The organism is Bacillus sp. SIMBA_026, from assembly GCF_046535335.1.
GTDB classification, from domain to species: domain Bacteria; phylum Bacillota; class Bacilli; order Bacillales; family Bacillaceae; genus Bacillus; species Bacillus velezensis.
In genome coordinates this window covers 1-57671 of sequence record NZ_JAWRWX010000004.1, presented here as the reverse complement: position 1 = coordinate 57671, position 57671 = coordinate 1, and the positions used below count along the sequence as shown (strand labels likewise).

General features: G+C 47.9%; 48 protein-coding genes and 3 pseudogenes (1 of these 51 running past the window's edge). 38 read left to right on the top strand and 13 right to left on the bottom strand.

Annotation, left to right across the window (positions count from 1 at the left end; all coding sequences use genetic code 11):
* From SB847_RS18555 to SB847_RS18545, 3 genes are all read left to right on the top strand, one after another.
* Positions 1–1640, top strand: partial view of a DNA/RNA helicase domain-containing protein gene (locus tag SB847_RS18555; protein WP_410564935.1) — the 3' portion only. The gene continues 313 nt to the left of window position 1, outside the view; 1640 of the gene's 1953 nt are visible here — the last part of the coding sequence; its start codon lies off the left edge, out of view; it ends in the stop codon at positions 1638–1640.
* 419 nt (positions 1641–2059) lie between these two features.
* Complete coding sequence (locus SB847_RS18550) at positions 2060–3013, top strand: ABC transporter ATP-binding protein (protein ID WP_410564932.1); 954 nt, start codon at positions 2060–2062, stop codon at positions 3011–3013.
* Entirely contained in the window at positions 3014–3889 is an 876-nt protein-coding gene (locus tag SB847_RS18545) for an ABC transporter permease (RefSeq protein ID WP_007609910.1), read from the top strand.
* 67 nt (positions 3890–3956) lie between these two features.
* Here SB847_RS18545 and SB847_RS18540 read toward each other — a convergent pair.
* The 3 genes and pseudogenes from SB847_RS18540 to SB847_RS18530 all read right to left on the bottom strand — a co-directional run.
* Positions 3957–4216: pseudogene (locus tag SB847_RS18540) on the bottom strand (TIGR01741 family protein); the annotation flags it as partial.
* A 90-nt stretch (positions 4217–4306) separates the two neighbouring features.
* Entirely contained in the window at positions 4307–4777 is a 471-nt protein-coding gene (locus tag SB847_RS18535) for an antitoxin YezG family protein (protein ID WP_410564928.1), read from the bottom strand.
* A gap of 4 nt (positions 4778–4781) precedes the next feature.
* A complete protein-coding gene (locus SB847_RS18530; protein WP_410564926.1) occupies positions 4782–6785 on the bottom strand; it encodes a T7SS effector LXG polymorphic toxin in 2004 nt (667 codons plus the stop codon).
* Between the two features lie 298 nt (positions 6786–7083).
* On the opposite strand from SB847_RS18530, the gene SB847_RS18525 reads away from it, so the two are divergent.
* From SB847_RS18525 to SB847_RS18485, 9 genes and pseudogenes are all read left to right on the top strand, one after another.
* Positions 7084–7803: a YebC/PmpR family DNA-binding transcriptional regulator gene (locus tag SB847_RS18525; protein ID WP_003155709.1), complete on the top strand. Its 720-nt coding sequence runs from the start codon at positions 7084–7086 to the stop codon at positions 7801–7803.
* Between the two features lie 323 nt (positions 7804–8126).
* Positions 8127–8240 (top strand): annotated as a pseudogene (locus SB847_RS18520) (hypothetical protein); the annotation flags it as partial.
* A gap of 188 nt (positions 8241–8428) precedes the next feature.
* On the top strand, positions 8429–9292 hold the full coding sequence (gene ant(6), locus SB847_RS18515; protein ID WP_410564922.1) for an aminoglycoside 6-adenylyltransferase: 864 nt from the start codon (positions 8429–8431) through the stop codon (positions 9290–9292).
* A gap of 139 nt (positions 9293–9431) precedes the next feature.
* On the top strand, positions 9432–9680 hold the full coding sequence (gene cotJA / locus SB847_RS18510; protein ID WP_003155704.1) for a spore coat-associated protein CotJA: 249 nt from the start codon (positions 9432–9434) through the stop codon (positions 9678–9680).
* Entirely contained in the window at positions 9664–9927 is a 264-nt protein-coding gene (gene cotJB, locus SB847_RS18505) for a spore coat protein CotJB (RefSeq protein WP_007408934.1), read from the top strand. Before cotJA ends, cotJB begins: the two co-directional genes overlap by 17 nt.
* 14 nt (positions 9928–9941) lie before the next feature.
* Positions 9942–10511 (top strand): spore coat protein CotJC, encoded by a 570-nt coding sequence (cotJC, locus tag SB847_RS18500; protein ID WP_003155700.1) that lies wholly within the window; start codon positions 9942–9944, stop codon positions 10509–10511.
* Positions 10512–10598: 87 nt separating this feature from the next.
* Complete coding sequence (locus SB847_RS18495; protein ID WP_007609923.1) at positions 10599–11132, top strand: GNAT family N-acetyltransferase; 534 nt, start codon at positions 10599–10601, stop codon at positions 11130–11132.
* 28 nt (positions 11133–11160) lie between these two features.
* Entirely contained in the window at positions 11161–11439 is a 279-nt protein-coding gene (locus SB847_RS18490; RefSeq protein ID WP_012117023.1) for a YesK-like family protein, read from the top strand.
* Positions 11440–11552: 113 nt separating this feature from the next.
* Positions 11553–12242, top strand: a complete 690-nt coding sequence (locus SB847_RS18485) for a YetF domain-containing protein (protein ID WP_012117024.1) — start codon at positions 11553–11555, stop codon at positions 12240–12242.
* A gap of 32 nt (positions 12243–12274) precedes the next feature.
* Here the strand turns inward: SB847_RS18485 and hmoA are convergent, their stop codons facing one another.
* Together hmoA and SB847_RS18475 are read right to left on the bottom strand one after the other, a co-directional pair.
* Complete coding sequence (hmoA, locus tag SB847_RS18480) at positions 12275–12601, bottom strand: heme-degrading oxygenase HmoA (RefSeq protein WP_410564914.1); 327 nt, start codon at positions 12599–12601, stop codon at positions 12275–12277.
* An 84-nt stretch (positions 12602–12685) separates the two neighbouring features.
* Positions 12686–13048, bottom strand: a complete 363-nt coding sequence (locus tag SB847_RS18475; RefSeq protein ID WP_029326180.1) for a VOC family protein — start codon at positions 13046–13048, stop codon at positions 12686–12688.
* A gap of 160 nt (positions 13049–13208) precedes the next feature.
* On the opposite strand from SB847_RS18475, the gene SB847_RS18470 reads away from it, so the two are divergent.
* From SB847_RS18470 to SB847_RS18455, 4 genes are all read left to right on the top strand, one after another.
* The gene (locus SB847_RS18470; RefSeq protein WP_410564911.1) at positions 13209–14075 is read left to right on the top strand and encodes an STAS domain-containing protein; all 867 of its coding nucleotides are present in this window, start codon (positions 13209–13211) and stop codon (positions 14073–14075) included.
* A 312-nt stretch (positions 14076–14387) separates the two neighbouring features.
* Complete coding sequence (locus tag SB847_RS18465; protein WP_003155693.1) at positions 14388–14561, top strand: YezD family protein; 174 nt, start codon at positions 14388–14390, stop codon at positions 14559–14561.
* Positions 14562–14590: 29 nt separating this feature from the next.
* Positions 14591–14893, top strand: a complete 303-nt coding sequence (gene ribR, locus SB847_RS18460) for an FMN riboswitch-binding regulator RibR (RefSeq protein WP_007408940.1) — start codon at positions 14591–14593, stop codon at positions 14891–14893.
* A 90-nt stretch (positions 14894–14983) separates the two neighbouring features.
* Positions 14984–15628: a Bax inhibitor-1/YccA family protein gene (locus tag SB847_RS18455; protein WP_007408941.1), complete on the top strand. Its 645-nt coding sequence runs from the start codon at positions 14984–14986 to the stop codon at positions 15626–15628.
* 38 nt (positions 15629–15666) lie between these two features.
* On the opposite strand, the gene SB847_RS18450 is transcribed toward SB847_RS18455, so the two are convergent.
* The gene (locus SB847_RS18450; RefSeq protein ID WP_410564905.1) at positions 15667–16179 is read right to left on the bottom strand and encodes a MarR family winged helix-turn-helix transcriptional regulator; all 513 of its coding nucleotides are present in this window, start codon (positions 16177–16179) and stop codon (positions 15667–15669) included.
* A 152-nt stretch (positions 16180–16331) separates the two neighbouring features.
* Between SB847_RS18450 and SB847_RS18445 the strand changes: the two genes are divergently transcribed.
* A complete protein-coding gene (locus SB847_RS18445) occupies positions 16332–17453 on the top strand; it encodes an FAD-dependent oxidoreductase (RefSeq protein WP_410564902.1) in 1122 nt (373 codons plus the stop codon).
* Positions 17454–17489: 36 nt separating this feature from the next.
* Here SB847_RS18445 and SB847_RS18440 read toward each other — a convergent pair whose 3' ends face one another.
* Positions 17490–18560, bottom strand: a complete 1071-nt coding sequence (locus SB847_RS18440; protein WP_007609950.1) for a DUF3900 domain-containing protein — start codon at positions 18558–18560, stop codon at positions 17490–17492.
* Positions 18561–18724: 164 nt separating this feature from the next.
* Between SB847_RS18440 and SB847_RS18435 the strand changes: the two genes are divergently transcribed.
* The 7 genes from SB847_RS18435 to SB847_RS18405 all read left to right on the top strand — a co-directional run bounded on the left by SB847_RS18435 (position 18725) and on the right by SB847_RS18405 (position 29298).
* Entirely contained in the window at positions 18725–21907 is a 3183-nt protein-coding gene (locus SB847_RS18435; protein ID WP_410564899.1) for a bifunctional cytochrome P450/NADPH--P450 reductase, read from the top strand.
* 428 nt (positions 21908–22335) lie between these two features.
* Positions 22336–24264 carry a lipoteichoic acid synthase gene (ltaS, locus tag SB847_RS18430; protein WP_082999075.1) on the top strand — a complete coding sequence of 643 codons (1929 nt, stop codon included), beginning with the start codon at positions 22336–22338 and terminating at the stop codon, positions 24262–24264.
* A gap of 215 nt (positions 24265–24479) precedes the next feature.
* A complete protein-coding gene (rfbF, locus tag SB847_RS18425; RefSeq protein ID WP_032872473.1) occupies positions 24480–25244 on the top strand; it encodes a glucose-1-phosphate cytidylyltransferase in 765 nt (254 codons plus the stop codon).
* A gap of 6 nt (positions 25245–25250) precedes the next feature.
* Positions 25251–26219: a GDP-mannose 4,6-dehydratase gene (locus tag SB847_RS18420; protein ID WP_012117042.1), complete on the top strand. Its 969-nt coding sequence runs from the start codon at positions 25251–25253 to the stop codon at positions 26217–26219.
* Positions 26220–26243: 24 nt separating this feature from the next.
* Entirely contained in the window at positions 26244–27155 is a 912-nt protein-coding gene (locus SB847_RS18415; protein ID WP_406529525.1) for a putative nucleotide-diphospho-sugar transferase, read from the top strand.
* Positions 27156–27183: 28 nt separating this feature from the next.
* Positions 27184–28344 (top strand): glycosyltransferase family 2 protein, encoded by a 1161-nt coding sequence (locus SB847_RS18410; protein ID WP_130571732.1) that lies wholly within the window; start codon positions 27184–27186, stop codon positions 28342–28344.
* 15 nt (positions 28345–28359) lie between these two features.
* A complete protein-coding gene (locus tag SB847_RS18405; RefSeq protein ID WP_410564892.1) occupies positions 28360–29298 on the top strand; it encodes a hypothetical protein in 939 nt (312 codons plus the stop codon).
* A gap of 28 nt (positions 29299–29326) precedes the next feature.
* Here SB847_RS18405 and SB847_RS18400 read toward each other — a convergent pair whose 3' ends face one another.
* Together SB847_RS18400 and bcaP are read right to left on the bottom strand one after the other, a co-directional pair.
* A complete protein-coding gene (locus tag SB847_RS18400; RefSeq protein WP_032872463.1) occupies positions 29327–30556 on the bottom strand; it encodes an MFS transporter in 1230 nt (409 codons plus the stop codon).
* Between the two features lie 117 nt (positions 30557–30673).
* Complete coding sequence (gene bcaP, locus SB847_RS18395) at positions 30674–32059, bottom strand: branched-chain amino acid transporter BcaP (protein WP_044802030.1); 1386 nt, start codon at positions 32057–32059, stop codon at positions 30674–30676.
* Between the two features lie 244 nt (positions 32060–32303).
* Between bcaP and yfmT the strand changes: the two genes are divergently transcribed.
* The 3 genes from yfmT to SB847_RS18380 all read left to right on the top strand — a co-directional run bounded on the left by yfmT (position 32304) and on the right by SB847_RS18380 (position 35659).
* On the top strand, positions 32304–33761 hold the full coding sequence (gene yfmT, locus SB847_RS18390; protein WP_038457244.1) for a benzaldehyde dehydrogenase: 1458 nt from the start codon (positions 32304–32306) through the stop codon (positions 33759–33761).
* Positions 33762–33776: 15 nt separating this feature from the next.
* Positions 33777–34631 (top strand): methyl-accepting chemotaxis protein, encoded by an 855-nt coding sequence (locus tag SB847_RS18385; RefSeq protein ID WP_007609984.1) that lies wholly within the window; start codon positions 33777–33779, stop codon positions 34629–34631.
* A gap of 128 nt (positions 34632–34759) precedes the next feature.
* Positions 34760–35659: an SDR family oxidoreductase gene (locus SB847_RS18380; protein ID WP_007408956.1), complete on the top strand. Its 900-nt coding sequence runs from the start codon at positions 34760–34762 to the stop codon at positions 35657–35659.
* A 47-nt stretch (positions 35660–35706) separates the two neighbouring features.
* Here SB847_RS18380 and SB847_RS18375 read toward each other — a convergent pair whose 3' ends face one another.
* A complete protein-coding gene (locus SB847_RS18375; RefSeq protein ID WP_007609987.1) occupies positions 35707–36774 on the bottom strand; it encodes a glycosyltransferase in 1068 nt (355 codons plus the stop codon).
* 158 nt (positions 36775–36932) lie between these two features.
* Here SB847_RS18375 and SB847_RS18370 point away from each other — a divergent pair, with 158 nt between their 5' ends.
* From SB847_RS18370 to SB847_RS18360, 3 genes are all read left to right on the top strand, one after another.
* Positions 36933–38822: an ABC-F family ATP-binding cassette domain-containing protein gene (locus SB847_RS18370; protein WP_410578292.1), complete on the top strand. Its 1890-nt coding sequence runs from the start codon at positions 36933–36935 to the stop codon at positions 38820–38822.
* Between the two features lie 189 nt (positions 38823–39011).
* Positions 39012–39434, top strand: a complete 423-nt coding sequence (locus SB847_RS18365) for a MerR family transcriptional regulator (protein WP_130571735.1) — start codon at positions 39012–39014, stop codon at positions 39432–39434.
* Positions 39435–39497: 63 nt separating this feature from the next.
* Positions 39498–40682: an MFS transporter gene (locus SB847_RS18360; RefSeq protein WP_032872451.1), complete on the top strand. Its 1185-nt coding sequence runs from the start codon at positions 39498–39500 to the stop codon at positions 40680–40682.
* 43 nt (positions 40683–40725) lie between these two features.
* Here the strand turns inward: SB847_RS18360 and SB847_RS18355 are convergent, their stop codons facing one another.
* Entirely contained in the window at positions 40726–42282 is a 1557-nt protein-coding gene (locus SB847_RS18355; RefSeq protein WP_012117051.1) for an ABC-F family ATP-binding cassette domain-containing protein, read from the bottom strand.
* A gap of 171 nt (positions 42283–42453) precedes the next feature.
* Between SB847_RS18355 and SB847_RS18350 the strand changes: the two genes are divergently transcribed.
* Positions 42454–43584: a DEAD/DEAH box helicase gene (locus SB847_RS18350; protein WP_032872449.1), complete on the top strand. Its 1131-nt coding sequence runs from the start codon at positions 42454–42456 to the stop codon at positions 43582–43584.
* A 71-nt stretch (positions 43585–43655) separates the two neighbouring features.
* Positions 43656–44102, top strand: coding sequence for a GNAT family N-acetyltransferase (locus SB847_RS18345; RefSeq protein ID WP_410564878.1), 447 nt, complete (start codon positions 43656–43658; stop codon positions 44100–44102).
* A 53-nt stretch (positions 44103–44155) separates the two neighbouring features.
* Here the strand turns inward: SB847_RS18345 and SB847_RS18340 are convergent, their stop codons facing one another.
* Entirely contained in the window at positions 44156–45175 is a 1020-nt protein-coding gene (locus tag SB847_RS18340) for an NADP-dependent oxidoreductase (RefSeq protein WP_410564875.1), read from the bottom strand.
* 128 nt (positions 45176–45303) lie between these two features.
* A complete protein-coding gene (locus SB847_RS18335; protein ID WP_007610002.1) occupies positions 45304–45654 on the bottom strand; it encodes a DUF3212 family protein in 351 nt (116 codons plus the stop codon).
* A 191-nt stretch (positions 45655–45845) separates the two neighbouring features.
* On the opposite strand from SB847_RS18335, the gene SB847_RS18330 reads away from it, so the two are divergent.
* The 6 genes and pseudogenes from SB847_RS18330 to SB847_RS18305 all read left to right on the top strand — a co-directional run.
* Positions 45846–46193 (top strand): YflT domain-containing protein, encoded by a 348-nt coding sequence (locus SB847_RS18330; protein ID WP_003155650.1) that lies wholly within the window; start codon positions 45846–45848, stop codon positions 46191–46193.
* Between the two features lie 163 nt (positions 46194–46356).
* Positions 46357–47622: a pectate lyase gene (locus SB847_RS18325; protein WP_280144931.1), complete on the top strand. Its 1266-nt coding sequence runs from the start codon at positions 46357–46359 to the stop codon at positions 47620–47622.
* A gap of 124 nt (positions 47623–47746) precedes the next feature.
* A complete protein-coding gene (locus tag SB847_RS18320) occupies positions 47747–49183 on the top strand; it encodes an anion permease (RefSeq protein WP_007408966.1) in 1437 nt (478 codons plus the stop codon).
* Between the two features lie 106 nt (positions 49184–49289).
* Positions 49290–49997, top strand: coding sequence for a hypothetical protein (locus tag SB847_RS18315; RefSeq protein ID WP_406529536.1), 708 nt, complete (start codon positions 49290–49292; stop codon positions 49995–49997).
* A gap of 114 nt (positions 49998–50111) precedes the next feature.
* Positions 50112–56675, top strand: coding sequence for an NTTRR-F1 domain (locus SB847_RS18310; RefSeq protein WP_410578290.1), 6564 nt, complete (start codon positions 50112–50114; stop codon positions 56673–56675).
* Between the two features lie 181 nt (positions 56676–56856).
* Positions 56857–57671, top strand: a pseudogene (locus SB847_RS18305) (exosporium glycoprotein BclB-related protein); the annotation flags it as partial.

Here is a 57671-nt window from a genome sequence, read left to right as displayed (position 1 = left end):
AGAAAATTGATAGTAAAGAGGCCATCGTTAAAACGTTTATAAATAAAGGAATTCGCGAAACAACCCATCCATCTTATCAAGCCTGGTCATACGCTTCGTTAATAAAGGATTACAATGAAAATGCGCAAAAAGAAGATATCAAGCTATATCCTTGTACATACTTACATAACTACTTGAATCAGGGTACAGACGATCCATTAACTGATTCAATATATGAATATTATATAAAAGAAGCTCCTGTTTTTATCAAAGGTGATTCAGGTAAGCTTCGTGATTTCATTAAAAAGTATATTAAATATGGAGACAACAAAGAAATCCTATATACAATAGATAAAGGAAGAATACGGCCTTCAAAGTCTCTTCAAGATTCGTTAAACAGTATGCTTCAAGGTAATCGAGAGTTTATGATGATTGATAATCAAAAAGTCGTGTATGAGACGGCTTTACATTTGGCGAATGAGGCATTACGTACAAACACTAAACAAGTTTTAGTTGTAGAAGGCGGGCCAGGTACAGGAAAATCTGTTCTTGCTGTAAATTTATTAGTAGAAGCAACAAACCGAAGTCTCGTTGCACAATATGTAACAAAAAATGCTGCTCCCAGAAATATATATGCTACTAAGTTAAAACAAAACTTTCGGAAAGGGCACATTGATAATTTATTTAAAGGATCGGGCAGTTATGTCAATGCTCCATCAGGTGAATTTGACGTTTTAATTGTTGATGAGGCGCATCGATTAAATGAGAAATCCGGTTTATTTAATAACCTTGGGGAAAATCAAATTAAGGAAATAATAAATGCTTCCAAACTTTCTGTTTTTTTCATAGATGAACATCAAAGAGTAACGTTAAAAGATATTGGTAGCACTGATACAATCCTTAAATTCTCAAAAGAATTAGATGCTCAGGTTACAAATATGAAACTGGATTCACAGTTTCGTTGCAATGGTTCAGATGTTTATATAAGCTGGTTAGATGATGTTCTTCAAATTCGGGAAACTGCGAATTCTAATTATATTGGAATGAACTACGATTTTCGTATATATAGAAATCCAAATGAATTGCGTAAACAGATAGAAGATCTGAATAGAGTTAATAATAAAGCTCGAATAGTTGCTGGTTACTGTTGGGATTGGGTGAAGGAAGGAAAAGCTAAAACAGAATTTCATGATATCGAGATTCCTGAATATCAATTCGGAATGAGTTGGAATTTAAATAACTCAGACACGTGGGCAATTGACGAAGATTCTATTAATGAAATAGGTTGTATACACACATGCCAAGGTTTGGAATTTGATTATGTAGGTGTAATTATAGGAAATGATCTAGTGTGCAGGGATGGAGTAGTATTGACTGATCATTCAAAGCGGGCGAAAACAGATACCTCCTTACGTGGTTTGAAGAAAATGCTAAAGCAAAATTCAGAAGAAGCTGAGAAGCTTGCAGACGAAATTATTCGCAACACATACAGAACTTTGATGACCCGGGGACAAAAAGGCTGTTTTATTTATTGTATAGACAAACAATTAGAAAATTACTTTTTTAAAAGGCTGAAACATATGCAAATGAATTACAAAGAGAATGAGTTCTTTAAGTCTTCATCAGTTGCTGAAGAAAAAGCCACATATAAGCACAAATGAAACCTTTTTTAATTATTTATTAAAACGGAATTGGGAAAAACATCACGCTATGATCTTGCACATTTAAAAAGCAGGGAGGCAAGATTTTGTGATAACTGTTAAAGGCTTTTTAACGAAATGCGACTAAATTTCTACCGTTTTTGCAGGAAAAGAAAAATCTATTTGTGTAGGAGATCCTTACAAAGCTCCTTAATAAAGTGGCGATTGTTAATGACTTGGGGAATGAAAGCATAATATTAACGTAAAACGATAAAAGGCTTCTTTTAAGAAGCCTTTTTATGTGCGTATATCTTCATAATAAAGATAATTATTTATAAAAAGATAATAAAGTTGGATAAAAATGAGGAAAATCCTGGCGGGAATGACGATATAAAGTTAGTGAACAACGGTATAGAATCTTACTTTTCGAGGTGAACAGAATGGGAGAAGAACAAGACATTATTACAGTAACGGATCTGCGCAAAAAATATGGATCATTTGAAGCAGTGAAAGGAGTATCCTTTTCTGTCAAACGCGGCGAGCTGTTTGCATTTCTGGGAACGAACGGTGCAGGGAAATCGACCACTATCGATATTCTCTGTACGCTGATTAAAAAGACATCCGGAAAAGTGGTAATAGACGGTTATACGCTTGGTGAGGGGAAAGAGAATAATCATATCCGCAAAAAGATCGGAGTTGTCTTCCAAGAGAGCATTTTGGATGAACGATTGACCGTTTATGAAAATATCATGAACCGCGGACAATATTATCATTTAAGCAAGGCACAAGTGCAAGAGAACTATCAGTTTGTAACAGACTATTTAAAATTGGATGATATTAAGGAGAAAAAATACAGCGATTTGTCAGGCGGACAAAGAAGAAGAGCTGATATTGCCCGTGCCATCATCCATAAACCGACTATATTATTTTTAGATGAGCCTACTACAGGTCTTGATCCGCAAACGAGAGTATTTGTTTGGAATGCGATTAAAAGGCTGCAAGAAGAAACAAACATGACGATCTTTTTAACGACCCATTACATGAAGGAGGCCGCTGTGGCTGATAACGTTGTGGTCATCAAAGAAGGACGTCTGATCGCAGAGGGTACACCGAGTCAGCTGAAAGATCAATATGCGTTTGACAGTCTGCATATGATGTTTAAGCAAGGCGTTGATCCGACTGCATGGTTTGAAAATAAACAACTGGATTTTACGGTTAAAAACTCTATTTATTCCCTTCGTGTAGAGTCCACTCTCCAAGCGTTTGACATTTTGAAAGGTCTTGAAGGAAAAATTGAATCTTTCGAGGTGATTAAAGGGAATATGGATGATGTGTTTATCCACATTATCGAAGAACAAGGAAGCAGTTTGCCAGTAAAGGGGAGCATTGCATAAATGAAGTCTTTATCCAGTTTAATCAGCAGAAATATAAAAATATACTTCCGTGATCGAACGCTTTTGCTACTTTCTTTGCTGTCAGTATTTATCGTCATTCTGTTATATGCCGTGTTCTTACAGCAGACACAGCTGGACGCCATTAAGGCCTTGGTCGGTTCGACAGATGATTCCAAAGCAATGGTGAACGAATGGATGGTGGCGGGATTGCTGTCCATTACAGCTGTGACAACGACTTTAGGCGCTTTCGGAATTATGGTGAAAGATAAAGAAAGCAAGAGAACGTATGACTTTTTAACAGCTCCTTTATCAAGGGCGACCATCCAATTGAGCTATGTCATTCATTCATTTGTCATCGGCTTGATCTTTTCTTTCATCGCCTTTTTAGGCTGTGAAATTTTTCTCGTTTCAACAGGCAGCAAGCTTTTAAGCGGAACAGATATACTTGAAGTATTGGGGATCATTATTCTTTCAGTTGCACTGTCAAGTTCCATAAATTTATTTTTAACGCTGTTTATTCACACACAAAATGCATTTTCGACGTTAAGTACGATTGTCGGAACAGCCATCGGTTTTTTATGCGGAGTATATGTGCCGATCGGCGGCGTACCGGTGTTTGTGCAGAAGATTATTATGTACTTCCCTATCAGCCACACCGCCGTTCTGTTCAGAAAAGCGTTTATGACAGACTCAGTTGATAAAGTATTTAAACATGCCTCTGCGGACCAAATACAGGAATATGAAAAGCATTACGGGATCGTCTACAAGTTAAACGGCCATTTTATCAGTACGGCAGCAAGCTTGTGGATCATTGTTATTACAGCCATCATATTTACCGTCATATCTATTTTCATATTTAAAAAACAAAATAAATGACCTCTTCAGACGATACATAACGATGTAACAGGCAGCATCCGTTTACTGGATGCTGCCTGTTTTGTTTATCATTATTCTTTTTGTGCTCAATTCTTAATTCCTCAAAGAGTTCTCGGATTTCTCTTAAAAAAGTGTTGAAGATATCTTTATTTACACTGTATCGGGCTGGTATATCTTGCGAATGAATCAGTTGACGTTTGGTGTCTTGAAGTGATAGAGAACCATGGTAGAGTCATCTAATATTTCTGCATAAAGATACATTTTTGCCCATTCACAAGGTATGATGTCATTTAATTTCTTACTAATAAGCTGATACAAATCTTGCATTTTTTTAGTTTCCAACCTTTTTGCCTTCAATTGTCGAGAAATCCTAGTTATAAAAAATAGCCCAGAAAAGAAGTGCTGAGCATTAATGATTTATAGACCGAAGTAGTTTATTACAAATTCTTTGTCGTCCTCATCTTCAGGCAAAATCCCCAAGTTTTGATATTCCCATACCACTTGCCGTTGTGTTCCGTTTAAGTCTGAGGCGATGACATCGGTGTAATCGTAGTCTATTGAGAATTTTCCAGTATTCTCTAGTTTAAGCGTTAAATTGGTCCAAATATCTTGGTTGTTTGCTTTAAATTCTTCTCTTAACTCCTCGAATAACTCTTGAAGTTCAATTAATAAACTCACGTATATTTTTTTACTAACATCGAATTGTTTCGGTATATCATGAGAATAGATATTCTCTTCACTTTGTGGTGTATTGAAGAAAAAGTAAACTTCTGATGAGTCATCTAATATTTCCGCATAAAGAATGATTTTTGTCCATTCAGATGGAATCATTTCATTAAGCTGTTCTGCTATTTGTTGATATAACTGTCCCATTTTCTCAGTTTCCATAGGTTTAACCTCCAGCTTGGTTTTTTATTGTCACGAATTTTGTTTTATTGCCAATCGTATATTCGATTATGAATTTTGTAGGTCTTAAAGAGTCACCTTTATATAGAGATTCTATGTTAACATTAACTCTTTTAGGAGGTTCTTCTTTAAGAGCCTTTGCCCATTCTTGCTCCATTTCATACCATCTGCCGCCGCTCCTATTAATCTGAGAATTCATCGGCACGATATTGTCGAATTGGCCTGAGCCTTTGAATTGGGTGGCGATTAGGTGGCCTCCGTCGTCATCTGTCAGGCGGTCTGGTTTACCTGCTTTTGACTGTGCATATTGGTTGCGTTTTGCTTCTCCCAGCTGCAAGTCTGCTTTGACACTTGTAATTCTACCATAGTTGTCAGTCGTGTACGTGTAGCCTTCTTTTGTTTTGTAGATGACATTCGGCTTCAATACTTTCTTTCTGGTCCATTTCGCAAAATGCTCGCCGTATTTAACCGTTACCGGCGGTACATGCGGTGCCGGTGTCCGTCTGCCGCTTGCGGAGGTTCCGTACGGTTTCGGCAGGATGACCTTGGCGAATTTCTGAAGTCCTTCTTTAAGTGTGACCCCGTTGACTGCGTTGTAAGGAACGCCCGCCGGCACTAAGTCATGACGCGGATGATACGGGAGAATATCAGCCAGGGTGAGATCTCCAATTTGATTTAGCTTGGTTTTGACACGTTTTTTTGATACTTCAATGCCTGTGTTTACTTTTTGTTTGATGTGATCAACGGTTTGTTTTGAGACCGTTATCGCTTTTTGTGCTGTGGCGGATTTGCTTGCTGCTGTTTTGACTTTGGTTGTCACTTTGGCGGCTGTGCCTGTTTTTGAGACGGCGCCGACGCCTTTTGTGCCGACAACTGATGTCACAACGGTGCCCACTGCATATGACACCCATCTTGCTCTGGAGTAGGTGTCGCCATTCACCATGTCTTTTTGGTACGATTCTTCGATTGCCGCTGAAATCGCTTCATACGTTTTGATCGGGTGAGCCACCGCTCCTGTAATGGCTTCAACCGTTCCGCCCGGATCTGTGAGCATATCCCACAGGCCTGTGACCGCGTCTTTTCCGGAATCATAAAGGCCGACGGCAACGCCTTTGAAACCGTCTGTAAGTTCACGCGTGTTTTCAATTTGAGTGAAGTAGCGCTGCTGTTCTTTTGTCAGGTTTTTATAGCCGATTGTTTTGGCCATTGAGTAGAATTCATCGGCATTCGCATAATCGTAGTTTTTCAGTCTTTCTTTCAGTTTTTCAATCTCCCGCTCTTTCGCTTCTTCCTTTTTAATCGTCAAATAAGCATCCGAATGTCTTGCAATCTCGCCTTTTTTCTTATGGATGTCGCTTTCTCGGTACGCCTTGGCATTGTAGTGAAGCGGCGTGGCGTTTTTTCCTTTACCTGTGGCGTTTTGGAGCTGTTGGAAGTCAGCTTGAATGAACTGTTCGTTCGCTTCGGTTTCTGCGTATTCCTTCGTTAGATCGTGATCAAGCTTGCCGAGTTTATGTATCGTTTCGCTTCTTTTTTTGTCAGCTGAAGAAAGCTTCTGTTCTGTGCTTTCGGTTGAAAACAATTCGAGCGAGATAATGTCATCGATCTCTCCGAGGATGGAGCGCATGTCCTTTTTTTGTCCTTCCATAATGGCCTTTGATTTACTGAGGGCGTGGGTGAGCTCATGCTCCAGAAATGATTCCTCCACATGCGAATTGGAAAGTCCGGCATCTTCGACCTTGCCGGGAAGGCTTGTGAGAAATGCGATTTTCATATCGATCAGATCAAGCCAGCTGTCTGTGACGCCGGCGTGGTCCTTGAAAAAAGCTTTGATGTTGTCTGCGCCCCGGCCGGAGAAATCATTGTCACCGAGATCAGCCATACCTTGAAACGCTTTTTTCAGATTGACCATCTGACCGCGCAGTTCTTTATATTCACTCGCGCGCTGTTTGGTGGCGGCCAGCAGGCTGTTTGCTTCAAAAACTTTCATGACCATATCCTTTCTTTTGTTCGATATCAAAATTTTACCACGTGAGTCAGGATATACAGTGTAGGAAATAGGTAATAAGAATAAAATGAATCTTTTGGCTTGCGACTTCCTTCCTGTATGAAGGGAGGCTTTTTATGTTTTGTACAATAACCCTCAAATTCGGCTTACTGCGCTCCGGTGATTTTAAGCGTGCCTGTTTTTTCTAATGTCTTACACTCGAAACAACCCAACCGCTGAGGTATAATAGAAGCAGAGTATTTATCATACAGATTCAATTCGTGAAAGAGAGTGGAACAAAATGGGCCGTAAGTGGAACAACATTAAAGAAAAGAAAGCATCAAAGGACGCAAATACGAGCCGGATTTACGCGAAGTTCGGCCGTGAGATTTATGTGGCGGCAAAACAAGGCGAGCCAGATCCGGAATCGAACCAGGCGTTAAAAGTGGTGCTTGAGCGCGCGAAGACGTACAGTGTGCCGAAAAATATTATTGAGCGTGCGATTGAAAAGGCGAAAGGCGGCGCGGAGGAGAACTTTGACGAGCTGCGTTACGAAGGTTTCGGGCCGAACGGTTCAATGATCATCGTTGATGCGTTAACGAATAATGTAAACCGCACGGCGCCTGAAGTGCGTGCCGCATTCGGGAAAAACGGCGGAAATATGGGGGTGAGCGGGTCTGTCGCTTACATGTTCGATGCGACTGCCGTTATCGGCGTTGAAGGCAAGACGGCGGATGAAGCATTGGAATTGCTGATGGAAGCTGATGTGGACGTGCGCGATATTTTAGAAGAGGATGACAGTGTTATCGTATATGCCGAGCCTGATCAATTCCATGCGGTGCAGGAGGCATTCAAAAATGCCGGCGTTGAAGAGTTCACGGTTGCGGAGCTGACGATGCTTGCGCAAAATGAAGTCGAGCTTCCGGAAGATGCGAAAGCTCAATTTGAAAAGCTGATCGATGTGCTGGAAGACCTCGAAGACGTACAGCAGGTTTATCACAATGTAGATTTAGGCGAATAAAGACAAAAAGGCCGGGGCGGCATAAGTTCCGGCCTTTTTATTTTGCTTATGCGGTCGGCCTGTATCGAATTTCTCCGTAAGCAATTATTGATTATTTCGCCAAAACTGGGCGGATGCCCATACGTTTCCTTCCGGATGTCATAAACTGGACTGTAACCTATGTGAAGGAGCGATAAATCATGAATGAAAGAAGACCGATTTACGGCGGAGGCTTTGGCGGCGGCTATGGAGGCTTCGGAGGCTACCCGGGGTACGGTTTTGGCGGCTACGGAGGCTACGGAGGATATCCGGGACATGGTTTCGGCGGAGGCTACGGATACCCGGGATACGGTTTTGGCGGTTACGGCGGTTACGGCGGTTTTGGCGGCTACGGCGGCTACGGAGGCTTCGGGGGATATCCGGGGTACGGTTTCGGCGGCTATGGCGGAGGCTACGGCGGCTACCCGTTCCATCATCATCATCGGGACAGCCAATATATCTGATCATTCGGGAAAAAGCACTCTTGGAACAGCAAGAGTGCTCTTCTCATGTTATTGCAGCTGTGTTACGATTGGAGCAAAATCATCAAGTACATAGGACTTTTAAAGCAGATCTGTAAAAATCTCTTTATCGGGGGGTTTTACATGTGAGAAGTGAAGACGAAATGATGAAATTGATTCTTGATATTGCGATGAAGGACGAGAGAATCCGTCTTGTCACTTTAGAGGGATCAAGAACCAATAAAAATGTACCGAGAGACAAATTTCAAGACTATGATATTTCTTATTTTGTGACCGATATGGACTCTTTCACATCTGACGAAAGCTGGCTGGATCAGTTTGGCGAAAGATTGATGATGCAAAAACCTGAAGATATGGAACTTTTCCCTCCGGAGCTCGGAGACTGGTTCTCCTATCTAATGCTATTTAAAGATCATCATAAAATCGACTTAACTTTGATCCCTCTGAGTCAAACAGAGGATTATTTTACACAGAGTGATGGTTTGGCGGAAATATTATTAGACAAGGATGACCGAATCAACAGTAAGATGATTGCGAGTGATGAACAATATCATATAAAGAAACCGACCCCCGGAGAGTTTGATGATTGCTGCAATGAATTTTGGATGGTTTCAACCTATGTGATTAAAGGATTAATGCGCAAAGAAATACTGTTTGCGCTGGATCATATGAATGACATTTTAAGGCCTAATGTTTTGCGTATGATTGCGTGGAATATCGGGATAGAGCATCAGTTTTCATTAAGTGTAGGGAAGAATTATAAGTATATTCAACATTACATGAATGCGAAAGATTGGGAAATCCTGCTGAATACTTATGTCGGCAATACTTATGAAAGCGTGTGGAAGGCATTGTTTGACTGCCAAGGTCTCTTTAGAGCATATTCAAAGTCAGTGGCTGATTTATTGAGATATGAATATCCTGAATATGATCAACAAATTACGGAATATACATTGAAACATTATCAGCGTTTTCAAGCAGATTTTTAAATTATGGTTTTTTACTTCAAATTCCAGATGAGTTGCATTGAGTCCGTTTTTAACGGGCTTTTTTATTTTCTTACAGGGCATAAATGCCGATACGGATTCATACCTATTAAGGTCATGTGTTTAGGAAAGGAGGATCGTAATGAAAGAAAATCAGCCGTTTACACCGGTCAAATCCTATAAACCCTTCCACAGCCGGTTTGATCCCTGCCCGCCGATCGGGAGAAAATACTACAGAACGCCGCCGCATCTTTATATGCGGTTTCAGCCGTATCACTTGGAGCAGTTTTCTCCGATGGAGGCATTGAGAAAAGGGACCCTTTGGAAGGATCTTTACGATTTCTATGATAATCCTTATCGGGGGGGAATCGAATATGGCGAAAAAGATTGATGATGAATACTATCGGCTGCTGGAACAAATTCAGGCGGCGGACTTTGTCTTGGTGGAGCTGACGCTTTATCTGGATACGCATCCCCATGACCGTCTCGCGCTTCAGCAGTTTCATGAATATTCCCGGTACTCAAGACAGCTGAGAAAGCGGTTTGAGCCTGAGTACGGACCGCTTCTGCAATTCGGCGTGAGTCAGGTCGGCGCTCAATGGGACTGGGGCCGCGGTCCTTGGCCATGGCAAGTATAAGGAGGGATCTGTAAATGTGGGTATATGAAAAAAAGCTGCAGTATCCGGTTAAAGTCAGTACATGCAACCCGATGCTGGCTAAGTTTCTCATTGAACAATACGGCGGGGCGGACGGCGAATTGGCCGCAGCGCTCCGGTACTTAAACCAGCGCTACACGATTCCTGACAAGGTGATCGGCCTGCTGACGGATATCGGCACGGAGGAGTTTGCGCATTTAGAAATGATTGCGACGATGATTTATAAGCTGACAAAAGATGCGACCCCGGAGCAGCTGCGTGATGCAGGGCTCAGTGATCATTACGTCAACCATGACAGCGCGCTGTTTTATCACAATGCGGCCGGAGTTCCGTTCACAGCGTCTTACATACAGGCGAAGGGAGATCCGATCGCTGATTTATATGAGGATATCGCGGCTGAAGAAAAGGCGAGAGCGACGTATCAATGGATTATTGATATTTCCGATGATCCTGACCTGAATGATTCACTCCGTTTTCTGCGTGAGCGTGAAATCGTCCACTCTATGCGTTTCAGGGAAGCGGTTGAGATTTTAAAAGAAGAACGTGATAAGAAGAAAATTTTTTAACGGCCCTCAAACACGACGGCTGTTTTTTTCCTTTCTGCGTTTGGTCTATAATAAAGGTGTCGAATATTCTGATTACAGGAGGATTTTATGACACCATTTACGATCACGGAGGAGAAGGCGGGGGCATTCCGTGTCACCTCCGCCCGGAAGGATGATGAAGAAGAGGTCATGGATCTGCTCGTGCAAGCGGCAGAATGGCTTCGCGATAAAGGGTCGAACCAGTGGAGCGGCCTTCTAGAAGGGGAAGATACCCACAATATGCGGGAGGCGATCGCCCAAGGGTATGTTTTTTTATTCAGGCAGAATGAAGAGCTGGCCGGCGTCGTCATGCTGCTTCCCGAAGCAAGCGGATGGGACAGACGTCTTTGGGGCGATGAAGGACATGAGGAGTCCGTATATCTCCACCGGCTGGCGATTAACAGGAGGTTTGCAGGGGCGGGGCTCGGCCGGACGATCATGACTTGGGCGGAGACGGGTGTGTCTTGTCCGGGAAAAACGAAAATCCGGCTCGATTGCGTGTCCGAAAACAAGGCGCTTCAGTCGTTTTACAGCGGAATGGGGTACGAATCAAAAGGACTCGCGCCGGGTTATCATTTGTTTGAAAAAAAGGTGAGTAAATAAAAAGCTTCTCATGACGGAGGTAAAAGACATGGGGTTTTTTTATCTGATCTGTCTGGCCGCATTTTGTCTTAACTTTGCCGTATCGGCTGTGCTCCGCAAGAAATGGCCGAAAAAGATGTGGCCTGAGTGCCTTTTGGCGGTGCTGGGCCTGACTGCTTTCGGTACGGTTGTTTACAGCATTTTCGGTGTCGGCGGCTGGGAAGGAATGGGCTTGGGGCTTGCCGCGATGTTTGCGGGTTCCGGAGCGGCCGCCGGTTATGCCGCTGAGGTGTGCTTACGGGTCGTCAGATCGAATCGAAAACAGTAAGCAGAAGTGAAAAAACGCGGCCTCGGCTGCGTTTTTTTGTGTGTTGCCGGCCGCTGTATAGAAAACAGGCGAATGTCCATAATGGTAATGACTTTTAAGAAGAAGGTGCGAATATGGGACATTTACTTACAGTGGCTTGGGAGTTAGTATGCGGTTTGGGTATTTTATTTGTGATTTTAAAATTGCTTGGAAAAACTCAATTCTCGCAAATTACGCCGTTTGATTTTATTTCCGCGCTCATCCTCGGCGAACTGGTCGGAAATGCGGTGTATGATAAAGGCGTCAGGATTTTTGAAATCATTTTTGCCTCTCTGTTATGGGGGATTTTAATTTATCTCATCGAACTGATTACGCAGAAAGTAAAAAGCTCCAGAAAGCTGTTGGAAGGCGAGCCGAGTATTATCATACATAAAGGAAAACTGAAATATGATGTGCTGAAAAAGAATAAGCTGGACATTAATCAATTGCAAAGCCTTCTCAGACAGGCGAATTGCTTTTCCATACAGGAAGCGGAGTACGCGATTTTAGAAACAAACGGGATGGTCAGCGTCCTGCCGAAATTTCAATATGACACGACGAAAAACGGCGACATGCAAATAAAGCCGAAGCAGGTCTCTTTGCCGGTCACGCTGATTATTGACGGCGAAGTGCTGTATGAAAATCTGAAAGAAGCCGGGCTGGAAGAAAAGCAGCTGAATCAGGAGCTGAAAAAGCTGAACATCAAAAAAACGGAGGACGTGCTGTATGCGGAATGGAAGCCCGATAAACCGCTGTTTGTCCTGCCGTATGAGGAGAAAAAATAAAAAGAGCATTGCCCTGGGGCAAATGCTCTTTATTATTTTTCGTGTACGACTGTTTTAACGGCTCTGACATGATACATACCGACATCCGTTCCAAGCATATAATCAGGTTTCGGCTTGCCTTGGTTTGCTTTGTGAGCCGCGATGTGGTCTTCGCTTTTTTCCCATTGTTTCCAATGGTCTTCTGACTCCCAGCGGATTAACACGACGACTTCTTCATCACCGCGGCGGACTTTTTTTTCCAGGACCGTTACGTCTATCAAACCTTCCTGCTTTTCAATCACGCCTTCTGAACTGAAGCGTTCGATTACTTTGTCGGCATGTCCTTCTTTTACGGTCATTTTTCTGATTTGCACAAACATCTGGCAACTCTCCAATCCTTTTCACACTTTATCCAACATTTTAAATGAAAATGATTCTCAAAGTCAATTGGGGTGCCTGACGGATTACGATTTCAGGAGAAAGACATGACCATCCTCATCTTTAAATTGCACAAAGCTGCCCCATTCCATTTGTTTCGGTTCATCTAAAAAGGTGATGCCGTTCTTTTTCATCTGTTCATATGCGGCGAAGACATCTTCACACTCAAATACGATAGAAGCCTTCATATGCTCGGCCCCTTTCATCATCGCTTTCGGATAAATAACCAAATGAGTGGCGGCTCCTTTGGGCGCTACCTCAAGCCAGAAGGCACCCGGTCCCATTGGATGCTCGGCGACGGTTTCAAACCCCGCTTTTTCCGTCCAGAATGTTTTCGCTTTTTGCTGATCATCAGTGTATACGGCGACTGTCGCGATTTTTTTGATCATCATACTGACCTCCTGTTTCATTTCTTTTATAGTGTATCCTCCTGCCGAAAAAAGCAATCAAAAGCTTTAATGTGCGGGTTTTTTTAATTTCTCTAGTGCGATCGGCGATTCCGATTTATAATTTAGACAAAAGTACATATTCTTGAAAGAGGAGACGGCAGTGAACAAAGACCAATTACTTCATGATTATATTATTACACATTCGGCAGAGCTGACGGAAAAATGGCTCAAGCTGAGACGGAAGCTGAGAGGGCGTTTTTATTCTGCGGATCAATTAAGTGAGGAAATGAAACGGCTGCTGATCGAGCAGCATACCTTTACAAACACGGTCATCGCAAGCGCTTTTTTGGAAGATCCGGCCGTTTTTCAGCATAACAAAGAAAAATGGGCCGCACAGGTAGCGAAAAGCAGAGTGGAACAAGACGCGGAGGTTCATGAGGTCATTGAGGCGATCGGTAATTCAAGAACCGTCTTTTGGGAGGCGGTCACCCGTTTTATGGATGAGCATCAGGACATCGTAACAAACGAGGATGCCCGCCGCTGGAATCACCTTGTCAACGGCTCGTTTGATCAGCTGATGACGGATTTTACTGAACAGTTTCAGAAATTAATGATCGCGAGGCTGTCATCTCAGCAGGAGCTTATTTCCGAATTGAGCTGTCCGGTTATTTTGATCGCGGATACGATCGGCACTCTGCCGCTCATCGGATCGATTGATACGAGACGGGCGCGCGTGATTTTGGAGTCGGTGCCGGAAAACTGTGTCGCCAAACGGATCACAAATCTTGTGATTGATCTGTCCGGTGTGCCCATTGTCGATACGATGGTGGCGCAGCAATTGTATATGCTGTCGAAAACGTTATTTCTCCTCGGCATCAGAACCGTGTTTTCCGGCATTCGGCCTGATGTGGCACAGACTTCTATCCAATTGGGGCTTGATTTTTCAGAGTATCAAACCTACGGCTCCCTGGAGCAGGCGCTCGCCAGCATGGGTGTCACATGTGTGATCGAGGAAGCAAAAGCATAGAAAAAAAGGTGCTCCGTCCAGAGGCGGGGCGCTTTTTTTGTCAGCGGAAAACAATTTAAATATGTCGGAACGGAAGATTGCGTTCTTAAAAAGAGCAATATGACGCCTTGGGGGCGGGGGTCGGCGGCACGGTTTATGTCAAAGCGAAGGAAGTGAAAGTTTTCGCAAAGAAAACATATCCAAAAATTGTGTAAATGTTATTGATTTCTGAATGAAAACATAATAGTATAATTATATATTTCTTATCAGAATAGTATGAATTAAAACACTCATTGTCAAAAGGCGAACGGCCAGACATAAAGGGGGAGCATGATGACGTCCAAAGGAAACGTAGATCCGCATGTGATCGAAAAGATTATCAGTGCGCTGGAAACGCTCGATTTCGGGACTGTTCAGATTACGGTTCATAATTCCCAAGTGACACAAATTGATAAGGTGGAGAAATATCGATTTTCCCTGAAGAGCAAAGAAGTAAAACAATCTTAAAAAACAGCCAATGACAGGAGGCGGTACATATGAAGCATTCAACTGTTCCTTTCCGGGAGAGCCGGTATCTGCACCTGCCCGAAGTGCGCTTTCTGCATTGGTGCACGAAGCAATACGGCATTAACAAAGGCGTGCTCAATACAATTGACGGCTGGTTTTATGATGCGGGCGTCATTCCGATTCCCGTCAGGCGTCTTTATGTGCTGGCATTTCTCGATTTCGCGAAAACGCCGGGGCAGAAGGGGAATATCCGATTCGGGCACGGCGGATTGACGAAAAAACTGCATGATTTCATGGATATGCAGGAGTGCGCAGCAAAACGTCAGGCCTGACACCCTTAAAATCTTCTTAAAATCATACAAATTTCTCCCATTTTATTTATAATAGACCTATCACGATCATTTTTTGGGAGGACTTTTGACATGCAAACTGCTGCTTATGAGAGCAAACAATCTATTATGCAGCGCATTATAACGGTATTTGTGTTTACACTGTTAGTTGCGACAATCGGCCTGTATACGGGCCAGTTCATTCCGCCGGCATTGATGCTGCCGCTGTCGGTCTTAGAGGTCGTCATGATCATCGCCGCATTTTGGCTGCGCCGAAAAAAAGCCGTCGGATATGTGTTTGTGTTTTCATTCGCTTTCATTTCCGGAATGACGCTGTTTCCGATTATCAGCCATTATGCGTCCGCAGCGGGGGCCTATGTCGTATTGGAGGCATTCGGTTCATCGTTTGTGATTTTTGCGGTGCTCGGCACGATCGGCGCTAAGACGAAAAAGGACTTGTCGTTTTTATGGTCCTTCTTGCTTGTCGCTGTTATCGCGCTTCTCGCAGTGGGGATCTTTAATATTTTCAGCCCGCTGAATTCCGCCGCCATGATGGCGTATTCCGTCATCGGAACGATTGTGTTTTCAATGTACATCTTATACGATCTGAACCAGATCAAGCACCGGGACATCACGGCTGACCTGATTCCTTTGATGGCATTGACGCTTTATATCGACTTTATTAACCTGTTTATCAACCTGCTCCGGTTTTTCGGAATTTTAAACAGTGATGATTAACCGCGCGAAAAAGGCGCCCTGCTGAGAGGGGCGCCTTTTTATGTTCTGCCGCCGGAAAACAGCAGAAGCTTATCAAATAAAACTTCAAGCATTTTTGTCAATTCCGCTTTTTGTTCAGCGGTGAAGCTTTCCATGACTCCTGAAATATTGGAGAAGTGGCCGGGAAGAAACAGCATCAGCTTTTCTTTTCCTTCCCTTGTGAGTTCGATGCTGATTTTTCGTCTGTCGCCGGTATGCCGGCTGCGGTTTACAAAGCCGTCCCGTGCGAGTCCGTCGATCAATCCGGTGATGGTCGCTTTGGTGACATTGGATTTTTTCGCCAGCTCCGTCGGACTCAGGCTGTGGCCGGGTGCGTCAAACAGAAACATTAAAATTTTGAATTTCCCTTCGGACAATCCGTGACTTGAGAAATAATGCTCCATGACCTGATTCATTTTTTTAGACGTATCAAATAACGTCAAAAATGTTTTCAATGATTCAGCATCCATATCGGCGTAAATCTCAGCGCGTCCGGCAATCTGCGAGTAATCCGGCAAATGTCTCAACTCCATTTTTTTGTAAGCCTCCGTACCATTTTAGTGATTCAAAGTATAAGCTTGCCGGATTCAAAAGGCAACCTATAAAGATTGACAGTTTTTCAGCCTATATAGTAAGGTGGCTAATATTTAATGAGTAATAAATAAATAGTGAAGGCGGTATCGTGATGAACCATGAAGTGAAAAAGATCATCATAGCGGGCGGAGGGATCGGCGGCCTGTCCGCAGCGATTTCTCTCGGCAGAGCGGGTTTTGAAGTGACCCTTTGCGAGGCGGCGTCCGGCATGCGAAAAAGCGGAGCGGGCATTCTCCAGCCTCAAAATGCGCTGCGGGTGCTGCGGGAAATCGGTGTGTATGATGAATGCTGTCAACACGGCTTTCAAACGGAATGGCTGAAGCAGCATGATGAAAACGGAACGCTGCAGTTTAAAGTGAGTGAGGCGTTTTTAGATGATTCATTGCCGGGGCGGAATAATATATTGCGGCAAACGTTAAACGATATCCTCAAAAAGCATGCTGAAGCGGCGGGGGTCACGATTCTGCTCGGTAAAAAAGTCGTGTCTTACGAAGAAACGGCAGATGACATAACGGTGCATTGTGCAGACGGAACCGCGATGACGGCTGACATTCTCGCCGGCTTTGACGGCATCCGCTCCGCTGTCCGCGATCAAATGCTGCAAAGAGAAGTGAAAACGGAGTATCTCGGCATGGGAGCGCACAGATTTTACATTTCTTTTCCCGAGCCGATATTTCATGATTCGACACTGATGTATAAAAAAGGGCAGACGCAGGTCGGAGTCGTGCCGCTCTCTGAAAAAACAGGATACGTATTTATCATCCGGCCGTATGACGCTGACTTCAGGGATGACGAGGACACGCGTTTTGAACGGGTGAAAGACTTGCTGCGCGGAATTCCGGGAGTGAAGTTTGTGACAGAGAATATGTCAAAGGAATATCCCGTTTTGTTTCATAAGATTGAGCAGATGGCGGTCAAAGAACCGTGGCACAGAGGCCGCGTCGTTCTGGGCGGGGATGCCGTCCATGCAGGAGCGCCGACATTGGCGCAGGGAGCGGCGATGGCGATTGAAGACGCGATTGTGCTTAGTGAAGAACTGCAAAAGCACGAAAACCATGAAACTGCATGTCAAACATACTTCGAAAGACGGGCGGAGCGGGCATTACAGGTGCAGAATCTCTCATCTGAAATCGTCCGCCGCGAGATAAAGGGAACGCCCGGCGTCCAAGACATCATAAGTGAATGCTATCGATTGCTCAAAGAGCCTTATTAAATAAAGAAAGTCCAGAACATAGCGTCTGGACTTTTGTCAGTCTTGTTCAGATTTATTCCGTATCCGCTCAATCACCTCATGCAGCCCCTCAGGCTTGTGAAACTCCACCGGCGAACTGCCTTTTTCAAACGAGATCGTCTCCGCCTCAATGAGCGCGACATAGCGCCCGTTCACTTTTGCGAGATGGATGGATTCGCCGAAATCAGCCAGTAATCCTTTAATCTCTGTTTCTCCGACTTTCATTTTCAGCTCGGCTTCCGGCGTGTGTTCAATGATCTGCGCGGATGCCTCGATGACTTGATGGGTGTCGAGGCGTTCCTGAATTTCCCGCTTTTCACTCGCTTCCCAAATTTCAATGTCGTGCTCAAACTGCTGAAGCTCTTCGCTGTTTTCTTCAAACGTTTCATACACGTGTTCCTGCACCATGTTCATGACTTGGCTTTTCATGATTTCCGGCATCGATTCGCCGTATTCGACAAATTTGAGAAAATCTTCGAAATAACGGGCGTGCGAGGCCTGGTGGATTTTCAGCTCATGCTCTTCCGTCATGCCTTCTTCCGGCATATACGGATATTGAATGCTTTTCATGTTTTTTGTCGTGATGGCCATTTCGACCTTTTTAATAAGAGACGAGGCGTCTGAGATGCGGGCGACCTTCGGCTCAAAATCGCATTTCATCATAAAGACGAATTTGTCTTCAAAATACTTGCGCGGAACGGCCGATGCCACGATAAAGACACCGCCGCGCACGGCGCTCGTGTCAAGGTAAGTGCGGACGAACTGCTCGCTTGCCTCGATAAATGCTTCCTTCGTATCCGCAAGTCTGGCGCGGTTGAAAAGGTTGTAATTCGGATTTGAATCAAGCTCATGGCCCGGCTCCGTGATAAAATGGCCGATTTTTGTGGGGACCTGCTCAGATTGCGGATGCCGTTCGGCTTTCCGTTTGACGATTTTCTTCAATTCCCCATCAAGAAAATCCTTCAGCTCGCTTTCTTCAAATTCTTCCGTGTCAAGCGTCTGGAAATGTTTGAACTGTTTGTTTGCCTGTTCGTCTTTTCCTTCCACTTGAATGACATAAAACGATAAAAACTTGATTTCAAAATCCATATGTGAACTCACCTTATTTCTGTATTTAACAAGCCTCTCCAGTATAGAAAAAACCGTTATCGATCGTCAATCCGATGATTGATCCGTGACGGCGGATAATCGGCCGGTGAAAAGGGCAATGTAGTTGGAAGGAACGCATCAACGTGTTAGAAAGGGTGTTATTCATGAAGGAAACAGGTCCGATTCCGCAGCCGAAGACATTCGGCCCGCTCGGCAATCTTCCTTTGCTTGATAAAGACAAGCCTACAATGTCGCTTATCAAACTGGCAAACGAGCAGGGGCCTATTTTTCAGCTGCATACGCCGGCGGGCGCCATTATCGTCGTGTCCGGCCATGAACTGGTGAAAGAGGTCTGTGATGAAGAGCGGTTCGATAAAAGCATTGAAGGGGCTTTGGAGAAAGTCCGGGCGTTTTCCGGCGACGGGCTGTTTACAAGCTGGACGCATGAGCCTAACTGGCGAAAGGCGCATAATATTCTGATGCCGACCTTCAGCCAGCGCGCGATGAAAGATTACCATTCGATGATGACTGATATCGCGGTGCAGCTGATTCAAAAATGGGCTAGGCTGAACCCGGATGATGCCGTTGATGTGCCTGCTGATATGACCCGGCTGACGCTTGATACGATTGGGCTGTGCGGCTTTAACTATCGGTTTAACAGCTATTACAGGGAAACGCCTCATCCGTTTATCAACAGCATGGTGCGCGCCCTTGATGAAGCGATGCACCAAATGCAGCGCCTTGATGTTCAGGATAAGCTTATGATCAGGACGAAACGCCAATTTCATCATGACATTCAGGCGATGTTTTCGTTAGTAGACAGTATTATCGCAGAGCGCCGGTCAGGCGGCCGGGATGAAAAGGATCTGCTGGCCAGAATGCTGAATGTGGAAGACCCGGAAACGGGCGAAAAACTTGATGATGAAAATATCCGGTTTCAAATCATCACGTTTTTAATTGCCGGCCACGAAACGACCAGCGGCCTGCTTTCCTTTGCCATCTACTTTCTGCTGAAACATCCCCGTGTTTTGGAAAAAGCCTATGAAGAAGCCGATCGGGTTTTGACCGATCCCGTTCCTTCTTATAAACAAGTACTGGAGCTTACTTATATCCGAATGATTTTGCAGGAGTCATTGCGCTTATGGCCGACCGCGCCTGCGTTCAGCCTTTATGCGAAAGAGGATACGGTGATCGGCGGGAAATATCCGATCACGCCGAAAGACAGAATTTCCGTTTTAATTCCCCAGCTTCACCGTGATAAAGACGCGTGGGGAGACAATGCGGAGGAATTTTATCCGGAGCGGTTTGAACATCCTGATCAAGTGCCTCACCATGCGTATAAGCCGTTTGGAAACGGTCAGAGGGCGTGTATCGGTATGCAGTTCGCCCTGCATGAAGCAACCCTTGTTCTGGGGATGATTCTGCAGCATTTTACCTTTATCGATCACACCGATTATAAGCTCGATATTAAACAGACACTAACGATCAAGCCCGGCGACTTTCATATCCGGGTGCGGCCGAGAAACAAAGAAGCCGTTGCGGCTGCTCTCCCGGCGGCTGAAAAAGCGGCGGAAGACGTCGAAAAAGAAAAACGGGAAACAAAAGGCGCATCCATTATCGGGCTTGATAACCGACCGCTTCTGATTCTGTACGGCTCAGATACGGGAACCGCAGAAGGCGTGGCGAGGGAGCTTGCCGATACTGCCGGGATGCACGGCGTCCGGACTGAAACGGCGCCTTTAAATGACCGGATCGGAAAACTGCCGAAAGAAGGAGCTCTCTTGATCATTACGTCCTCTTATAACGGAAAGCCTCCGAGCAACGCGGGACAATTCGTTCAATGGCTTGAAGAAGTCAAACCCGGGGAACTGGAAGGCGTCCGATATGCCGTCTTCGGCTGCGGTGATCATAACTGGGCGGCGACATATCAGGCCGTGCCGAGGCTTATTGATGAGAAGCTTGCCGAAAAAGGGGCGGAACGCTTTTCCTCCCGGGGCGAAGGGGACGTCAGCGGCGATTTTGAAGGAAAGCTTGATGAATGGAAAAAAAGCATGTGGACGGACGCCATGAAGGCATTCGGTCTCAAGCTGAATGAAAATGCCGAAAAAGAGCGAAGTGCGCTGGGCCTTCAATTTGTCAGCGGGCTTGGCGGGTCCCCTTTGGCAAAGACGTATGAAGCGGTTTACGCATCCGTTGCGGAAAACAGGGAACTTCAGGCGCCGGAAAGCGGCCGGAGCACAAGGCATATCGAAATCACTCTGCCGAAAGAGGCTGCCTATCATGAAGGGGATCATCTCGGCGTGCTGCCGGTAAACAGCAAAGAGCAGGTCAGCCGTGTTCTCCGCCGGTTCAATCTGAACGGGAATGATCAAGTGCTGCTGACGGCCAGCGGACAGAGCGCGGCTCATCTCCCGCTTGATCGGCCGGTCAGGCTGCATGATCTTCTGAGCAGCTGTGTCGAATTGCAGGAAGCGGCATCAAGAGCTCAAATCCGGGAAATGGCCGCTTATACGGTCTGTCCGCCGCACAAACGGGAATTGGAAGATTTTCTTGAGGAGGGCGTCTATCAGGAGCAAATCTTAACATCGCGCGTCTCGATGCTCGATCTCCTTGAAAAATATGAAGCGTGTGAACTTCCGTTTGAGCGATTTCTGGAGCTTTTGCGTCCGCTGAAGCCGCGGTATTATTCGATTTCAAGTTCACCTCGGAAACATCCCGGGCAGGCTTCAATTACCGTCGGCGTCGTTCGCGGCCCTGCCCGGAGCGGTTTGGGTGAGTATCGCGGAGTCGCTTCGAATTATTTAGCGGACCGCGGTCCTGAGGATGGTATCGTGATGTTTGTCCGCACTCCGGAAACACGATTCCGGCTGCCGGAAGATCCGGGAAAACCGATTATTATGGTCGGTCCCGGCACAGGAGTCGCCCCGTTCCGCGGATTTCTGCAAGCCCGCGCGGCGTTAAAAAAAGAAGGAAAAGTGCTGGGGGAGGCTCATCTGTATTTCGGATGCAGAAACGATCATGATTTTATTTACCGTGACGAGCTTGAAGCTTATGAAAAAGACGGAATCGTGACGCTTCATACGGCTTTCTCCCGCAAAGAAGGCGTACCGAAAACGTATGTGCAGCACTTAATGGCGAAAGACGCCGGCGCTTTAATTTCCATCCTCAGCCGGGGAGGGCACCTCTACGTATGCGGCGACGGCAGCAAAATGGCGCCCGATGTAGAGGCAACGCTGCAAAAAGCGTATCAGTCGGTCCGTGAAACAGACGAACGGCAAGCGCAAGAATGGCTTTTGGACCTCCAGACAAAAGGCATTTACGCAAAAGATGTTTGGGCGGGGATTTGACCGATTTGATGAAAAGGACTGGATGACTCCAGTCCTTTTTTTACATCAGCCAAAAAAACCTTCAAGTTTTTCAGCCCCTTTGCATACAATAACTTCAGCCCGCCTGTTGGGCGGCTGTCTTTGATATTCATTTTTCGTTTTTAGAAGTTTGTGTTATTCTTATATTTGGTATCTCCTATTTTCAGACCGGGTCTGAATACGGTACCTTTTAATGCCAGAAAAAAATGTGAAACGAAGAACGGATATCCTGCGTCTAATGGCTGGCGGGATAAGATGTTCAATGGGCATGACACGAATGATAAATATATCGTTTTTTAAAATGGTGTGTTTATGGGGCTGTGTGATGCTTTCGTTTTGCTCGGAAAGCAGGAATTGAAGTTAAAAAGTAAGAATACAGATTTAAAGTGTTTAGGAAAGTAGAGGTTGCCATGAAGAAATTATTTTCTTACAGACTTAGTTTTTTTGTACTGGCTATTATTTTGTTTTGGGCCAAAACGTATTTAGCCTATCATGCTGAATTCAACCTTGGGGTGAAGGGTCCGACGCAGCAGTTTCTGCTTGTGATCAATCCGTTCTCAAGCGCCATTTTCTTTTTAGGACTGGCATTGTTTGCGAAAGGCCGCAAATCAGCGATTATCATGGTGATTATTGATTTCATCATGACGTTTATTTTGTATGCAAATATCCTATTCTATCGATTCTTCGATGATTTCTTGACATTCCCTAACTTAAAGCAATCCGGTAATGTCGGAAATATGGGAGACGGCATCTTCAGCATTATGTCCGGCCATGATATTTTATACTTTGTTGATATTATTATCTTAATCGCGCTTCTGGTGTGGAGACGTGAGCTGAAGGAATTCAAGCTGAAAAAACGGTATACGTCATTAATTATCGTGACGGGTATTGTTTTGTTCTTCGTGAACCTGGCGATTGCCGAAGAGGACCGCCCGGAGCTGCTGACAAGAACGTTTGACCGCAATTACATTGTAAAATACTTAGGCCTTTATAATTACACGATTTATGACGGCGTACAGACGGCGCAGACGGAATCACAGCGGGCATATGCCAGCAGCGATGACCTGACGAGCGTTGAAAACTACACATCGTCGCATTATGCGAAGCCGAACGCCGAGTATTTCGGCAAGGCCAAAGGCAAAAACATCATTAAGATTCATCTGGAGAGCTTCCAATCGTTTTTGATCAATTACAAACTTGACGGAAAAGAAGTCACGCCGTTCCTGAATAAACTCGCACGCGGCGGAGAGGACATGACGTACTTTGATAACTTTTTCCACCAAACGGGCCAAGGTAAAACATCTGACGCCGAGCTGATGATGGATAACAGCCTGTTCGGACTGCCTGAAGGGTCAGCCTTCGTGACAAAAGGGGAAAACACGTATCAATCGCTTCCTGCCATCCTTGACCAAAGTGAGGGCTATACAAGCGCCGTTTTACACGGTGACTACAAATCATTCTGGAACCGTGACCAGATTTACAAACATATCGGCTACGATAAATTCTTTGACGCCAGCACATACGATATGTCTGATGACAACCTTGTCAATATGGGTCTGAAGGATAAACCATTCTTCAAAGAATCCGTACCGAAGCTTCAATCGCTGAAACAGCCGTTCTACGCGCATTTGCTTACGCTGACGAACCATTATCCGTTTACGCTTGATGAAAAAGACGCAACGATCGAAAAAGCGAAAACGGGCGACGCGACTGTGGATGACTATTTCCAGACGGCGCGTTATCTCGACGAGGCGCTTGAACAGTTCTTTAAAGATCTGAAGTCATCCGGTTTATATGACAACTCGGTGATTATGCTTTACGGAGACCATTACGGAATCTCTGAAAACCATAACCGCGCGATGAAAGAAATTCTCGGCAAAGAAATTACGCCTTATCAAAACGCACAGAATCAGCGTGTGCCGCTTATGCTTCGCATCCCCGGCAAAAAAGGCGGGGTGAACCATACGTACGGCGGTGAAATGGACGTTGTGCCGACGATCCTTCACTTGGAAGGCATCGATTCTAAGAAATATATTAATTTCGGCACCGATCTCTTCTCGAAAGACCATGATGATACGGTGACGTTCCGTAACGGAGATTACGTCACGCCGAAATATACTTCCATCTCCAATGTCGTATACGATACGAAGACAGGAAAAGAACTGAAAGGCAATCAGGAAACGAAAAACCTGAAAGCCAGAGTCACAGAGCAGCTGAAGCTGTCTGACAGCGTGATGTACAAAGACTTGCTCAGATTCCACAAATTGAGCGACTTTACGCCGGTTGATCCGTCTAAATATCATTACGGCAAAGAAAAGCTGAATCAGGATAATAAATAATAGAAAGAGCCTTACGGAATTTCCGTGAGGCTCTTTTTTTGTGTGTATCTTCACCAATCTGAAAAAAGAGAGAGCTTTTGGTAACAAAGGGCGCCAAACTCTCATATCTTACAGTAGATTTTGAAACCGGTGATAGAGAATCGGACAAATTATCGGGTTGGTTTCTCTTATACGGGCGGTTTCGAATCCAATATTCACAGAGAAGAGGGGTAGAGATGAAAGCAGTCATTCTCTGCGGCGGAAAAGGAACGAGAATGAGCGAAATCACCAATGAACGTCCCAAACCGCTCGCCATGATAGGCGGCAAACCGATTCTATGGCATATTATGAAACTCTATCAATACTATGGCGTGAACGAATTTATCCTGCTTCTTGGTTTCAAAGGAGAGATGATTAAGGAATATTTCTTAGATTATGACTGGAAGAATCACAGCATGACGCTGGACAGCTCTACCGGAGAAGTGCGGATATTGGGAAAATCCGAGCCGTGGAAAATCACTTTTTTAGACACGGGGGAACACACGCAGACAGCGGGGCGGCTTTTACAGGCGAAGGACATCATCGGTGATGAAACCTTTCTTATGACGTACGGGGACGGACTGGCCAACATCAACCTGTTTCATCTGATCAGCTATCATCAATCAAAAGGGGCTGCGGCGACCGTCACCGGGATAGAAAAGACCTCGCAATTCGGAACGCTGACGGTTGAAGACGGTATGGCGAAAAGCTTTTCTGAAAAAACCTCAAGTGACGGCATCATCAACGGCGGATTTTTCGTGCTCAGCCCGAAGGTATTCGATTATCTGCCGAAAGACAGGGACGTCATGTTTGAAGAAGAACCGCTGAAGGAGCTGGCGAAAGACGGCGAATTGGCGGTATACCGGCATTACGGTTTCTGGACGGCGATCGATACGTATAAAAATCTGCTGGAAATCAACAACATGTGGGACCGGGGACAACATGTATGGAAGGTATGGTGATCAAGTTTGAGTTTCTGGAAAAATAAAAATGTGTTTGTGACGGGATGTACAGGTCTTTTAGGAAGCTGCTTGGTGAAGGAACTGATCGATCAGGGGGCCAATGTGACTGGACTTGTCCGAGACACTGTGCCCAAGTCGAACCTGTATCAGGGAGAACAAGTGAAGCAAATGAATATCGTGCAGGGCGCGCTTGAAGATCTGGATGTGATTGAGCGGGCGCTGGGCGAATATGAAATTGACACGGTCTTTCATTTAGCCGCTCAGGCGATTGTCGGCGTCGCAAACCGCAATCCGATTTCCACATTTGAAGCCAATATTCTCGGCACATGGAACATCCTTGAAGCGTGCCGCAGGCATCCGCTCATCAAGCGGGTGATCGTCGCGTCCAGTGATAAAGCGTACGGCGACCAGCCGACACTGCCGTACGATGAAAACATGCCTCTTCAGGGCAAACATCCGTATGACGTATCAAAAAGCTGTGCCGATTTATTAAGCCACACATATTTTAATACGTACGGACTTCCGGTCTGTATTACGCGCTGCGGCAACTTGTACGGCGGCGGAGATTTGAACTTCAATCGGATTATTCCGCAGACGATTCAGCTCGTGCTGAACGGTGAAGCGCCGGAAATCCGCAGCGACGGCACATTTATCCGTGATTATTTTTACATCGAGGATGCGGTCGAGGCATACCTTTTGCTGGCGGAAAAGATGGAGGAGCTCAATCTTGCGGGGGAAGCGTTCAACTTCAGCAATGAGATTCAGCTGACGGTGCTGGAGCTTGTAGAAAAAATTCTTAAGGCCATGGACAGTGACCTCAAGCCGAAAGTGCTCAACCAGGGAAGCCATGAAATCAAGCACCAATATTTATCGGCGGAAAAGGCGAGGAAGCTTCTGAATTGGACGCCCGCGCATACCATTGATGAAGGATTGGAAAAAACGATCGAATGGTATAAAGCCTTTTTTCAAAAGTAACAGAAACAGAGGTGAGAGAAAGACGTGACAAGCGCATATTGCACAGTTTTATCAAAAGGAAGGCTGTATCAGGCTATCGCTTTGTTCGGCTCATTGAAAGCGGTTCAGGCGGACGCCCCCATTTTTACGTTGTGTATGGATCAAGACACCTATGACGTGCTTCAGGCAATGCGGCCGGATAATGTTACCTTGATTCAGGTGTCCGCACTGGAAAATGAGGAGCTCCTTGAACTGAAGCGGACGAGGGATCAGAGCGAATACTGCTGGACGGTGAAGCCGGTATTTCTCGAATTCGTGCTGGACGGACATCCGGAATTAGAGCGTGTCACGTACATTGATGCCGATTTGTTTTTCTTCGCTGATCCCCGCGCGATTTTTGACAATCAGCCGGATTGTTCGGTGCTTCTGTCACGGGGCGATATCGTCATTCCCTCATTTGAAAAACAGGAAATCGACATGCTGCAGCGTCTTTTAGGCCGGTATAATTCCGGTTTTCTCAGCTTCAAAACCGACAGTGCCGGCACAGATTGTCTCAGATGGTGGAAAGAACGCTGCCTTGAAGAATGCAAAAATGCGCCGGGCGAAGGAAAATTCGGAGATCAAGGCTACTTGGATTACATGTCCGGCCTGTTCCCGAATGTGTGTGACATCACCACGCCCGGCGTGAATATCGGACATTGGAATTACGGCCGCCACACATTTTCATGGAAGGACGGGCGTCTTGTGCTTGAAGACGGAAGTCCGCTGATTTTCTACCATTTCAGCGGATACCGGATCGTTACAGCCGGCGACATTCGGCAGATTCATGAGACGGACCGGACCGATCTGCCGTTTGTCCATCAGCTTTATCAGGACATTCTGAAGCGGGTGATCGGGACGGTCAGCGCCGTCTGCCCGGAGTTCAGCGGCTTTGCATCTGAAGGTGATAACAAATAAATGATCATATACAGGAAGTGAACGAAAAGTGAAGGCAAGCGTCATTGTTCCCGCATATAATTCCAAGGAGAGGCTTTATAACAGCCTGCTGTCCCTGAATGAACAGGAATGCACAGAGCCGTTCGAAGTGATTGTGGCTGACAACGGTTCGGAAGACGGAACCTTATCCATGCTTGAATCATTCAGCGCGAATTTTCCGCTGATTTTTGTGAGAATTAAAGAAAACAGAGGGATCGCTTACGGCCGGAATCAGGCGGTCCGCAATGCCAGAGGCGATATTTTGATCTTCCATGACAGCGATATGCTTGCTGAAAAAGATTTGGTGGCGAAGCATATCAAGGCTCATGAGAACCGAGACGATCTTGTCGTATGCGGTATGTTCTGGAAGCGGATTTACAGCTTTTATTATGACCGTTTTGAAAAAGAGCATAAGGAAAAACTCGCCGAACTGTATGAACAGCTGCCGGGCGATAAAGAGCCGCTCCTTGATGAAAGTGACATCAGAGACGGAAGTTTTCTTGACCAATGCTTTGATTTAGATACCGACTTTATCCGTGTGCTGAAAAGCATTTTGGAAAAATACGGAGATGATTTGAACGGCTACCGTCTGCCGTGGCGTTTTTTCATTACGAACAATTCGTCAGTCAAGAGACAGCACGTGGCAGATCTCGGCCTGTTTGATGAAGGCATTGTCAGATACGGCTTTGAAGATTATGATCTCGGCATCAGGCTTCATCAGTCGGGAATGAGATTTCAGCTGCGGCGCGATATCATGAGCGTCCATCAGGAGCATCCGAGCAACTGCGCTTCCGTTGATGACATCAGGGCGAATATCGCGTACATGTGCGACAAGTACAATGACATTCATTCGCTTGACGTGCACCTCGCGTTTAACGGCCCGTTTGACGCGGAGTTAACCAACAGCATGATGGCAGACATCGAAGTGCTGCTTGATTATGAGAAATATGAAAGCCTGCTGCACATTTTTCTCGAGCTGCTGCACGCGGTTAAAGACCGCAACCTCGACCCGGACTGGAAGACGAAAAGCCCGCGTATCACGGCGAACAGCTTCAATCTGCCGGAGGTCGGAAAGCTTTTGGCAAAAGCGGAAAAAAAGCTGGGCGTCACGCACTTTGCAAGGGCGTTCAAAGCGCTGGCTGCTGATTTACTGCATGTGGATCTTAAATAAATTGGATGTGATATGGTGAGTAAATATCATTTTTCAACCATTGTTTCCAGAACGCATATCTTTAAACTGATGCCGATGATTCATTCTCTCCATGAGCATTGCCGGGATTTTCATCTGTATGTGCTGTGTGTCGACCAGAAAGCGTACGAACTGCTTCAGCAGGTGCCGTGGGAACATGTCACGGCGGTTCAGCTCCATGAAATGGAGGACCCGGAGCTGCTTGAAGCAAAGGGCGGCCGGACGTTTCATGAATATTGCTGGACGCTGAAGCCGGCATTTCTGTTCCATGTGATGACAGAGTATGATGAAGCTGAATATTTTGCCCACTTGGACACCGATCTCTTTTTCTTCTCAGATGCGGGCGAGCTGTTTGCGGAAAAGCCGGATGCTTCCCTTTTTCTGACGGATCACCGCAATTCAGAACGGTTTGCGTCTTATTACAAGCTTACGGGGCAGTACAACACCGGGTTTGTCGGCGCGCGGAATACCGGGGAAGCGTATCGGGCGGTCTGGCAGTGGAGGCAGGATTGCATCTCCTATTGTACGGTGGAGATGAATGAAGAAAAAAAGACATACGGTGACCAAAGGTATGTTGAAAAGTGGCCCGCGCAGTTTGAAGACGTTCATGTCACGGAGTCGATCGGCGCGAATGCGGCGCTGTGGAATATTGAGCAATATGACGTCAGCCTGCGCGACGGGGCTGTATATGTCAATGACACCCCGCTGATTTTTTATCATTTTTCAGGCTTTACGCTCGTCACGGAGAACGAATTCAATCTGTGCTGGTACTATCATATTGATGACAAGGCGACAGTCAATATGATTTACGTGCCGTACATCAAAAACGTAAAAAAATGGATTGATGAAATTCAAAAAGCGTTTCCTGATTTCAGAGACGGGTTTATTCCGAAATATGCGGTTCCTGACACTCATTTTTATACGGTTGAAACATAAAATCCCTGCCTTTTCAGCAGGGATTTTTTTATGAATGCCATTCTTTTAATGTTTTGTCGCTCGGCAGGACAAAGGCGAGCAGACCTAAAACGGGCAGAAAGGCGACTGCTGTCATGGTCGGCGTCAATCCCGCTGAATCAATAAGAGCTCCGAGCGCAACGGCTCCGATCGCGCCCATTCCGAAGGCGAGCCCGACCGTAAGCCCTGACATCGTTCCGATTTTGCCTGGAACAAGCTCCTGCGCGTAGACAACCGTCACAGAGAAGCTGGACATCAGAACAACGCCGATCAGTGCCAGTACGCCATAGGCGATGACAGGTCCTGCAAACGGAAGGAAAATCGTCAATGGAGCCGATGCTATCATCGAAACGATGATGACGTTCCGCTTTCCGAAACGATCTGCAAGCGGTCCGCCGAGAAACGTTCCGACAGCTCCAAAAAATAAAAAGACGAAGATATAGCTCTGTGCCTGCTGAATGCTGACATGATAGGCATTCATCGCATAGAACGTATAAAAGTTGCCGATCGCGCTCACATACCAGGAGCGCGCGAAAATTAAGAAGATAATCATGATAAGGGCGAGAATAATCGGTTTTGTAATCACGGTCTGCACAGCGGAGGCCGGTGATTTTTTACTTACGGCGCGCAAATGAATCAGGCGGCCTTTATACCATTTGGCGATATAAATGAGAAACAGCACAGCGACTGCGGCGACAAGCGTAAACCAGACAGAGCCGAATTGACCGAGCGGAACGAGAATCAGCGCGGTAATCAAGGGCGCCATCGCCTGGCCGGTATTTCCTCCGACTTGGTAAATCGATTGCGCCAAGCCGCGCTTTTCGCCGGCGGCCATGTAGGCGACACGTGATCCTTCAGGATGAAAGACGGCGGAGCCAAGGCCGATAAAAAAGACACAGCATAAAATCGTCAGAAAAGACGGGGCGAAAGCGAGACCTAAAATGCCGAGCATGCTTGCGGTGAGTCCGAGCGGCAAAGCATACGGCATCGGGCGTTTATCTGTATACCAGCCGATGACGGGCTGCATCACGGAAGACACCATATTCAGCGTAAAGGCGATCATTCCGAGCTGCGTAAATGTAAGATTCATGGAACGTTCCAAAATCGGAAACATCGCCGGAATCACCGCTTGCAGTGAATCGTTCAGCAGATGACAGATCCCGATAATGAACAAAATAGAATACATGGTTGTCTCGGGACGATGGACAGGTTTTTCTTTAAGCGGGGCGGCAATTGCCAAAGTGATTCTCCTCCTTTTTATGTAAACGAAGCATACACCATATTATTCATAAGGTGAATGAATTATCAAGTGCAAAAAAGGCTCTTCTTTCTCAAACAGAAAAAAGAGCCTCCCTTTTTATTTATTTAACAAACTGTGTTTTCTCGAATACATCATATAAACGACGATCCCGGCGGCGATCCAGATGACAAAGGCGAGCCATGTCACGCCCGGCAGGCTGCTTGCGAGATACACGCATAAGCATGCGCTGATGATCGGCACAACAGGCACGAAAGGAACACGGAAGGAAGATTTGATCTCCGGATGTTTCTTTCTTAAAACGATGACGGCGATCGCAATGACCGTAAAGGCCGCCAAGGTACCCATGTTGACGAGATGCGCCAAGGTTCCCAGATCAATAAAACCGGCGATCCCGGCGGCAACGATCCCCGTCACCCAAGTGTTTTGAAACGGTGTTTTAAAACGCGGGTGAACCTTGGAAAACATGCGTGGCAAAAGGCCGTCTCTGCTCATCGCAAATGTAAGGCGCACCTGAGCGTAAAGCAGAGCGAGCATCACCGTTGTAATCCCGATAATCGCGCCGACGGAAATAATGCCTGCTATCTTGTTCTGGCCGACAAATTGGAGCGCGAAAGATACCGGATCCCCGACATTCAGCTTGGTGTACGAAAGCATTCCCGTCAGGACGAGCGATACCGTAATATAAAGGATGGTGCAGATGGCGAGCGCGCCGATGATTCCGACCGGCATTGATTTCTGCGGGTTTTTCACTTCTTCCGACGCGTTTGACACGGCATCAAATCCGAGATACGCGAAGAAAACGGTCGCGGCGCTCGTGATGACGCCTTTCATTCCGAACGGCATAAACGGCGACCAGTTTTCCGGTTTCACGTAGCCGAAACCGACGATGATAAACAGCAGAATGATCGCAATTTTCATCAATACAATGACATTGTTAAAGCGAGTGCTTTCTTTCACGCCCCTTGAAACAATCGCGGTAATGACCAAAATAATGATAACGGCCGGAAGGTTGAACACGGCACCCGTTTTGCTGCCGGGTGCGGCGGTCAGCGCCTCCGGAAGATGCAGCCCGAAGCCCGCAAGAAGCGACTGGAAATAGGATGACCAGCCGGTTGCGACGGCGGCGAGCGCGATGACATATTCAAGCATTAAGTCCCATCCGATTAAAAATGCGAGACACTCCCCGAGAGTGACATATGAATACGTATATACGCTGCCTGAAATCGGAATGGATGAAGAAAATTCCGCATAACAAAACGCGGCGAGCGCGCAGGCAAGGCCCGCGAGCACAAACGACAGAATCAAAGCCGGTCCTGCGCCTGTCGCGGCCACGGTCCCGGTAATCACAAAAATCCCCGTGCCGACAACACAGCCGATTCCGAGCAAAACCAAGTCAAAAGCGCTTAACGAGCGGGACAGGCTGGTCTGTTTGCTCTGGGCCTTTAAGTCGGCCAGCGGCTTTTTCCGAAATAGTAAAGACATATGGGTCCTCCTGAAAATTCATAATATTCTTATCATTATATACACTGACGTTTGTATTATATTGTCGAAATTTCTCGCAGTCAATTAAAGAATTTTCCACTTTAAAAGGACAAAGCTAAAAAGCGTCGATGCACGGAAGGAACGGGAATTTTATTGTGAAATAGTTCAATTTTCTCACCTTAAGACCGATACAAAAGATGACTCATCAACTAATTTCAAGTTTCGGTGAAAGGGAGATGTTTACATGTTTCAATATGAAGAACTAAATAAGCAGTTTATCGGCGGTCGATGGAGGGATGGAAGCAGCCGGAACGTATTGGAAAACAGAAATCCTTATACTCAAAAAGTCATCACCTCATTCCAAAAAGCGACGTCTGATGACGTGGATGCGGCATATCGCGCCGCGGCTCTTGCGAAACAAGAATGGGACAAAGTAAACCCTTTTAAAAAGCGGGCCATTTTGGAAAACGCCGTTTCTTTCATTGAAGAGCACGAAGAAGCGATTATTTACTTAATCATGGAGGAGCTTGGCGGAACACGGCTGAAGGCTGAGTTTGAAATCGGACTTGTCAAAAATATGATAAAAGAAGCCGCAACATTTCCGGTGCGGATGGAAGGAAAAATTCTCCCGTCCACGATTGACGGAAAAGAAAACAGACTGTACAGAATACCCGCCGGAGTCGTGGGGGTGATCAGCCCGTTTAATTTCCCGTTTTTCCTTTCGATGAAATCTGTTGCGCCGGCACTCGGCGCGGGGAACGGCGTCGTGCTGAAGCCTCATGAAGAAACACCGATCTGCGGCGGAACGCTTATCGCGAAAATTTTTGAAGCGGCCGGCGTACCGGACGGGCTGCTCAATGTTATCGTGACGGATATCGGGGAGATCGGCGACAGCTTTGTTGAGCATCCCGTGCCGCGGATTATCTCATTTACAGGCTCAACCGGAGTGGGCAGCTATATCGGACAGCTTGCGGTCAAACACTTTAAAAAACCGCTGTTGGAGCTTGGCGGAAACAGCGCGCTGATCGTGCTTGAGGATGCTGATCTTGAATACGCCGTCAATGCGGCCGTATTCAGCCGGTTTACGCATCAAGGCCAGATCTGTATGTCGGCGAACCGCGTGCTCGTTCACACATCTGTATATGACAAATTTACAGAGCTTTACGAAGCGAAAGTGTCATCGCTGAAAGTCGGCGATCCGATGGACCCTGATACGGTTATCGGCCCTTTAATCAATGAGAGACAGGCGGAAGGTCTGAGACGGTCTGTCGAAAAAGCGATAGAGGAGGGAGCGGTTCCGGTGCTGTCCGGCCGATTCAGCGGAACGGTCGCTGAGCCCGTCATTTTAAAAGATGTGAAACCTGAGATGAGCATCGCGAAGGAGGAGCTGTTCGGACCGGCCGTCTGCATCATGCCGTTTGAAACGGAGGATGAAGCGGTAAGCATCGCAAACGCGACACCGTTCGGTTTAAGCGGAGCCGTGCATACGGCAAACGTTGAGCGCGGCGTTGAGTTTGCTAAGCGGATCGAAACCGGCATGATTCACGTCAACGATACGACCATTAATGATGAACCGAACGTCGCGTTCGGCGGCGAGAAACAATCAGGTCTCGGCAGGCTGAACGGCGAATGGAGCCTTGAAGAATTCACCACGCTGAAATGGATTTCGGTTCAGCATGAAAAACGGCAATTCCCATATTAAGAAGGAGTGAAAGAAATGAGTATACAGACGGAGCAGCAAACGCACAGCCTGCTTGACGCTTTTGTCAAAGTTGCGCCTTTTTTAAACAGCCTGATCCAAGATGACATCACCATCGGAATTTATGATACAGAAAAATTAATCGTGAATATTCCGGCTAAAACGTTTTCTCTTAATGTAAAGCCGGGAGACCCGCTGCAAAAAGGGGACATCATTACAGACGCGATCCGCATGAATCAGAAGAAGACAAGCATGGTGCCGAAAGAGCTGTTCGGATTTCCGCTGATCGCCAGAGCGATTCCGCTTCACGATGAAAACGGAAAAGTCATCGGCGGCGTCGGTCTCGGCACAAGCCTTGAAAAATCAGCCAAGCTTCACGATGTCGCTGAGAGCCTGTCCGCCGTCGTGGAACAGACCGCTTCGGCCATCGCGGATATCTCAGAATCCATCAGCGGTTTCTCAGCACAGATGACCGGGATTTCCACTCAGGCGAAACAAGTCAGTGAAAGCGCGGGAGAAATCGCCGACATTTCCGTCACTGTCAAGGGCATCTCGGATCAAAGCAATCTGCTCGGTTTGAATGCGGCCATTGAAGCCGCGAGAGCAGGAGAATCGGGCAAGGGCTTTTCCGTGGTGGCGGATGAGATCCGCAAGCTTGCCACTCATTCAAAAGACAACGTCGGCCAAATTGACCAGATTACGAAAAAAATCCACAGCCTGCTGAAAGGGCTGGAGGACTCTATTGAATCCATCAACCAGAACACAAACGGCCAAGCGGCGGCGGTTGAACAAATTTCTGCCACGATGCAGGAAATTTCGGGAAGCGCCCAGCATTTAGCGAAAATGGCTGAAAACGTACTCGGAGAGTCATAAAAAAAGGGAGCTTACGGGCTCCTTTTTTGTTTTCCCTTTATCAATCGGAAACTGCACTTACACGTTTGATCCATCATGCTCAGGGGTACACATACGAATACATCACCAATGATAAAGGAGAGTCTTGTATGTCTGATGCAAATCTGCACAACCCGCTGACGAAATATGATCATGATGAATTTCCAAAACAATATCAAGAACCGCCCGGTTTGCAAAAAGAGATGAAGCCTGTGCCGGATTGCGGTGAAACAAGCTATAAAGGAGCCGGCAAGCTGAAGGGAAGAAAAGCCCTCGTCACCGGCGGCGATTCAGGTATCGGCCGGGCCGCCGCGATTGCTTATGCCCGGGAAGGGGCGGATGTGGCGATTAACTATCTGCCTGAGGAACAGCCGGATGCTGAAGAAGTGAAAGCGTTAATTGAAAAAGAGGGAAGAAAAGCCGTTCTGCTGCCGGGAGATTTAAGCGATGAAGCGTTTTGCGGAGAATTGGCGGAAAAAGCGTATCAAGAGCTTGGCGGTCTTGACACGCTCGCTCTTGTCGCCGGCAAACAGCAGGCAGTGGATGATATCAGCGATCTTGCCACAGAACAAATCTATCAAACATTTGAAGTCAACGTATTCTCGCTGTATTGGCTCGTCAAAGCCGCGCTTCCGTATCTGCCGGAAGGCGCGTCTATTATCACGACAACGTCCGTAGAAGGGTATAATCCAAGCCCGATGCTGTTGGATTATGCCGCGACGAAACATGCCATTATCGGTTTTACCGTCGGCTTAGGAAAGCAGCTGGCGAATAAAGGAATCAGAGTCAACTCGGTAGCGCCGGGGCCGATCTGGACGCCGCTGCAGATTTCGGGAGGACAGCCCGGTGAAAACATTCCGAAATTCGGCAAGGAAACACCGGCCGTTCCATTAAAGCGCGCCGGACAGCCGGCGGAGCTTGCAGGGATTTATGTCTTTTTGGCCTCAGAAGAATCGAGCTATGTGACATCCCAGATTTACAGTGTAAGCGGAGGAATTCCGACAGCGTAATCAATAAGGAGCTGCCCTTCATACGGGGGCAGCTCTTTTTTTTGATGTTATGTGCCGAGCACGTTTTGATTATACAGGACACTCGGATGTGACGGATGATAGGAGGCGGCTTTGTCGTTATGAATCTTCGCTTTTTCTCTGTCGCCGAGCTGCCAGTGGCAGACGCAGAGCTGCAGATGGGGATACCAGGTGGAATATTCGAGCTGGGTAAAGCCTGCATCACTGCTTTTGGCGGATAAGGCGAGCTCATACCAAAACACGCCCTGCCGGTATTGCCGTTTCTCCGCAAAATAGTCGCCGAGCCTGCAGCAGAACTCCGGCCGCGGACAATCGATCAGAAATGATTTTAAGAGAGACGTCATGGCGGCCTCTTCATGGCCGACCGCCCTGTAGCAATCGGATAGATATTGGCACGTTCTGATCTCGTCTTCGATCCAGCACTGTTTTGTGGAAAGAAAATGGTGATAATACGTGATGGCGCGCTGATACTGGCCGTGATCCTTTAATTCATTCGCGAAGTAAAACAAATCGCGCGGTGTCATCGTTTCACTGTTTTCCGCCATTTTCTCATAAATCTTCAAGTTGCGGTCTGAGGGAGGCGAGTGCTTTTTCTCGGATTTCCGGTGTGTGACGGCAATATCGGTTTCTATGATGTTTCCGTATACTTCAAGATACTCATGCACGGCTCCGATCCAGCGGAACCCTTTTTCACGCTTGACGAGTCGGTTGCGGCGGTATCTGAAGCTGACCTCTCCCCGAGCATCAAAGCCGACGTGATAATACATGGATACCGCGTCCACCTCTTTTGAAAGCGACGCCTTCAGTTCAATCAGCTTTTCACGGTCCTTTTCCGTCAGTATATCGTCGGCGTCCAGCCACAGAATATAATCCATTTCCGCTTTCGAAAACACAAAATTACGGGCGGCCGCAAAGTGATCGATCCATTCAAAATCATAAATCTTATCCGTATAACGGGCCGCGATTTCTTTCGTCCGGTCGGTCGAGCCCGTATCAGCAATCACAATCTCATCCGCAATGTCTTTGACGGAATCAAGACAGCCCGCAAGCACTTCCTCTTCATTTTTCACGATAACGCACAAACTGACGCTGATCATGTCATCACCTCTTCCCCTCCAGTGTATAAAAGGAGAGGCGGAAACATTCTTCGGACAAAATGATCTCTTCCAAGAAATTTGTCTGTCCTTTTACTAGTTTTATTCCAGCGCCTGATTTAAAATGAACACATGAACTTACGTGAGGATTGATAGGAACCATGAGCATCATAAAAGCGGAAAACCTTTATAAAACATACGGAGATAAGACATTATTCGACCATATCTCCTTTCATATTGAAGAGAATGAAAGAATCGGTTTAATCGGCCCGAACGGAACGGGGAAGTCTACGCTTCTGAAAACCATTGCCGGCCTTGAATCAACGGAGGAAGGCGAGATTACGGCTTCAGGAAGCGTGCATATTGAGTTTTTGCATCAGGACCCTGAGCTTCCGGCCGGACAAACCGTACTTGAGCATATTTATTCCGGCGGATCAGCCGTCATGAGAACGATGAGAGAATACGAAAAAGCGCTTCAGGCGCTGAATGAAGAACCGGAAAATGACCAGCGCCAGAAACAGCTGCTTGATGCGCAGGCCCGAATGGACGCGAATGATGCGTGGGAGGCGAATACGTTAGCCAAAACGGTTTTAACCAAACTTGGCGTCACCGATCTGATGAAGGATGTCAGTGAGCTGTCCGGCGGCCAGAGAAAGCGCGTCGCGATTGCGAAAAACGTCATCCAGCCGGCTGACCTGCTCATTTTGGATGAACCGACAAACCACTTGGACAATGAAACGATTGAATGGCTGGAAGGCTACTTATCGCAATACCCGGGCGCCGTTATGCTTGTCACGCACGACAGATATTTTCTGAACAGGGTGACGAACAGAATTTACGAGCTTGAGAGAGGCAGCCTTTATACGTATAAAGGAAACTATGAAGTATTCTTGGAAAAACGGGCCGAACGGGAAACGCTGGCGGAGCAGAAAGAAACAAAACGTCAAAACCTCCTGCGCCGCGAATTGGCGTGGCTCAGAAGAGGGGCGAAAGCGCGCTCGACGAAACAAAAAGCGAGAGTGGACAGAGCGGAGGCGCTCAAGGAGCAAAAAGGGCCGGCAGTCTCCGGATCACTCGATTTCGCGATCGGCTCACACCGTCTCGGAAAACAGGTGATCGAAGCCGATAACGTCACCATTACCTATAACGGCCAAGCGCTGATCAGCCAGTTTAATGAGCTTGTCATCCCGGGGGAACGAATCGGCATCATCGGGCCGAACGGAATCGGAAAAACGACACTTTTAAACAGCCTCGCCGGCAGAATTCAGCCTGACAGCGGCAATATCACCATCGGGCAGACGGTCCGGATCGGCTACTACACCCAGGACCACAGCGAAATGAACGGCGATATGAAAGTCATTGAATATATAAAAGAGACGGCTGAAATCGTCAAAACGGCGGAAGGCGATGTCATCACCGCGGAACAAATGCTTGAGCGTTTTCTGTTCCCGCGTCCGATGCAGCAGACGTATATCAGAAAGCTGTCGGGCGGGGAAAAGCGCCGTCTGTACTTGCTGAATGTACTGATGCAGGAACCGAATGTGCTGTTTTTAGATGAGCCGACCAATGATCTGGACACGGAAACATTAAGCGTGCTCGAAGATTATATCGAACAGTTCCCAGGTGTCGTCATCACCGTATCCCATGACCGCTATTTCCTTGACCGCGTCATTGACCGCCTGATCGTATTTGAAGGACAAGGTGTCATTTCCCGTTTCCAGGGTTCGTACAGTGAATACATGGAACATGCAAAAGCGAAGAAGACGGCGGTAAAACAGCCGGCCGAAGAGAAAAAGGCGGAAGAAGAGCCGAAGAAAAAGCGCAAAAAGCTTTCATATAAGGATCAGATCGAATGGGACGGCATCGAAGACAAAATCGCCGGCCTTGAAGAAAAGCATCAGCGTCTGGAAGCGGAAATCGCTGAAGCGGGAAGTGATTTCGGAAAGATTCAAGAACTGATGGCCGAACAGGCAAAAACGGCTGAAGAGCTTGAAGCGGCGATGGAGCGCTGGACCGAATTGTCACTGATGATTGAAGAACTTGAGAATTAAGAAAAGCCGGTACGGCCCCCGAGAAGATGGCGGGTCATACCGGCTTTTTTATCTTGCACAGATGTTTCCCGGCGCTTTAAAGACAAACGTTTTGTCCAAACCAAGTTTATCAGGCATAAAAAGTTTACGTTTACGTTAAGGTTCAAATGGTGTATAATAGAAACAGATACGACAAGAGGGGGATTCACCTTGGAATGGATGAAGATTGATCAAGTTGCCAAGCGAAGCGGATTGACAAAACGAACCATTCGTTTTTACGAGGAGATTGGTTTGATTCCTGCTCCTAAACGGACAGAAGGCGGCGTCCGGCTTTACTCTGAAGATGATATGGAGGAGCTCGAAAAAGTAACCAGCACAAAAGAAGTGCTCGGTTTTTCCCTTCAGGAGCTTCAGCAGTTTATGGAGATGAGCCGTCAGCTGGAATTAAACAAAGAGGGGTACTTGTTGTCACTGGATCCGAAGGAACGGAAAGAAAAGCTGGAAGAGATTCAGCACACTTTGAACCACCAGCTTGAGATGATTGATGAGAAGATCAGCACATTTCAGCATTTTAAAACGCGCCTTAACGGAATGAAAGAAAAAGCTGAACGCGCCATTCAATCAATCGAATGATTTTGCTGTAAACGCTATGAAGATAGCGTTTCTTTTAATGGATGAAACAGGAGGTCTGGTCAAATGGATACATCATCACAACAGAAAACAGGCTTATTCAGCCAGCCGAAAGCCGTTTGGGCGGTTGCGTTTGCCTGTGTTATTTCCTTTATGGGAATCGGTCTTGTCGATCCGATTCTTCCGGCGATCGCCGCACAATTACATGCTTCACCTAGTGAAGTATCTCTGTTATTTACAAGTTATTTGCTCGTTACCGGTTTTATGATGTTTTTCTCCGGCGCGATTTCAAGCCGGATCGGCGCAAAATGGACGCTGCTTCTCGGACTTATTTTTATCATCGTGTTTGCCGCCCTTGGCGGAAGCTCAAGTTCAATCGCTCAGCTTGTCGGCTATCGCGGCGGCTGGGGGCTTGGGAATGCTCTCTTTATTTCAACCGCGCTTGCCGTCATTGTCGGGGTATCTGTCGGCGGCAGCGCCAAAGCCATTATTCTGTATGAGGCCGCGCTCGGCTTGGGGATTTCCGTCGGGCCGCTTGCCGGCGGAGAGCTTGGCAGCATTTCATGGCGCGCTCCGTTCTTCGGTGTGTCTGTCCTCATGTTCATAGCGCTTTGCGCGATTTCACTCATGCTGCCGAAGCTGCCGAAACCGGCGAAACGCGTCGGTGTGTTTGATGCGATGAAGGCGCTCAAATATAAAGGTCTTTTGACAATGGCAGTATCTGCATTCTTATACAACTTTGGATTTTTTATTTTGCTTGCTTATTCTCCGTTCGTGCTGGATTTAGATGAACACGGCCTTGGATACGTCTTCTTCGGCTGGGGGTTATTGCTGGCAATTACGTCAGTCTTTACGGCGCCGCTCTTGCACAAAGCGCTGGGAACAGTGCGTTCGCTCGTCGTTCTCTTTATCGCCTTTGCGGTCATTCTCATCGTCATGGGGATCTGGACTGACCATCAGACGTTGATCATTACGTGTATCGTTGTCGCCGGTGCTGTTCTCGGTATGGTGAATACGATCATGACAACCGCTGTGATGGGTTCTGCGCCGGTTGAACGTTCAATCGCGTCTTCAGCCTACAGCTCAGTCCGTTTTATCGGGGGTGCGCTCGCTCCGTGGATTGCGGGAATGCTGTCAGAACACTTCACCGCAAGCACTCCATATACAGTAGGCGGGATCGTCGTTTTTGTCGGCATGCTTGTCCTTCTCATGGGACGCAAACATCTCGCCGGAATAAAAGCCGGACATTAAGAAAAAAAGGAACTTCCGCACAGGCGGGAGTTCCTTTTTGTGTTTACAGCACTTTCGTCGTCCAAGATTCACAATTCCATGTTTCCGTCGCGATATCCATGTAGAACTCGGGTTCGTGGGAAATCAGCAGAATGGAGCCTTTGTATTCTTTCAGCGCGCGTTTCAGCTCTTCTTTCGCATCGACATCCAGGTGGTTTGTCGGTTCGTCAAGCACGAGCAGGTTTGTTTCTGAATTGATCAGCTTGCACAATCTGACCTTCGCTTTTTCTCCTCCGCTGAGAACGGAGACGCGGCTTTCAATGTGTTTGGTCGTCAGGCCGCATTTGGCGAGGGCGGCGCGGATTTCGTACTGGGTAAAGGAAGGAAATTCGCTCCACACTTCTTCGATGCACGTATTGTTATTGGTTTCTTTCACTTCCTGCTCGAAATAGCCCGTGTATTGATGCTCGCCCCGTTCCACCGTGCCTTCCAGCGGCTGGATTTCACCGAGCAGGCTTTTTAACAGCGTCGTTTTCCCGATGCCGTTTGCGCCGTACAGGGCGACTTTCTGTCCGCGCTCCATTCTGAGATTGAGCGGGCGTGACAGCGGAGTATCGTAGCCGATGACTAAGTCCTTCGTTTCAAAAATGAGCTTGCCTGACGTTCTCGCAGGCTTGAAATGGAATTCCGGTTTCGGTTTTTCGGCCGCCAGTTCGATCATATCCATCTTATCAAGCTTTTTCTGGCGGGACATCGCCATATTTCTCGTGCTGACGCGCGCTTTGTTGCGGGCGACGAAATCTTTCAGCTCAGCCACTTCCTGCTGCTGTTTTTTATAGGCGGCTTCGAGCTGCTGTTTTTTCACTTCGTATACTTCCATAAACTGATGGTAGTCGCCGACATAACGCGTCAGCTCCTGATTTTCCACATGATAAATCAAATTGATCACGCTGTTTAAAAACGGAATGTCGTGAGAAATTAAGATGAACGCATTTTCATATTCCTGTAAATAGCGTTTCAGCCATTCAATATGCTGTTCATCAAGGTAGTTGGTCGGTTCGTCCAACAGAAGGATTTCCGGTTTTTCCAAAAGCAGTTTGGCGAGCAGCACTTTCGTCCGCTGTCCGCCGCTTAAATCTGTGACGTCGCGGTCAAGTCCGACATCCTGCAGGCCGAGGCCGCGGGCGATTTCTTCAACTTTGCTGTCAATCACGTAGAAATCATTGTTTGTCAGGGCGTCTTGAATGACACCGACATCTTCAAGCAGCTGCTCAAGCTCATCAGGGTCTGCTTCGCCCATTTTGTTGTAAATCTCATTCATTTCCTCTTCCATTGCAAATAAGTAATGGAACGCATCCTTCAGCACGTCGCGGATCGTTTTTCCTTTTTCAAGTACGGTATGCTGATCGAGGTAGCCGACACGCACGTTTTTCGCCCATTCAACCTTACCTTCATCAGGCTCAAGCTTTCCGGTAATAATATTCATAAACGTTGATTTACCTTCGCCGTTTGCTCCGATTAAGCCGACGTGTTCCCCTTTTAAAAGACGGAACGATACATTGTTAAAAAGCGCACGATCACCGAAGCCGTGGCTTAAATCTTTTACGGATAAAATACTCATCATTACACCTCTATCGTTATCAGACACGCTTTTTTTATCATGTGTCTTTCTCATTTATGATTATAAAGGAGGAGACCGTTTGTTAAAAGGCTTGGAAGGAAAAAGAAAATTGCGTTTGGCGCGTGCATTTGAGATACTATGGAGTAGATTTTAAGAATTGAGGAGAACGACATGACCCAAACATGGCCATTTTTACAGCATACACAACCATTTATCGCCGAAAACTGGGAGGCCTCAGGTTTTCAGGAGCCGACCGTCATTCAGGAAAAAGCCGCTCAGGTGATTATGGAAGGGAAAGACGTCATTGCCGAATCCCCGACGGGAACGGGAAAAACATTGGCGTACACGCTTCCGGTTCTGGAGCGGATCAACCCGGAACAGAAACATCCGCAAGTGATCATTTTAGCGCCGTCCCGCGAGCTTGTGATGCAGATTTTTCAAGTGATTCAGGATTGGAAAAAAGGCTCCGATCTTCGCGCTTTGTCTTTGATCGGCGGGGCAAACGTGAAAAAGCAGGTGGAGAAGCTCAAAAATAAACCGCATATCATTGCGGGCACACCGGGCAGGGTGCTCGAATTGATTCAGGCGAAAAAGCTGAAAATGCATGAAGTCAAGACGATCGTTCTTGATGAAGCGGATCAGCTCGTGACAAAGGAACACCGCGAAACGATGAAAAAAATCATTAAAACGACGCTGAAAGACCGACAGCTTTTAAGCTTTTCCGCTACGCTGCAGCCGGAAACAGAACAGGTGCTGAATACTATCGCGCACGAACCGGCCGTTTTGAAAGTGGAGCGGAATACGGCGGAAAAAGCGCGCGTCACACATCAATATCTCGTCTGCGATCAGCGGGATAAAGTAAAGCTATTGCAAAAGCTGTCACGGCTGAACGGCATGCAGGCGCTCGTGTTCGTCAGAGATATCGGAAATTTAAGCGTCTATGCGGAAAAACTTGCCTATCATCACGTGGACCTCGGCATCCTGCACGGAGAAGCGAAAAAAATGGAGCGGGCAAAGATATTATCAGCGTTTGAACGGGGAGAATTTCCGTTGCTTCTGGCGACTGACATTGCGGCGCGCGGACTCGATATCGATGATCTTCCGTACGTCATTCACGCGGACATACCGAATGAAGACGGTTATATCCACAGATCCGGCCGGACGGGGCGGGCCGGTAAAGAAGGAACCGTACTCAGCCTTGTCACGCCGATGGAAGAATCCAAACTGAAAAAAATGGCCAAATCACTCGGAATTGAGCTGAAAGAGGCCGTTTATTCAGGCGGAAAACTATCTGAGAAATAAGAAACGGAGGGCGGGTAGCCCTTCTTTTTTTATTGTAAAATAATAGAAAAGGTTCAGGCGGGGGCGGGAAGATGGTTTCAATAGACAGATTTCAAATATTGAAGGTGCGTGAGCTGAAAATCCTTGAACACTGGTTTAAGAACGATAACATCAGACGGAGAATGGATGCGATGCTGCCATTAGACGCGTGGTATGCACGATTGAGTAAAGATGAAGACGATACTGTCCTTATGGCATATGACGGGCAGCTTCCGGCAGGCATGGTCTCTATAGAGTTTGTGGAGGAGCGGGCGTATATCGGATTAATCGTCAATCCTTTGTACCAGCTTCAAGGGTACGGAAAACAGATCTTGCAAAAACTGCTGACTGATCCTGGGTTTACCAGCGTGCGGGAATGGGCGGCAAGCATCGAAAAAGACAATCAAATCAGTTTAGCCTGCTTTCAAGCAGCGGGATTCACTTTGGAAGATACGGAGCCTGATGAAGACGGCTTTCTTACTTTGATTCTTCGCGGCTGATGCGAAAAAGCAGAAAAGGAGGGGACAAAGCCCTCCTTTTTTTCATCATCATGTTAACTTAGATCACTGACTTTGATGATCTGTTTGCCTTTGTTTTCTCCTTTAAACAGGCCGAGGAACGCGTCAGGAATATTGTTGAATCCTTCCGTAATCGTTTCTTCATAATGAAGCTTTCCGTCCTTAAGCCATTCGGCCAATTGTTTCGCACCTTCGGAAAAGCGGTCAGCATAATCACTGACGATGAATCCCTGCATCAGCGCTTTTGTTTTGATCAGCTTCGGCTGGACGCGGGGACCCATGTCTTGTTCTTCACTTTCGGTATTGTACGATGAGATCGCTCCGCATACCGGAATGCGGGCAAATTCATTCAGCAGGTTTATCACCGCATCTGAAATCGGTCCGCCGACATTGTCAAAATAGACATCGATGCCGTCAGGACATGCCTGTTCCAACGCTTTTTGAATATCATCCGCCGTTTTGTAATTAATGGCTTCATCAAATTGAAGCTCCTCTTTCAAATACGCGATTTTTTCATCAGATCCGGCGATGCCGACAACCCGCGCGCCTTTGATTTTGGCAATCTGTCCGACTGTTGAGCCGACGGCGCCCGCCGCGCCTGAAACGACGACGGTTTCGCCTTTTTTCGGACGGCCGATATCGAGCAGCCCGAAGTAAGCGGTCAGTCCGGTCATCCCTAAAATGCCGAGATACGCCTGGGCGGGTGCGATATCCGTATCCAACTTGCGGAGGGCGGACTCATTGACGGCTGAATATTCCTGCCATGCGAGATTTCCGATCACAACATCTCCTTTTTTCAGCTTATCGCCGTCTGTCAGAACCTCGGCAATCACTCCGCCTGTTATGGCTTCATCTAAAGCGAACGGCTCTACATATGATTTTGTATCCTGCATCCGTCCGCGCATGTACGGATCAACGGACACATAACTCGTTTTCACAAGCACTTCGCCGTCTTTCGGTTCGGGAACGGCAATCGTTTCAAAGCGGAAATCGTCATGGGCGGGAACGCCTTTGGGGCGTCTTGCCAATTGAATTTGCTGCTGATTATTCGGCATACTGAATCCTCCTTCAAGATAAGTGGTTGTTCCAAATGTAACACGAACCATTTCCCGATTACAAAATCAAACCGTCAGCGGTCATAAAAAAAGAAGGGCTCAGGGCCCTTCTTTCCTTATATGCATATTTAATAGAATAACCGGTACACATCGGTGTTTTTCTCATGTTCCAAATATTCATAGGCATTCGTTTTTGAAGAATGAAGCATGTCAGCGGTAACAACGGGCTGAAGCGCGGTCAGATAAGAACCCAGCCTATTTTCAATTTCTTTCGGCAGAACGGATTCGATATCACCGATATTGATAATGATAGAGAAAACGAAATCGATATTAATATGAAAAGTATCTTCAGCAAAGGCCGTAAGCTCTTTTATTCCATCCGGGCAGCGGGTATGCCGGCGGAATACCTGCTTCACTAAATCACTGACAACCCAAGCGTTAAATCGCTGTTCCGGTGAAAAGTAATGAATAGGAACCACCTCCCTGCTTAATCGGCTCATGAAGATTTTTATTTTTCTGATAAATGTAGCTTCCTCTACTGTAACATGTCCCGCAAGAAAATATCCACCGACAACCTGCCCGTTTTTTCACGGAACTCTCTTTCTTTTGTTTGATCCTTGGTTGAGCGGGTAAACATCAAATATACAAAAACAAAAGGGAGGACTTATCAATGAAACCGGTAGTAAGAGAATATACAAATGATCAAAAACTGATGCAGGACGTAAAAGAGCTTCAGCAGCTGGGTGTTGCAAAAGAGGACGTATATGTGCTTTCACATGATGACGACAGAACGGATCGCCTGGCCGATAATACTGATGTCAATACCATCGGAGCGAAAGAAACGGGCATTAAACACGCGGTCGGCAATATGTTTAATAAAAAAGGCGACGAGCTCCGCAACAAAATTCACGAAATCGGCTTTTCAGAAGAGGAAGCGTCACAATTTGAAAAGCGCTTAGATGAAGGAAAAGTTCTTCTGTTTGTCACGGATAATGAAAAAGTAAAGTCATGGGCGTAAGCTGAACAGATCCCAAGGGGTTTTCGGTCCCTTGGGATTTTTTTGCGGTTTCCGCAATAAAACCGAAAGGCACATTCTGTACATTTTCGGTGCTGTTTCTCAACTGATTTGATACAATTCGATTGTAATAAATTGGAACAAAGAATCAGGAGGAGCACAATTCATGAAAAAAATGTTATTTATGCTGGCGGTTTGTTTATGTATGATCCCTGCGGACGTCTATGCCGCTGATCTGGGGCGGCAGACGTTAGGAACAAATGACGGCTGGGGAGCCGCTTCCGGCGGGACAACCGGCGGCGCGAAAGCCTCTTCATCGAATGTATACACCGTATCAAACAGACAGCAGCTCGTTTCCGCATTAGGGGGAAGCGCCAACAGCACGCCGAAGATTATTTACATACAAGGCACAATCAATATGAATACGGACGACCGCAATAAAACACTCGGCTTTAATGATTATAAAGATCCGGCATATGATCTCAATGCTTATCTGAAGGCGTACGACCCGGACAAATGGGGGAAAAAAGCGCCGTCAGGCACCCAGGAAGACGCCAGACAGCGATCGCAAAAAAACCAGAAGGCACGGGTCGTGATTGACATTCCTTCAAATACGACGATCATCGGCTCGGGTTCAAATGCCAAAGTGACAGGCGGAAGTTTTAATATAAAGAACGGCGTCGACAATGTCATCATCCGCAACATTGAATTTCAAGACGCTTACGACTATTTTCCGCAATGGGACCCGACGGACGGCAGCAGCGGCAACTGGAACTCGGAATATGACAATATCACCATTAACGGCGCGACGCACATCTGGATCGATCATTGCACCTTTAATGACGGATCGAATCCCGACAGCGGTTTTCCCTACTATTACGGGAGAAAATATCAGCACCATGACGGCCAGACGGATATAGCCAACGGGGCGAATTATATTACATTGTCCTATAATAAATATCATGACCATGACAAAGGCTCCGTCATCGGAAACAGCGACAGCAAGACGTCGGATGAGGGAAAACTGAAGGTGACCCTTCACCATAACTATTACCAGAACATCGTCCAGCGCGCGCCGCGGGTCCGGTACGGGCAGGTTCATATTTATAATAATTTTTACGCAGGCTCGAAAAGCGCCGCATACCCGTTCAGCTATGCGTGGGGCGCGGGTCACGCGTCGAAAATATATGCCCAGAATAATGTTTTTGAAGTGCCGGGACTGGCTGCTGATAAAGTCATCAGCGTCTTCAGCGGCGGAAAAGCGCTTCATGAAGACGGCACTCTTTTAAACGGCTCCTCCATTAACTCGTCAGCCGCCAACGGATTAAGTCAGTCCGTCGGCTGGACACCGTCATTGCACGGTTCCATCGGCTCATCATCAAATGTAAAATCAGATGTTATATCTAAAGCCGGGTCGGGCATATTAAAATAATAAACAAGAAGCACAAAGGAAAATATTCCTTTGTGTTTTTTAATTAACAAAAACGTTTATTAACTTAGTTAAGTAGTAAAATGGGATAGGGGATGGAAGACAACAAAATAGGAGGAGACCTGTAATGGCTTCAGAAAAAGACGCAAAAAAACAGCAGGCAGTAAAAATCATTCCTTTGCTTATTACTGTTGCTGTGGGATTAATCATTTGGTTTATTCCCGCGCCGTCCGGACTTGAACCTAAAGCATGGCATTTGTTCGCTATTTTTGTCGCAACAATTATCGGCTTTATCTCCAAGCCCTTGCCAATGGGCGCAATTGCAATTTTTGCATTGGCAGTCACCGCGTTAACGGGAACGCTATCTATTGAAAATACGTTAAGCGGATTTGGAAACAAGACAATCTGGCTGATTGTCATCGCCTTTTTTATTTCCCGGGGATTTATCAAAACTGGGCTCGGCGCCAGGATTTCTTACGTATTCGTACAACGGTTCGGGAAGAAAACACTCGGCCTTTCTTATTCACTGCTTTTCAGTGATTTAATTTTATCACCTGCCATTCCGAGCAACACGGCACGGGCGGGCGGCATTATTTTTCCTATTATCAGATCATTATCCGAAACTTTCGGATCAACGCCGGCAGACGGAACAGAGCGGAAAATCGGCGCTTTCTTATTAAAAACCGGTTTTCAAGGAAACTTGATTACGTCTGCGATGTTTTTGACGGCAATGGCGGCGAACCCGCTGATCGCCAAGCTGGCCCACGATGTCGCAGGGGTGGACATCACATGGACAAGCTGGGCAATCGCGGCCATTGTACCGGGATTGGCGAGCTTAATCATTACGCCGCTCGTCATTTATAAGCTGTATCCGCCGGAAATTAAAGAAACACCGGATGCGGCTAAAATCGCAACGGAAAAATTGAAAGAAATGGGTCCGTTTAAAAAATCCGAACTCTCCATGGTCATCGTCTTTTTATTGGTGCTTGCGCTGTGGATTTTCGGAGGAAGCTTAAATATTGACGCAACGACGACGGCCCTGATCGGATTATCCGTTTTGCTTTTGTCACAGGTATTAACATGGGAGGACATCAAAAAGGAACAAGGTGCATGGGATACGCTGACTTGGTTCGCGGCGCTTGTGATGCTGGCGAATTTCCTGAATGAGCTCGGTATGGTGTCTTGGTTCAGCAATATGATGAAATCTTCTGTTTCCGGTTTTTCGTGGATTGTGGCATTTATGATTCTGATTGTCGTGTATTATTACACGCATTACTTCTTTGCGAGCGCAACCGCGCATATCAGCGCCATGTATGCGGCATTTCTCGCCGTCATCGTGGCGGCAGGCGCTCCGCCTCTGTTGGCGGCGCTCAGCTTGGCGTTTTTCAGCAACCTTTTCGGTTCGACGACGCATTACGGCTCAGGAGCGGCTCCGGTCTTTTTCGGAGCGGGCTATATCTCGCAAAGCAAATGGTGGTCCATCGGCTTTATCCTGTCAATCGTCCATATTGTGACATGGCTTGTGATCGGCGGATTATGGTGGAAAGTATTAGGATTATGGTAGAAGAAAAAGGCAGACTCAGGTCTGCCTTTTTTTTATTTCTGTAAGGAAGGGGAAGGGCCTGCACATGATGACTCCAGTGCGAATAGAATATGGCCGGGGTGATAATATGAGCAGCGGCCGTAATCAATACATGATATTGAAACAGAAACCTTACAAATATATGAGCAGACATATGAAACGCCGGTATGAACAATTACCATGTGAACTTGAAAGACCGGAAACAGGGACGGAAAAACGGTTTCCGTCTTCAGATGAAAACCGATCTGCCTTGTGCGTACCCGGGCTGCGAGGTCCCGAAGGCAAAAGAGGACCCGCCGGCGCCCGCGGTCCGCAAGGGGAGGCGGGGCCGCCCGGTCCACCGGGTCCACCGGGGCCTGAGGGTCCGCCGGGAGCGGTTCCTGCGGTAGCTTTTCAAAATACAGCAGACCAGATGATGATTCCGTTAGAAGGAACACCGATAAACGTGTTAAGCGCAGTGATAGCCGCGCCGACAGATCAATTTGTGAAAACGGATGCCGTCATACAAGTAAATGTGGAATTAGATCCGCTCGCGTCTCATTTCTCATTGGTCTTAGCTGTCGATCTGCAAAGAAATGGCGTATCGATACAAACACAGAGACAAGAGCGGAACCTCTTTTCTTCAGGCGGACAAATCATAGGAATTCCTTTTACGTACATCGACGAAATGAAGGCTGATGAAACAGCCGCGTACCAGCTCTATTTATCCGTCCTTTCTTCGAATTACGTAACACAAGTCGCAGCGGCAAACCGCTCCCTCATTGCGACGGGATTCCCCATTCAAGGATCGGATTAAGGTGATGAAAAGAAATCACCTTTTTTATTTAGGTTGTCAAAACACAGCCCGTATTAATATGCTGTCTTAATAAGTAAGACGGTCAACAACGGGAAGGAGAGGGAAAAAGATTGAATGAATAATCCGATTATAAACGGAAGCTTTGAAACCGGCACATTAGCGGGGTGGAGTTCGGCAAATACCCAGATTAACAGTTTGTTTGCACATTCAGGGAGATATTCTGCGCAATTTATTGGAGCTCAGCCATATGCTTACCTCAGTCAAATTGTTCCAATTTCAGCCAAGTCAGTGACTCTATTCGTATCACTCGCAACGCTCGGAAATGAGCCAAGTCCCCAAGTAACTCTCCAGATCATCTATGTCAGCGCAGCAGGTGAACAAATCAGTTCCATTCAAGAAAATATTACACCCGGAAATTTGCCGAACGTGCTCTTCCACACATGGTCTGAAATCTATAAAACAAGCAGTGTGCCTTCTGGCGCGGCCTCTGCCGTCATTGTATTAAGTAAAGTTTCTACCGGTACGGTTTTAATAGACGATGTTTCATTGGCGCAAACCGGGGGTGAACCTGGCGTAACAGGAATTACAGGTCCCACAGGAGTGCCGGGCCCCACAGGAGTAACCGGACCAAGAGGAGTGACCGGAGTAACTGGTGTAATGGGATCAACTGGTTCAACCGGGGCAAGAGGAGCGACGGGGTCAACGGGTGCACCCGGGGTTACAGGCCCAACTGGCGCAACAGGTACAACCGGGGCAACAGGAACGACTGGGGTAACCGGAATAACGGGAGCCACCGGAGCAACAGGAGCAATCGGTTCAACTGGCGCCACAGGTCCAACGGGTGCAACCGGGCCAACAGGAGGAACTGGTTCAACTGGAGAAATCGGGCCAACAGGCTCGACCGGTCCAATAGGCCCAACTGGTTCAACAGGAGAAACCGGCTCAAAGGGTGCATCCGGGAATACTGGCTCAACAGGGGTAACCGGAGCAACTGGAGTGACTGGGTCAACAGGAGCAACAGGTCCAACCGGATTGACCGGAGAAATTGGTGTGACTGGCCCGATTGGGGTCACGGGAGCGACAGGAGCAACCGGGGCGACGGGGATAACCGGCTCAACCGGAGTAACAGGACCCACGGGATCAACTGGCCCAACCGGCACAACCGGAATAACAGGTCCAACCGGGTCGACAGGTTCAACTGGAGTTACTGGTGCAGCAGGCTCAACTGGACCCACGGGAGAGATCGGTCCAACTGGATCGCCAGGCTCAACTGGGATTACCGGAGCAACGGGAGCAACGGGAACGACCGGCTCAACAGGGCTAGCAGGAGCAACAGGTCCAACCGGCGCAACAGGCTCAACCGGCTCAACAGGCTCAACCGGAGAAACCGGTGCAACGGGATTGACTGGGTCAACAGGAGCAACAGGCCCAACTGGGGTCACGGGCTCAACTGGAGCAACAGGTGCAACCGGAGAAACCGGCCCAACGGGAGTAACAGGATCAACCGGAGCGGCCGGTTCAACTGGAGCAACCGGCCCAACCGGCTCGACCGGTCCAACGGGAGTAACAGGAGCGACTGGGGTAACTGGTGCAACCGGAGTAACCGGTTCATCGGGAGTGACTGGTTCAACTGGAATAACAGGAGCAACTGGTGTAACGGGGACAACTGGGGTAACAGGAGCGACAGGCCCAACGGGTGCAACAGGAGTAACAGGCACAATCGGTTTAACCGGAGTAACGGGTCCAACTGGTGTAACGGGTCCAATCGGAATAACAGGAGTTACTGGCCCGACTGGTGTAACGGGATCAACTGGAGTAACAGGATCAACCGGCCCAACTGGCTCGGCAGGAGTTACCGGGCCCACGGGAGAGATCGGCCCAACCGGAGTAACGGGTCCAACGGGTGTAACCGGTTCAACCGGAATAACAGGAGTTACCGGCCCGACTGGTGTAACCGGATCAACTGGAGTAACAGGCCCAACCGGATCGACAGGAGAAACGGGGTCAACCGGGTCAACCGGGTCAACTGGGGAGACTGGTCCAACAGGAGAAACAGGAGCAACTGGCTCAACGGGAGAAACGGGTCCAACGGGTGCATCCGGAGCAACGGGAATAACTGGTGTGACTGGCCCAACTGGGGCGAGTGGTGTAACTGGTCCAACTGGAGAAATCGGGTCAACAGGAATAACAGGCCCAACCGGTTTAACCGGAGTAACGGGGGTAACTGGAGAAATCGGCCCAGCGGGAGAAACCGGGGCGACCGGTGTAACTGGTCTAACAGGAGCCACCGGCTCAACGGGTGCAATGGGATCGACAGGAGCGACTGGGGTAACGGGTGTAACAGGAGAAACCGGCCCAACGGGAGAAACAGGAGCGACCGGTTCAACTGGCTCAACCGGCGCAACTGGCTCAGCCGGAGTGACTGGTCCAACTGGAGTAACAGGGGCAACGGGCTCAACTGGTGTAACTGGTTCAACAGGGATTACTGGCTCAACAGGTGAAACCGGTGCAACTGGAGTGACTGGTGCAACAGGTGTAACTGGCTCAACCGGTGCAACTGGAGTAACTGGCTCGACTGGGGATACCGGAGCTACTGGAGAAATCGGCCCAACGGGAGCGACCGGTCCAACCGGCTCAACAGGCTCAACCGGAATAACCGGTGCAACAGGAGCAACGGGATCGACAGGAGAAACTGGATCAACCGGAGTAACTGGCTCAACCGGCTCAACAGGCCCAACCGGAGCAACAGGAGAAACTGGCGCAACGGGAGTAACGGGTCCAACCGGAGAAACCGGGTCGACAGGAATAACCGGAGCAACGGGAGTGACTGGAGCAACAGGAGCAACAGGTGTAACTGGATCAACCGGTGCAACCGGAGCAACAGGAGAAACCGGAGCGACCGGTGTAACTGGGTCAATAGGAATAACCGGAGCAACGGGGATAACAGGAGCAACAGGAATAACCGGAACCACGGGCTCAACCGGCCCAACAGGAGCAACCGGGTCAACAGGAACAACCGGGTCAACAGGAACAACCGGCGCAACGGGCGCCACTGGAATAACTGGAGCAACTGGAACAACTGGAGAAACGGGGTCAACCGGTTCAACTGGGGAGACTGGTCCAACAGGTGTAACCGGATCAACCGGAGCAACAGGTGCAATCGGCCCAACAGGAGGAACTGGGTCAACCGGGGCAACAGGTGTAACTGGAGAAATCGGTCCAACTGGAATAACTGGATCGACAGGAGAAACCGGTTCAACTGGCTCAACCGGAGTAACGGGCTTAACAGGATCAACAGGGTCGACCGGAGCGACTGGAGTAACAGGCCCAACTGGTGTAACTGGTTCAACCGGAGAAACCGGGTCGACAGGAATAACCGGAGCGACTGGAGTGACTGGGGCAACGGGGATAACAGGAGCAACAGGAATAACAGGCTCAACGGGGCCGACCGGAATAACAGGCTCAACCGGGGATACAGGAGTGACTGGGGCAACAGGCTCGACAGGCCCAACCGGAGAAACCGGAACCACGGGCTCAACAGGAGTAACAGGTGCAACGGGAGAAACCGGTGCAACGGGAGTAACTGGAGCAACCGGAGAAACTGGCTCGACAGGCCCAACCGGCTCGACTGGTGTAACCGGGGCGACGGGAGTAACTGGAGCGACCGGAGTAACTGGGGTAACGGGAGAAACCGGCCCAACAGGAATAACAGGAACAACCGGCTCGACTGGTGCAACAGGCCCAACTGGCTCAACAGGAGCAACCGGCCCAACCGGTGTAACGGGAGTGACTGGGTCAACGGGGATAACAGGAGCGACTGGCGCAACAGGAGTAACAGGTTCAACCGGTTCGACTGGTGTAACCGGTGCAACTGGAGAAACGGGCCTAACCGGAGCAACAGGGCCAACAGGTGTAACAGGTTCGACCGGAGAAACCGGCTCAACTGGAGTAACAGGTTCAACGGGAGAAACTGGCCCAACCGGAATCACGGGTCCAACAGGCCCAACCGGCTCAACCGGAGTAACAGGATCAACCGGAATAACCGGTGCAACTGGAGCAACTGGATCAACCGGCGCAACCGGAGTAACGGGGGTAACAGGCGCGACTGGCTCAACAGGGCCAACAGGAGTTACTGGCGCAACCGGAGAAACTGGCCCAACAGGAGCAACAGGAGAAACCGGTGCAACGGGAGTAACAGGAGCAACAGGACCGACTGGAGCAACGGGGATAACAGGAGCAACGGGTTCAACCGGAGTAACTGGATCAACCGGCTCAACTGGTGCAACGGGATCAACAGGTGCAACTGGTGCAACAGGCCCAACTGGTTCAACCGGAGAAACCGGGGCGACGGGTGCATCCGGGGCGACTGGACAAACCGGCCCAACAGGGGCAACGGGTGTAACTGGAGAAATCGGCCCAACGGGAGAGACCGGTCCAACCGGATCAACAGGCTCAACCGGAATAACAGGGGCAACGGGTCCAACAGGATCAACAGGAGTGACAGGTTCAACTGGAGAAACTGGCTCGACCGGGGATACTGGAGCTACTGGAGAAACCGGCCCAACCGGCTCAACTGGCTCAACCGGAGAAACAGGAGAAACCGGCGCAACCGGTGTAACTGGAGAAATCGGACCAACGGGAGCGACCGGAATAACGGGCTCAACCGGATCAACAGGCGCAACTGGTGTAACCGGAATAACAGGCCCAACCGGTTCAACGGGTGTGACTGGAGCAACGGGTATAACTGGAGAAACTGGTCCAACTGGTGTAACGGGCTCAACCGGAGTAACAGGAGCAACCGGTGCAACTGGAGTTACTGGCGCAACGGGAGTAACTGGCTCGACTGGGGATACCGGAGCTACTGGAGAAATCGGCCCAACGGGAGAGACCGGTCCAACCGGATCAACAGGCTCGACAGGCCCAACCGGCGCAACAGGAGAAACCGGAACCACTGGCTCAACCGGCTCGACTGGTGTAACCGGTCCAACTGGTGTAACTGGTCCAACTGGAGCAACCGGCTCAACTGGTACGACGGGATTAACTGGAGAAACCGGTGCAACAGGAGCAACCGGAGAAACCGGAGTAACAGGGGCAACAGGAGTAACTGGCCCGACTGGGGTCACGGGTTCAACTGGTGTAACTGGTTCAACCGGCGCAACGGGAATAACTGGCTCAACGGGTGCAACGGGATCGACAGGCACAATCGGTTTAACCGGAGTAACCGGTCCAACTGGTGTAACCGGTCCAACCGGAATTACAGGAACAACCGGAGCAACAGGATCGACAGGAGAAACTGGGGCAACAGGATCAACCGGAGAAACGGGAGTAACGGGTCCAACAGGATCAACAGGGTCAACTGGTTCAACGGGATCGACAGGCTCAACAGGCCCAACCGGAGTAACGGGTCCAACTGGTATAACCGGAGCAACAGGAATAACAGGCTCAACTGGAATCACGGGTCCAACCGGAGTAACCGGTGCGACAGGAGAAACCGGAGCGACCGGTGTAACTGGGGCAACAGGAACAACGGGAGAAACCGGTGCAACAGGGGCGACTGGAGTAACAGGCCCAACTGGAGTAACAGGCCCAACTGGTGTAACTGGTTCAACCGGAGAAACCGGTGCAACGGGATCGACAGGCCCAACTGGTTCAACAGGATCAACGGGAGCCACCGGAGTAACAGGAGTTACTGGCCCGATCGGGGTCACAGGCTCAACTGGAGCAACTGGCACAACAGGAGAAAACGGTGCAACTGGAGTAACTGGGGCAACGGGGTCAACCGGGTCAACTGGGGAGACTGGTCCAACGGGATCGACAGGCCCAACCGGAGCAACAGGTGGAACCGGCGAAACAGGCGCGACAGGCCCAACAGGAGCAACAGGTGCAACAGGAGAAACCGGCGTAACTGGAACAACCGGCTTGACTGGTGCAACAGGGGCGACTGGAGTAACAGGCCCAACTGGTGTAACTGGAACAACCGGCGCAACCGGAGTAACGGGATCAACAGGAATAACTGGATCAACAGGAGTAACTGGATCAACAGGAATAACTGGATCAACAGGAATAACTGGATCAACAGGAGTAACTGGATCAACAGGAATAACTGGATCAACAGGAGTAACAGGTTCAACCGGAGCAACTGGTCCAACTGGTGTAACAGGAGCAACAGGATCAACAGGAGTAACTGGAGTAACCGGAGCAACGGGTGCAACCGGAGTAACAGGGCCAACAGGCTCAACCGGATCGACAGGCCCAACCGGCGCCACAGGCAGTACACCGGCTTTGCTCTTCACAAGAACCAACGGGCCGCTCACTGTTTATCCGCCGTTAAATACAGAAATTCCTGTTGCTACGTTGGCAATCCCAGTTAATGCTTTGCAGAATGTAAAGCTTGATTATGCCCTCAGTGTCGCGTTAACATCTGCAGCCAATTCAAACTTTGTTTTTGAGGTGAGATTATATAGGGGAGCAGTGCAAATTCATACAAGAACTCTGTCGCGAACTAATACTACCGCAGCTACGGATAGTTTCTCGATTGCTGATACAACAGTGGATACAGCGCCGACCGCAGGCACAAATACGTACCAGCTGAGAGTTATTTTTACAACTGCGAATAATATAACAACGGCGACAGCTCTCAATATCGATTTTAACAGCATTCGTTTCCCGACAACCTAATGATAACAGCAGACTGATATTTTAAAGATGAAAGACCTGACTTATCCACAGTTAGGTCTTTTTTCTGTAAAAGCTGTGCATGATGCAGCCTTAAAGACCATTCGAAAATTTGCCCAATAGAAGTGGAGTTTTGCCACACCTTTTTCCTTTGTGGAAATATTATGCAAATAGAGGTGGTGTAATGAGAAAAGGAGATACTTGGTATAACAGTTACGACTCTTGGGATTACGACTGCCGGAATTGCAATGATTGTTGCTGTCATTTTCAACATAAAAGAAGAAATCAAAGGCGCAGTTATCAAAATCGGGCACATTGCTGTGATGGATTCTGTTGCGAAAACTCTTGCTGTCATGAAAGATGGTGTCCATGCTGTCATCCAAATCATTTTCATGTAAGAGGCTTCACCGGAGCAACGGGGTGCACCGGAGCAACGGGGCTGACTGGAGCAACGGGATTCACTGGAGCAACGGGGTTTACCGGAGCAACGGGATTCACCGGAGCTACGGGCTCGACTGGGAATACCGGAGCGACTGGGGTAACCGGCGTCACTGGAGATCCCGGCGCTACTGGAGCAACCGGCGCCACGGGAGTAACGGGAGCAACGGGAGTAACAGGCTCGACCGGAGCAACCGGCGCCACGGGAGTAACGGGAGCAACGGGAGTAACAGGCTCGACCGGAGCAACCGGCGCGACTGGAATAACCGGTGCCACCGGGGTAACGGGAGTGACTGGAATAACGGGCACGACTGGAGCCACCGGAGATCCCGGCGCTACTGGAGTAACAGGTGCCACCGGAATAACGGGAGCTACTGGAGTAACCGGAGCGATCGGAGTAACAGGTGCAACTGGGGAAACGGGAACAACCGGAATCACCGGCGTTACTGGAGTAACCGGAGCAACCGGGGTAACGGGAGTAACCGGAGTGACTGGAATAACGGGCACGACTGGAGCCACCGGAGATCCCGGCGCTACTGGAGTAACAGGTGCCACCGGAAT

Coding starts and splice junctions, on each gene's coding strand:
- SB847_RS18550 (WP_410564932.1), top strand. CDS start 2,060: ATGGGAGAAGAACAAGACATTATTACAGTAACGGATCTGCGCAAAAAA.
- SB847_RS18545 (WP_007609910.1), top strand. CDS start 3,014: ATGAAGTCTTTATCCAGTTTAATCAGCAGAAATATAAAAATATACTTC.
- SB847_RS18535 (WP_410564928.1), bottom strand. CDS start 4,777: ATGGAAACTGAGAAAATGGGACAGTTATATCAACAAATAGCAGAACAG.
- SB847_RS18530 (WP_410564926.1), bottom strand. CDS start 6,785: ATGAAAGTTTTTGAAGCAAACAGCCTGCTGGCCGCCACCAAACAGCGC.
- SB847_RS18525 (WP_003155709.1), top strand. CDS start 7,084: ATGGGCCGTAAGTGGAACAACATTAAAGAAAAGAAAGCATCAAAGGAC.
- cotJA (WP_003155704.1), top strand. CDS start 9,432: ATGAAAGAAAATCAGCCGTTTACACCGGTCAAATCCTATAAACCCTTC.
- cotJB (WP_007408934.1), top strand. CDS start 9,664: ATGGCGAAAAAGATTGATGATGAATACTATCGGCTGCTGGAACAAATT.
- cotJC (WP_003155700.1), top strand. CDS start 9,942: ATGTGGGTATATGAAAAAAAGCTGCAGTATCCGGTTAAAGTCAGTACA.
- SB847_RS18495 (WP_007609923.1), top strand. CDS start 10,599: ATGACACCATTTACGATCACGGAGGAGAAGGCGGGGGCATTCCGTGTC.
- SB847_RS18490 (WP_012117023.1), top strand. CDS start 11,161: ATGGGGTTTTTTTATCTGATCTGTCTGGCCGCATTTTGTCTTAACTTT.
- SB847_RS18485 (WP_012117024.1), top strand. CDS start 11,553: ATGGGACATTTACTTACAGTGGCTTGGGAGTTAGTATGCGGTTTGGGT.
- hmoA (WP_410564914.1), bottom strand. CDS start 12,601: ATGTTTGTGCAAATCAGAAAAATGACCGTAAAAGAAGGACATGCCGAC.
- SB847_RS18475 (WP_029326180.1), bottom strand. CDS start 13,048: ATGATCAAAAAAATCGCGACAGTCGCCGTATACACTGATGATCAGCAA.
- SB847_RS18465 (WP_003155693.1), top strand. CDS start 14,388: ATGACGTCCAAAGGAAACGTAGATCCGCATGTGATCGAAAAGATTATC.
- ribR (WP_007408940.1), top strand. CDS start 14,591: ATGAAGCATTCAACTGTTCCTTTCCGGGAGAGCCGGTATCTGCACCTG.
- SB847_RS18455 (WP_007408941.1), top strand. CDS start 14,984: ATGCAAACTGCTGCTTATGAGAGCAAACAATCTATTATGCAGCGCATT.
- SB847_RS18450 (WP_410564905.1), bottom strand. CDS start 16,179: ATGGAGTTGAGACATTTGCCGGATTACTCGCAGATTGCCGGACGCGCT.
- SB847_RS18445 (WP_410564902.1), top strand. CDS start 16,332: ATGAACCATGAAGTGAAAAAGATCATCATAGCGGGCGGAGGGATCGGC.
- SB847_RS18440 (WP_007609950.1), bottom strand. CDS start 18,560: ATGGATTTTGAAATCAAGTTTTTATCGTTTTATGTCATTCAAGTGGAA.
- SB847_RS18435 (WP_410564899.1), top strand. CDS start 18,725: ATGAAGGAAACAGGTCCGATTCCGCAGCCGAAGACATTCGGCCCGCTC.
- ltaS (WP_082999075.1), top strand. CDS start 22,336: ATGAAGAAATTATTTTCTTACAGACTTAGTTTTTTTGTACTGGCTATT.
- rfbF (WP_032872473.1), top strand. CDS start 24,480: ATGAAAGCAGTCATTCTCTGCGGCGGAAAAGGAACGAGAATGAGCGAA.
- bcaP (WP_044802030.1), bottom strand. CDS start 32,059: ATGTCTTTACTATTTCGGAAAAAGCCGCTGGCCGACTTAAAGGCCCAG.
- yfmT (WP_038457244.1), top strand. CDS start 32,304: ATGTTTCAATATGAAGAACTAAATAAGCAGTTTATCGGCGGTCGATGG.
- SB847_RS18385 (WP_007609984.1), top strand. CDS start 33,777: ATGAGTATACAGACGGAGCAGCAAACGCACAGCCTGCTTGACGCTTTT.
- SB847_RS18380 (WP_007408956.1), top strand. CDS start 34,760: ATGTCTGATGCAAATCTGCACAACCCGCTGACGAAATATGATCATGAT.
- SB847_RS18375 (WP_007609987.1), bottom strand. CDS start 36,774: ATGATCAGCGTCAGTTTGTGCGTTATCGTGAAAAATGAAGAGGAAGTG.
- SB847_RS18370 (WP_410578292.1), top strand. CDS start 36,933: ATGAGCATCATAAAAGCGGAAAACCTTTATAAAACATACGGAGATAAG.
- SB847_RS18360 (WP_032872451.1), top strand. CDS start 39,498: ATGGATACATCATCACAACAGAAAACAGGCTTATTCAGCCAGCCGAAA.
- SB847_RS18355 (WP_012117051.1), bottom strand. CDS start 42,282: ATGAGTATTTTATCCGTAAAAGATTTAAGCCACGGCTTCGGTGATCGT.
- SB847_RS18350 (WP_032872449.1), top strand. CDS start 42,454: ATGACCCAAACATGGCCATTTTTACAGCATACACAACCATTTATCGCC.
- SB847_RS18345 (WP_410564878.1), top strand. CDS start 43,656: ATGGTTTCAATAGACAGATTTCAAATATTGAAGGTGCGTGAGCTGAAA.
- SB847_RS18340 (WP_410564875.1), bottom strand. CDS start 45,175: ATGCCGAATAATCAGCAGCAAATTCAATTGGCAAGACGCCCCAAAGGC.
- SB847_RS18330 (WP_003155650.1), top strand. CDS start 45,846: ATGAAACCGGTAGTAAGAGAATATACAAATGATCAAAAACTGATGCAG.
- SB847_RS18325 (WP_280144931.1), top strand. CDS start 46,357: ATGAAAAAAATGTTATTTATGCTGGCGGTTTGTTTATGTATGATCCCT.
- SB847_RS18320 (WP_007408966.1), top strand. CDS start 47,747: ATGGCTTCAGAAAAAGACGCAAAAAAACAGCAGGCAGTAAAAATCATT.
- SB847_RS18315 (WP_406529536.1), top strand. CDS start 49,290: ATGAGCAGCGGCCGTAATCAATACATGATATTGAAACAGAAACCTTAC.
- SB847_RS18310 (WP_410578290.1), top strand. CDS start 50,112: ATGAATAATCCGATTATAAACGGAAGCTTTGAAACCGGCACATTAGCG.